Source organism: Larkinella soli (genome assembly GCF_003703975.1).
Classification (GTDB): domain Bacteria; phylum Bacteroidota; class Bacteroidia; order Cytophagales; family Spirosomataceae; genus Larkinella; species Larkinella soli.
Genome location: NZ_QTJY01000008.1, coordinates 171,771 through 229,441, shown reverse-complemented (window position 1 = coordinate 229,441; position 57,671 = coordinate 171,771). Strand labels below are relative to the sequence as shown.

General features: G+C 61.0%; 38 protein-coding genes (2 of these 38 cut by a window edge). 25 read left to right on the top strand and 13 right to left on the bottom strand.

Annotated elements, in window-relative coordinates:
- The 5 genes from DX909_RS16040 to DX909_RS16020 all read left to right on the top strand — a co-directional run.
- Nucleotides 1–1,929: the 3' portion of a M43 family zinc metalloprotease gene (locus DX909_RS16040; protein WP_128546207.1), read on the top strand. The gene continues 1,839 nt to the left of window position 1, outside the view; the window shows 1,929 of its 3,768 coding nt (coding positions 1,840–3,768); the start codon falls outside the window, past its left edge; the stop codon is at nt 1,927–1,929.
- 356 nt (nt 1,930–2,285) lie between these two features.
- Nucleotides 2,286–3,305, top strand: a complete 1,020-nt coding sequence (locus tag DX909_RS16035) for a bZIP transcription factor (RefSeq protein WP_229311064.1) — start codon at nt 2,286–2,288, stop codon at nt 3,303–3,305.
- Nucleotides 3,306–3,330: 25 nt separating this feature from the next.
- Nucleotides 3,331–3,861 (top strand): T9SS type A sorting domain-containing protein, encoded by a 531-nt coding sequence (locus tag DX909_RS16030; RefSeq protein WP_164851304.1) that lies wholly within the window; start codon nt 3,331–3,333, stop codon nt 3,859–3,861.
- A 93-nt stretch (nt 3,862–3,954) separates the two neighbouring features.
- Entirely contained in the window at nt 3,955–6,513 is a 2,559-nt protein-coding gene (locus DX909_RS16025) for a glycoside hydrolase family 95 protein (RefSeq protein ID WP_128546204.1), read from the top strand.
- Nucleotides 6,514–6,585: 72 nt separating this feature from the next.
- Nucleotides 6,586–7,017, top strand: a complete 432-nt coding sequence (locus tag DX909_RS16020; protein ID WP_229311063.1) for a nuclear transport factor 2 family protein — start codon at nt 6,586–6,588, stop codon at nt 7,015–7,017.
- A 320-nt stretch (nt 7,018–7,337) separates the two neighbouring features.
- Here DX909_RS16020 and DX909_RS16015 read toward each other — a convergent pair whose 3' ends face one another.
- The gene (locus DX909_RS16015) at nt 7,338–8,840 is read right to left on the bottom strand and encodes a capsule assembly Wzi family protein (protein ID WP_128546202.1); all 1,503 of its coding nucleotides are present in this window, start codon (nt 8,838–8,840) and stop codon (nt 7,338–7,340) included.
- Nucleotides 8,841–9,122: 282 nt separating this feature from the next.
- Here DX909_RS16015 and DX909_RS16010 point away from each other — a divergent pair, with 282 nt between their 5' ends.
- Complete coding sequence (locus DX909_RS16010) at nt 9,123–10,268, top strand: zinc-dependent alcohol dehydrogenase (protein WP_128546201.1); 1,146 nt, start codon at nt 9,123–9,125, stop codon at nt 10,266–10,268.
- Between the two features lie 36 nt (nt 10,269–10,304).
- Here the strand turns inward: DX909_RS16010 and DX909_RS16005 are convergent, their stop codons facing one another.
- Nucleotides 10,305–13,205: a glycosyl hydrolase gene (locus DX909_RS16005; protein ID WP_128546200.1), complete on the bottom strand. Its 2,901-nt coding sequence runs from the start codon at nt 13,203–13,205 to the stop codon at nt 10,305–10,307.
- A 142-nt stretch (nt 13,206–13,347) separates the two neighbouring features.
- Nucleotides 13,348–15,450, bottom strand: a complete 2,103-nt coding sequence (locus DX909_RS16000) for a bifunctional aldolase/short-chain dehydrogenase (protein ID WP_128546199.1) — start codon at nt 15,448–15,450, stop codon at nt 13,348–13,350.
- Between the two features lie 287 nt (nt 15,451–15,737).
- Between DX909_RS16000 and rhaT the strand changes: the two genes are divergently transcribed.
- Nucleotides 15,738–16,775, top strand: coding sequence for an L-rhamnose/proton symporter RhaT (gene rhaT / locus DX909_RS15995; RefSeq protein WP_128546198.1), 1,038 nt, complete (start codon nt 15,738–15,740; stop codon nt 16,773–16,775).
- 200 nt (nt 16,776–16,975) lie between these two features.
- Nucleotides 16,976–18,202, top strand: a complete 1,227-nt coding sequence (locus tag DX909_RS15990) for an alkaline phosphatase family protein (RefSeq protein ID WP_128546197.1) — start codon at nt 16,976–16,978, stop codon at nt 18,200–18,202.
- A gap of 11 nt (nt 18,203–18,213) precedes the next feature.
- On the opposite strand, the gene DX909_RS15985 is transcribed toward DX909_RS15990, so the two are convergent.
- A complete protein-coding gene (locus DX909_RS15985) occupies nt 18,214–24,114 on the bottom strand; it encodes a non-ribosomal peptide synthetase (RefSeq protein ID WP_128546196.1) in 5,901 nt (1,966 codons plus the stop codon).
- Nucleotides 24,115–24,213: 99 nt separating this feature from the next.
- On the opposite strand from DX909_RS15985, the gene DX909_RS15980 reads away from it, so the two are divergent.
- Nucleotides 24,214–24,864: a 4'-phosphopantetheinyl transferase family protein gene (locus tag DX909_RS15980; RefSeq protein ID WP_164851303.1), complete on the top strand. Its 651-nt coding sequence runs from the start codon at nt 24,214–24,216 to the stop codon at nt 24,862–24,864.
- 54 nt (nt 24,865–24,918) lie between these two features.
- The gene (locus tag DX909_RS15975) at nt 24,919–26,700 is read left to right on the top strand and encodes a glycoside hydrolase family 9 protein (RefSeq protein WP_128546194.1); all 1,782 of its coding nucleotides are present in this window, start codon (nt 24,919–24,921) and stop codon (nt 26,698–26,700) included.
- 82 nt (nt 26,701–26,782) lie between these two features.
- On the opposite strand, the gene DX909_RS15970 is transcribed toward DX909_RS15975, so the two are convergent.
- The 3 genes from DX909_RS15970 to DX909_RS15960 all read right to left on the bottom strand — a co-directional run bounded on the left by DX909_RS15970 (nt 26,783) and on the right by DX909_RS15960 (nt 32,809).
- Entirely contained in the window at nt 26,783–28,216 is a 1,434-nt protein-coding gene (locus tag DX909_RS15970) for a RagB/SusD family nutrient uptake outer membrane protein (protein ID WP_128546193.1), read from the bottom strand.
- A 12-nt stretch (nt 28,217–28,228) separates the two neighbouring features.
- Entirely contained in the window at nt 28,229–31,492 is a 3,264-nt protein-coding gene (locus DX909_RS15965) for a TonB-dependent receptor (RefSeq protein ID WP_164851302.1), read from the bottom strand.
- 222 nt (nt 31,493–31,714) lie between these two features.
- On the bottom strand, nt 31,715–32,809 hold the full coding sequence (locus tag DX909_RS15960) for a FecR family protein (RefSeq protein ID WP_128546191.1): 1,095 nt from the start codon (nt 32,807–32,809) through the stop codon (nt 31,715–31,717).
- Nucleotides 32,810–33,011: 202 nt separating this feature from the next.
- Here DX909_RS15960 and DX909_RS15955 point away from each other — a divergent pair, with 202 nt between their 5' ends.
- The 4 genes from DX909_RS15955 (at nt 33,012) to DX909_RS15940 (ending at nt 39,401) form a co-directional block, all read left to right on the top strand.
- Nucleotides 33,012–33,383 (top strand): hypothetical protein, encoded by a 372-nt coding sequence (locus tag DX909_RS15955; protein ID WP_128546190.1) that lies wholly within the window; start codon nt 33,012–33,014, stop codon nt 33,381–33,383.
- A gap of 50 nt (nt 33,384–33,433) precedes the next feature.
- A complete protein-coding gene (locus DX909_RS15950) occupies nt 33,434–34,291 on the top strand; it encodes a sugar phosphate isomerase/epimerase family protein (RefSeq protein ID WP_128546189.1) in 858 nt (285 codons plus the stop codon).
- A 76-nt stretch (nt 34,292–34,367) separates the two neighbouring features.
- A complete protein-coding gene (locus DX909_RS15945) occupies nt 34,368–37,691 on the top strand; it encodes a glycosyl hydrolase (RefSeq protein ID WP_128546188.1) in 3,324 nt (1,107 codons plus the stop codon).
- Between the two features lie 33 nt (nt 37,692–37,724).
- Nucleotides 37,725–39,401, top strand: coding sequence for a sulfatase family protein (locus tag DX909_RS15940; protein WP_128546187.1), 1,677 nt, complete (start codon nt 37,725–37,727; stop codon nt 39,399–39,401).
- 98 nt (nt 39,402–39,499) lie between these two features.
- Here the strand turns inward: DX909_RS15940 and DX909_RS15935 are convergent, their stop codons facing one another.
- The 3 genes from DX909_RS15935 to DX909_RS15925 all read right to left on the bottom strand — a co-directional run bounded on the left by DX909_RS15935 (nt 39,500) and on the right by DX909_RS15925 (nt 43,253).
- Nucleotides 39,500–41,482, bottom strand: a complete 1,983-nt coding sequence (locus DX909_RS15935) for an ELWxxDGT repeat protein (RefSeq protein WP_128546186.1) — start codon at nt 41,480–41,482, stop codon at nt 39,500–39,502.
- 137 nt (nt 41,483–41,619) lie between these two features.
- On the bottom strand, nt 41,620–42,210 hold the full coding sequence (locus DX909_RS15930; RefSeq protein WP_128546185.1) for an RNA polymerase sigma factor: 591 nt from the start codon (nt 42,208–42,210) through the stop codon (nt 41,620–41,622).
- Between the two features lie 23 nt (nt 42,211–42,233).
- Nucleotides 42,234–43,253, bottom strand: a complete 1,020-nt coding sequence (locus DX909_RS15925; protein ID WP_128546184.1) for a zinc-binding alcohol dehydrogenase family protein — start codon at nt 43,251–43,253, stop codon at nt 42,234–42,236.
- Nucleotides 43,254–43,432: 179 nt separating this feature from the next.
- Between DX909_RS15925 and DX909_RS15920 the strand changes: the two genes are divergently transcribed.
- The 3 genes from DX909_RS15920 (at nt 43,433) to DX909_RS15910 (ending at nt 47,066) form a co-directional block, all read left to right on the top strand.
- Nucleotides 43,433–44,314, top strand: coding sequence for an AraC family transcriptional regulator (locus DX909_RS15920; RefSeq protein ID WP_128546183.1), 882 nt, complete (start codon nt 43,433–43,435; stop codon nt 44,312–44,314).
- Nucleotides 44,315–44,318: 4 nt separating this feature from the next.
- The gene (locus DX909_RS15915) at nt 44,319–45,599 is read left to right on the top strand and encodes a M20/M25/M40 family metallo-hydrolase (protein ID WP_128546182.1); all 1,281 of its coding nucleotides are present in this window, start codon (nt 44,319–44,321) and stop codon (nt 45,597–45,599) included.
- A gap of 315 nt (nt 45,600–45,914) precedes the next feature.
- On the top strand, nt 45,915–47,066 hold the full coding sequence (locus DX909_RS15910; RefSeq protein ID WP_128546181.1) for an NAD(P)-binding domain-containing protein: 1,152 nt from the start codon (nt 45,915–45,917) through the stop codon (nt 47,064–47,066).
- An 83-nt stretch (nt 47,067–47,149) separates the two neighbouring features.
- On the opposite strand, the gene DX909_RS15905 is transcribed toward DX909_RS15910, so the two are convergent.
- The gene (locus DX909_RS15905; RefSeq protein WP_128546180.1) at nt 47,150–48,187 is read right to left on the bottom strand and encodes a ScyD/ScyE family protein; all 1,038 of its coding nucleotides are present in this window, start codon (nt 48,185–48,187) and stop codon (nt 47,150–47,152) included.
- Nucleotides 48,188–48,472: 285 nt separating this feature from the next.
- On the opposite strand from DX909_RS15905, the gene DX909_RS15900 reads away from it, so the two are divergent.
- The 3 genes from DX909_RS15900 (at nt 48,473) to DX909_RS15890 (ending at nt 51,125) form a co-directional block, all read left to right on the top strand.
- Nucleotides 48,473–48,829 (top strand): PadR family transcriptional regulator, encoded by a 357-nt coding sequence (locus DX909_RS15900; protein WP_128546179.1) that lies wholly within the window; start codon nt 48,473–48,475, stop codon nt 48,827–48,829.
- A 35-nt stretch (nt 48,830–48,864) separates the two neighbouring features.
- Entirely contained in the window at nt 48,865–49,389 is a 525-nt protein-coding gene (locus DX909_RS15895; protein WP_128546178.1) for a hypothetical protein, read from the top strand.
- Between the two features lie 194 nt (nt 49,390–49,583).
- Nucleotides 49,584–51,125 carry a sensor histidine kinase gene (locus DX909_RS15890; RefSeq protein ID WP_128546177.1) on the top strand — a complete coding sequence of 514 codons (1,542 nt, stop codon included), beginning with the start codon at nt 49,584–49,586 and terminating at the stop codon, nt 51,123–51,125.
- A gap of 12 nt (nt 51,126–51,137) precedes the next feature.
- Here the strand turns inward: DX909_RS15890 and DX909_RS15885 are convergent, their stop codons facing one another.
- Nucleotides 51,138–51,983 (bottom strand): alpha/beta fold hydrolase, encoded by an 846-nt coding sequence (locus tag DX909_RS15885; protein ID WP_164851301.1) that lies wholly within the window; start codon nt 51,981–51,983, stop codon nt 51,138–51,140.
- 308 nt (nt 51,984–52,291) lie between these two features.
- On the opposite strand from DX909_RS15885, the gene DX909_RS15880 reads away from it, so the two are divergent.
- The 5 genes from DX909_RS15880 (at nt 52,292) to DX909_RS15860 (ending at nt 57,563) form a co-directional block, all read left to right on the top strand.
- On the top strand, nt 52,292–52,627 hold the full coding sequence (locus DX909_RS15880) for an energy transducer TonB (protein ID WP_128546175.1): 336 nt from the start codon (nt 52,292–52,294) through the stop codon (nt 52,625–52,627).
- Between the two features lie 448 nt (nt 52,628–53,075).
- On the top strand, nt 53,076–53,456 hold the full coding sequence (locus DX909_RS15875; protein ID WP_128546174.1) for a hypothetical protein: 381 nt from the start codon (nt 53,076–53,078) through the stop codon (nt 53,454–53,456).
- A gap of 117 nt (nt 53,457–53,573) precedes the next feature.
- Nucleotides 53,574–54,041: a hypothetical protein gene (locus DX909_RS15870; RefSeq protein ID WP_128546173.1), complete on the top strand. Its 468-nt coding sequence runs from the start codon at nt 53,574–53,576 to the stop codon at nt 54,039–54,041.
- Between the two features lie 151 nt (nt 54,042–54,192).
- On the top strand, nt 54,193–55,656 hold the full coding sequence (locus DX909_RS15865; protein WP_229311062.1) for a PhoX family protein: 1,464 nt from the start codon (nt 54,193–54,195) through the stop codon (nt 55,654–55,656).
- 65 nt (nt 55,657–55,721) lie between these two features.
- Complete coding sequence (locus DX909_RS15860; protein WP_128546172.1) at nt 55,722–57,563, top strand: cytochrome c peroxidase; 1,842 nt, start codon at nt 55,722–55,724, stop codon at nt 57,561–57,563.
- Nucleotides 57,564–57,581: 18 nt separating this feature from the next.
- On the opposite strand, the gene DX909_RS15855 is transcribed toward DX909_RS15860, so the two are convergent.
- Nucleotides 57,582–57,671, bottom strand: partial view of a hypothetical protein gene (locus DX909_RS15855; RefSeq protein ID WP_128546171.1) — the 3' portion only. Its footprint extends 702 nt past the window's final position; only the last 90 of its 792 coding nucleotides appear in the window; the start codon falls outside the window, past its right edge; its stop codon occupies nt 57,582–57,584.

Genomic DNA, 57,671 nt, shown 5'->3' with positions numbered 1-57,671 from the left:
TTTTCAGACGGATCTTTTGTGCGCAATCTTACCAATCCGACCGTCAATGTCGGGTTAAATCCGACGACAACCACAACCTACTCCGTTGAAACGGTAAGTAACGCCTGCGGCAGTGCTGCGGGCAATGGTTCGGCCACGGTGACGGTAATTCCGGTTTGTACTGCTCCCGCTGCCAGCCTATCAGGCAGTCAGACCGTCACGACTGGGCAGAGTGCGAGTCTGGGCGTTTCTTTGACGGGCACAGGCCCCTGGAGTTTTACCTTGTCCGACGGACACAGCTTCAGCAACGTCACTACCTCTCCCTTTTTCATCCCCGTTACTCCGGCTACTACGACCACCTACACCATCAGTCGGGTGGCCAATGCCTGCGGCAGTGCGGCAGGAACCGGTTCGGCCACGGTGACGGTGGCACCACCCCCGTGTGCTACGCCTACCGCTACACTGACGGGCAGCCAGACCATTACTTTGGGGCAATACGCTTATTTGAACTTTGCGTTTACTGGTTCTGGTCCCTGGAGTGTGACGCTATCTACCGGGCAGAACTACAGTAATATTACCAGCTCGCTCTGGCGGTTGGGAATAAGGCCCACCAGCAGTACGGTCTACACCATTACCCGGGTGGCCAACACCTGTGGGGAAGGTACCGGTTCAGGGGTGGCCAATGTGACGGTTCTACCGGCCTGTGTGGCTCCCGGAGCTACGCTGAGCGGCAGCCAGACCGTCTTAGCGGGGCAGAGTGCAGTGTTAACACCGGCCTTATCGGGAAATAGCCCCTGGAGTCTGACCTTGTCGACAGGACAGGTGTTTACGAACCTGACCAGTTCACCGGCCGCCCTCAGCGTCACCCCCGCCGGCACGACTACCTATTCGGTCGCCCGGGTAGGCAATGCCTGCGGCAGCGCTGCGGGGAATGGTTCGGCCACGCTGACGGTAGTGCCGCCCTGCACCACCGCTGCGGCCACCCTGACGGGGAGCCGGACGATCAGCCCAGGGCAAAGTACTACCCTGAGTGTGGCGTTGACGGGCACAAGTCCGTGGAGCCTAACCCTGTCGGATGGGCAGGTGTTTTCTGGCCTGACCAATTCCCCTCATTCGATAGTGGTCAGTCCCACCAGCACCACCACCTATACCATCACGCGGGTGAGCAATGCTTGTGGGATTGGAACCGCTTCGGGCGCAGCGACGATATCCGTCTGTTCAGCTCCCGGCGCTATCCTGAGCGGAAGCCAGACCATCATTGCTGGTCAAAGTGCGAGCCTGAATGTGGCCCTGACAGGAACCGGCCCCTGGAGCCTGACCCTCTCGGATGGGCGAACATTCAGCAACGTCACCACCTCTCCTTATTCGATCCCCGTCACTCCGGCCACCACGACCACCTACAGTATATCCCGGGTGGCCAACACCTGCGGCAGTGCAAATGGAACCGGCTCTGCCACGGTAACGGTGTGTAGCCCACCGACGGCAACCTTATCGGGAAGCCGGACCATCACCGCCGGACAATCGGCCAGTCTGAGCGTAGCCCTGACCGGCAACAGTCCCTGGAGTTTTACGGTTTCTGACGGTGTTTCGGTAGTTCAAAGCTTCTCGACGGTCACTACGCCCTTTGTGTTTTCTGTAAGTCCCTCCGGAACAAAAACCTATTCCATTTCAAACCTTCGCAACGGCTGCACCGGTGGGACGGTTTATGGTTCGGCTACAGTCACTATTCTGCCAGTAACCTGCCCGCCGGGAACCGTCCTGACTACGTTGAAAGCCGGTGACTGGCACGACCCCGCCACCTGGAGCTGCGGCCGGATACCGACGCTGACCGACTCGGTCCTGCTTCGGCATGCGGTAACGCTGAAAGCCAACGGCAGTACCCGTCTGCTCACCTGCGCATCGGGGTATCTAATTCCTCTAAATAAAGCGGGTCTCGTTTTTCCTAAATAGATCAATAGATCACAGTATAAAATCCATCGAACATGAACAAACGATTAGTTGTCGGCTTCTGGCTGATTGGCCAGGCCGTTTTTGCCCAGACACTTCCCATTTCGATCAACGGGCAGGAGTTTATCAAAGTCGACACCATTCGATTCCTGCATTCTATAGGAAGGTCTTCAAATTGTGTAGGATATTTTTCAGGTAAATCTCTACTATCCACCAGTTCCGATAACTCCTTTTTTGGATTTGCCTCCGGTTATAACACGACAAGTGGATACCGAAACTCCTTTGTAGGTCACTCTGCCGGATATAAAAATACGACGGGTACCCATAATGTATATATGGGGTATGGCGCAGGAAGTGCTATGACCATTGAAAGCTACAATACCTTTATCGGCACCCAGGCAGGTGCCGGCGCGACCGGTGGGTACAATACCTTTATCGGTGCCGGGACGGGATGGACTAACAAAGGGGCTAATAACGCATTTTTAGGTTATCATGCCGGGTATTTAAATGATACCGGAAACCGCAATACATTCCTCGGATACCGGTCCGGTTACAACAACAAAACCGGCCAGACCAACACCTTCCTCGGCTCGGAAGCCGACGTGACCGGCCCGAACAGCGCCAGCCTCAACAATGCCACCGCCATCGGCGCCAATGCCAAAGTCTCGGTCAGCAATGCTCTGGTGCTCGGAACTACCGGGGTCAACGTCGGCATCGGGACGGATGCACCCCAGGCCCGACTTCATCTTGTCAGCGGAGCGGCCAACCAGTCCGGCCTGCGGCTGGCGAATCTGACGAGCGCTTCACCCGCCACGGTTTTGAATAAAACCAAGTTCCTCACCATCGACGCCTTGGGCAACGTCATTCTTGCGAGTATCAATTCCACTGCCCGGGTGGGGGCTGACGAGTCCGACGGAGCCCTCTGGCAAACGCGGGGCAGCCACCTCGTCAATACCAATACCGGCGGGGTGGTGATCGGATCCGACATTGCCCGGACGCCGGAGGGCTACCGGCTTTACGTGGCCGACGGCATCCTGACCGAAAAGGTACAAGTAGCCGTACGCAGCACCGACGACTGGCGCGACAAAGTGCTGGCTCCCGGTTATCAACTCCGCAGCCTGAAGGAAGTGGCCGGCTTTGTTCGGGCGCATGGACATCTGCCGGGAATCCCCTCCGCCGAAACCGTCGTGAAGGAAGGGCTGGATGTGGCCAAAATGGACGCCCGGCTGCTGGAAAAGATCGAGGAACTGACCCTCTATCTGATCCGGCAGGAAGACAATCGCATCCGTCAGGATAAGAAAATCGCCCGGCTCGAAAAAATGATCCGGGATCAGCGGAAACCTTCAGGTTACAAATCTCCTACCGTCAAGACCCGATAATTTCATGACGACAATGAAGAACCTTTTGATCTTAGTTCTATGCTTTTGTGGAATAGTATCTCACGCACAATCGCTTGCAGAATACCGGCAGATCGCGGACCCGGTCGAACCCGGGCAGGAGGACAACCACCGGGATGCCGGGTACCTTTCCGCATCAAATACGGTTCATGCCGGTGGTAGAGCCGACTATCTGGCTGGAAGGGCGGTGGCGCTCCGGCCCGGTTTTGCGGCCCGCTTCGGCTCGGTATTCCGGGCTTCCGTGGGCGAGGTGCCCGATGACTTGGCTGCGGAGGGCCGCCTGCATCTGTCCGCGAAAGCCTTTCCGAACCCCGTTGTCGATCAGGTCCGCATCGAGTACGTGCTGCCCCGGACGGCCCGCGCCCGCCATTCGGTTACTGATCTTCAGGGTCGGGTGCTGCGGTCCTGGGGTGGTGCCGAGGCTGAGAAGGCCGGCCCGCACAGCCTTCGGCTGAACACCGGCTTCTGGCTGGAGGGAGTGTATATTTACCGGATCGAGGCCGGGGCCGAATCCCGGACCATTCGACTGGTCAAATAGCCGAAAGCACCCTTTTTTCTTTCCGGAGAGTATGCCGTTCAGGAACGGTTCTTATCAGGTAAACCCCAATTCCCTGAACGATACGGAAAGGATATGTACCACCTGTTGAAACAAGCCGCCCGGATCGTCATCGTTTCGATGACGGTTCAGGCGGTTTTTGCCCAAAATCCGTCGCCGGCCACCACGCTCTGGTACCGGCAGCCCGCCCGCAACTGGAATGAGGCCCTGCCCGTCGGCAACGGCCGGCTCGGCGTGATGACCTTCGGGCGCACCGGCGAAGAACTGCTCCAACTAAACGAGTCGTCGCTCTGGTCGGGCGGGCCGGTAAACCGGAATCCCAACCCCGATGCGGCCCGCCACCTGCCGGAAATCCGGGCGGCTCTGTTCCGCGAGGACTATGCCCAGGCGGCCGCGCTGACCCAGAAAATGCAGGGCCTCTATACCGAAGCCTACCAGCCGCTCGGCGACCTGATCCTGAAACAGAACCTTTCCGGCGAAGCCACCGACTACTACCGCGGTCTGGATGTTTCCAGCGCCGTCGCCACCACACGGTTTAAGGTGGCCGGCGTCACCTATACCCGGGAACTGTTCGTGTCGGCCCCCGATCAGGTGATCGTGCTTCGCCTGACGGCCGACCGGAAGGGGGCCCTCAACCTGACGGCGGCCGCCCGCAGCCCGCACCCGCTCACCAAAACCGCGTCGGGTCAGAACCAGCTGATCGTCCGGGGGAAAGCACCCGCCCACAGTGATCCGAACTATGTCAACTACAACCCGAGGCCGGTTTTCTATGAAGATTCGGCCGGCTGTCGGGGGATGCGGTTCGACTGGCGTATCCGGGTCGGGACGACGGACGGAACCGTATCGGCCGATACCGCCGGGATTCAAATTCAGAATGCATCGGAAGCGGTGTTGCTGATGACGGCCGCCACCAGCTTCAACGGCTTCGACAAATGCCCCGACCGGGACGGGAAGGATGAAAGAAGACTGGCTGAAAACTACCTGAGCAAAGCCCTGACAAAACCATTCGACGGTCTGCACCGGGATCACCTGGCCGACTACCGGACGTATTTTAACCGGATGAGCCTGTCGCTGGGCGGGCCGTCCGACAACGGCAATACCGCCCTGCCGACCGACCAGCGGCTGATGCGGTATGCCGAAGGGGCCGCCGACCCGGCGCTGGAAAGCCTGTATTTTCAGTTCGGCCGGTATCTGCTCATCTCCAGTTCGCGGCCCGGCGGCACCCCCGCTAACCTCCAGGGTATCTGGAACCCGATGGTGCGCCCGCCCTGGAGCAGCAACTTTACGACCAACATCAACGCCCAGATGAACTACTGGCTGGCCGAGATGACCAACCTGTCGGAACTGCACACGCCTTTTCTCGACTGGATCGGCTACATGGCCGCCACCGGCCGCGAAACGACAAAGCATTTTTACAATGCCCGCGGCTGGACCGTCCACCACAACTCCGACCTCTGGGGAACCTCCAATCCGGTCGGAGACCGGGGCAAGGGCAGTCCCTCCTGGGCCAACTGGGCGCTGGGCGGGCCGTGGCTCTGTCAGCATCTCTACGACCATTACCGGTTTACGGGCGACCGCCGATACCTGCAAACCTACGCGTATCCGCTGATGAAGGAGGCAGCCCTTTTCTGTCTCGACTGGCTGGTGGAAGACCGGCAGGGCCGTCTGGTTACGGCACCGGCGACTTCACCGGAGAATATTTTCGTGACGGAAAAAGGGGAAAAAGAGTCGGTTTCCGTGGCGACTACCATGGACCTGGGCTTGATCTGGGACCTGTTCACCAACGTGATCGAGGCTTCCGATCGGCTGGGCGTCGATGCGGAGTTCCGGAAGCTGTTGGCGGAAAAGAAAAGCAGCCTGTTCCCGCTCCAGATTGGCCGGAAAGGCAACCTGCAGGAGTGGTTTAAGGACTGGGAGGATCAGGACCCCCAGCATCGGCACGTTTCGCACCTGTATGTGCTGCATCCGGGCCGGGAAGTATCCCCGCTGACGACGCCCCGGTTGGCTGAAGCCGCCCGGAAGTCGCTGGAACTGCGGGGCGACGGCGGTACCGGATGGTCCAAATCCTGGAAGATCAACTTCTGGGCGCGTCTGCACGACGGCAATCATGCCTACAAACTCCTGCGCGAACTGCTGCGGCTGACCGGCATGGAAGGCACCAACTACGCCAACGCCGGAGGGACCTACCCGAACCTGCTCTGCGCCCACCCGCCCTTCCAGATCGACGGGAACTTCGGGGGCACGTCCGGCATTGGTGAAATGCTGCTTCAGAGCCACGACGGCCTGATCCACCTGCTGCCGGCCCGGCCCGACACCTGGGCGAACGGAGAGGTGAAAGGGCTGAAAGCCCGGGGCGGCTATGAGCTGGATATGAGTTGGAAAGAGGGCAGACTGACCCGCGTCGTAATACGCTCGGCGCTGGGCGGCAACTGTCGCCTGCGGGTGCCTTCGGGTCTTAAAGGCGAGTCGAACGTCCGGCTCCAGGCGGCCCGGGGCAACAATCCGAATCCCTTTTATGCTCTTCCGGAAAACCGCTACCGTACCGCAACGCCGGAAACCGCCGGCGGGAGGGCGATGGTCTACGACTTTGCGACCCAGGCGGGGAAAGAATACGTGCTGGTGGGGGCGAAATGATGGAAAATTCGGGCAATGCCTTAACTTGCGGCTTCCTGATTCCAAACCCTGTTAAAACCATTTCGTATGAAAATGTTGAAGTTACTCGCGCTCGCGCTGGTGGTTTCCGGATCCCTGGCGGCCGCCGGACCCGGTAAAAAAGACGAAAAACAGGCCGTCGAGGGTGCCGTCGAGAAGCTGCGGAAAGCCATGATCGATCCGACCCAGACCTCGCTCGACGCCATTGCCGCCGATCAGTTGAGCTACGGCCACTCCAACGGACTGATCGAAGACAAATCCGCCTTCATGAAGGCCCTGCTGAGCGGAGACAACGATTTCAAAACCATCGACCTGTCCGAACAGTCGGTTTCCATCATCGACAACACGGCGATGGTGCGCCATAAACTGATGGCCGAAACCAACAATAAAGGCGTTCCGGGCCAGGCGAAACTGGCCGTGCTGCTCGTCTTCGTCAAACAGAAAGGCGACTGGAGACTGCTGGCCCGTCAGGCCGTAAAAATCTGATCTTTAACAGATTGGTCGAAAAGAAAAATGCTTTTCTGACCGGTTTGCCGGGCCGCCGACCACCCCCCGGCCCCCTCCTTGCTAAGGAGGGGGCTCCGCAGATTGTTATACAAGGCAGCGCTCTCCCCCTCCTTAGCAAGGAGGGGGTTGGGGGTGGTCTGGCGCACCTCGTTCCTCGGGATGACAAACCACCCGGAAGGACAAAATCGCTGCCTCAAACCACTTCTAAAGGCAGGTCTGCCGGTGCGGTTGGGAGTAAAAGCCGCCCAGATTCGAGACCCCCTTCTGCGTCGAGATGACAAATCCCTTCCCAAACAAGTCTAAAAGGTCTTCCGAACGCTGAGAAAGCCGCCGGTCGAGGTGGGGAGAAGGTCGCCCCGGTCGAAGGCGACGGACGCGTTCAGGAAGGTCCGTTGCCGGCTGAACAGGGGAACCTGCGCCGAAACCAGCGCGGAAAACTGGTTGAGCGGGGTGGTATAAGGCACAGTATAGTTGCCGAAATGGCGGCTCCAGGACGCCCGGGCCGTCCAGATTACGCGGCTCAGCCGACCTTCCAGTCCTACATATCCGGCATTGATCCGGTTGTTGGGGAAAAAACCGCCCCCCGGGTTTTCGCGGACGTCCCGTTTCAGGTCCGCCCGTGGGGCAATGAAGGGCGTGCCGATCGTCCGCCCGAAATACGACCATCCTTCCCGGTATTGCCCGTGGTTGAAATAATTATCCGCCCCCTGATAACTCGAACCGGGAATCCAGAAGGTGGCACCGCTCTGGTCCATCGTACTCAGCACTTCAACCACCACCCGTTGCAAACCGAAGCCTGAGGAAGCCGCTGCCGCCTTCCGGGACCAGCTGAATCCCGTCAGCCCGTCCGGAATGTTCTTGAAAATCAGGCCGGATACATCCTCGAACGGGTGCTGATGATACACCAGCATCTGCGCTCCGGGGGCGGCAATTTCCACCGCAAAATCCCAGCTTCCAAGGTGGTTGCCGACCCGGTAATCCCCGTCGAAACTGGAATAATCCCCCGTGCCCCAGTTGTTGGGAATGGTCGCCAGAATGACGTGGCCGAAATATTTGAAAGAGGAGGGAAGCCGGCCGTCGACGGCGACGGAGGAGCCTTTCAGGTAATCGGCGTGGCCGCCCCACTGCACCTGGTGGTTCAGCCCAAACTGGAAATTGACCCTGCGGCCCGGCTGCCCCAGCCTGAAATACAGGTACTTCTGGTGGAGATGCACCCCCTGAATATACGGCACATTGAACCAGCCGTGAGCAAAAGCGGCTTTAATGGAAATGAAATTCCTGAGAAACCGCAGCGGCACATACCCCAGGGTAGCCAGTTGAATCTTGGGAATCGGCAGCGCATTGCCGGAGCCGATGATAAAACCCGACGACAGCGTCGAATCGCCCAGCCCGATCAGTTCGCGCCGGCGTCCGCCGGAGAACTCCAGCGCCCGGTATTTCACCTTAACATAAGCCTCCGGCAGCAGCAGGCGGGCGGAGGCCCCGAGGTTGGCAACCGTCTGAAAACCGAATCCCCAATCGAACCGCCGGGGCCGGACCGAAGCCGAGTCGGGCCGGGTGTAATTCCTGTAGGCACCGGCCCGGAAGGTGGCCGCCGGAGCGGTGGCCGGAACGATGCCGAACCGGTTGGACCGCAGCCAGAAGGGAAGCGTTTTCGTATTAGCGGCAAACCCGCCGGCTTCGGCCTCGATCGAGACGGGCCGTTCGGACCCGGGCGCCTGCCCGCGGCTGAGGGTGGGCGAAAGCAGGACGGTCGCCAGCAGGCAGCCTGTTCCCCATAAAGTCCGAATCGGAAAAGCCATAACGACCGTGATCTTTCACCAAAGTAATACCGCACCGTTTCTGCTCAAAATCCGGCCGGGCCTTTTCCCGGCACCGCCCGGTATCGACCCACCCCCGGCCGGACTTTCCTGTCTGCGCTTGCTGAACAGGAGGATCCGGCTTTGGATCGGAGCCTTGCAAATATCCACACGAAATGCTGATATGATGTATTTCAGTTATCTTCCGGCACGCTGACGGCGGTGTCCCCGGCTGGTCCGCCGACCGAATTCGTCGTGGAAGCCACTGCTTTATACCAGTCACTTATGAAACAACTCACCTTCCTCCGCAAGGAAACAGTAAAATGGCAGGAAGCCGCGGAACCGACCATCAAATCACCCGATGCGGCCATTGTCCGGCCGTTCGTGGCGGGCCGGTGCGACGGCGACAGCGTTTTTCTGTTTCATAACTACACCCGGGCGATCCGGATCGGAGTAGCCGTTCATTTTCTCGACCCGAAAGTCCTGTCCGTCTTCGGAAAGCGCCCCTTTCAAGGCCCGATCCCGGTTGGGCATGAATGCATCGCGGAAGTGGTGGAGACGGGCGAGGCCGTTACCCGATTTCAAAAGGGGGATGTAGTAGTAGTTCCGTGGGCCATTTCCTGTGGGACCTGTCCCGTTTGCAGTGACCACCTGTATTCCCATTGTCGGAACAACCCGCATCCGACGCCGGTGGCGGCTTACGGGTTTGGGGAGGCTACCGGCGGATGGGGCGGTATGGTCAGTGATTACGTGCTGGTTCCGTTTGCGGATCGTATGCTGACGCGCCTTCCCGCCGGGGTCGACCCGCTCCATGCAGCCTCCCTGAGTGATAATATAACCGATGCGTATCGAACCGTCGGCCCGTTCCTGGAAAACGGAGAAAAATCCCCGGTGCTGGTGATGGGCGGTTCCTGCAAAAGCATTGGGTTGTATGCGGTCGGGATGGCAAAGGCGCTGGGGTCCGCCCAGGTCGATTACGTCGATCATGACCGGGAAAGGCTGGAAATTGCCGAATCGTTTGGAGCCAACGCCGTGGAGGTGCCGGAGGGGTCGGTCCTGTTTAAAAGCAACGTGCCACTGCTCAAAGATGGCTACCCGGTAACTGTCGATGCCAGTAACTCCGTCCGTCGCCTTCAGTATGCCATCAAATCGCTGGCCTTCGGCGGGACCTGCACGAGCACCGGGTTCTTTTTCCGGAGCGGAACGCCCCTGCCCTTGTGGGAGATGTATCTCAAAAGCGCCACCCTGAAAGTAGGGATTTCGCATCCGCTCCGGGATATCCCGAAAGCGCTGGACCTCATGATGCACAAGGGGTTCCAACCCCAGAAGGTAACTACTCTCCTGGCCTACTGGGAACAGGCCGAAGAAGCCTATCTGGCCAAAACCACCAAGCTGATCCTCCACCGACGGCCGTTATATTCTTCCCTCTGAAAGAAGGCAAGGCGTTTCTCTTGCGCCGAAAACCGCCTACCGGGCCACCACAAGCTGCACCGGGCCGAGCAGGCCGGAGGGCAGCAATTCCCACTCCCTGCGGATGGTGATGTTGGTGCGGGTCAGGCGCTGGTCCTGCGGTTTACCCCGGTCCCCGACGAGCCGGTTCCGCCAGGTGTTGATCACTTCGACTTCCAGCCGGTTTCCCTTCGGCTGAATCACGCCGTCCAGGGCCACCCGGAAGGGCGGTGCCCAGACGATGCCGAGGTCTTTGCCGTTCAGCCGGATGCGGGCGAGGCCCACATCCTTCACCGTCCCCAGGTCGAGGAAAAGCCGGCCGGTTTTGGGGGCGGCCGGGGCGTCGAAGGTCTGGCGGTAGACGGCTTTTCCTGAATAATATTTTATTCCTTCTTCGGGCCGGTCGGTCCAGCTGACCAGTTGATCGAACCGGACGGAAGCCGGCCCTCCCCCGGTCCATTTCGGGTCAAAGTCGACCTGCCAGGGTCCGCTCAGGGTCGTCATGGGTTCAAATTCGGGGTGGTTGGCGGGAGCGATACCCTGCTGAGAAGCCGGTATCGGCTTGCGGAATACCACGAAAACCGAGCCGTTGGGGTTGAGTTCCAGCGGCAAGACGGTCCGGCCGTCGGCCTGCCGGAAGGCTTTGGCGGGCCGCACCTCGCCCGTAACCGCATCCCAAAGTTCGGGCTGTTTGCCGCTGACCCGGAACGTCGCCGTCAGACGCACGGGTTCCGGGTTCTGGTTGCTGACGAAATAATAATCCGTGCCGCCCAGCTTTTTGTGCAGGTAATCGAATGCCTGCGCCGGTTGGCCGCCGGTCGCTTCAAAATCCGGTTTTAAACCGGTGGACAATAAAAACGGCCGGGCTTTCATGCCCCAGACGACCCGCCCGGCCCCGACTTTTCGGTCGCCGGCGGGTTTTTCCTCCGTTCCCCAGAGGGCGTCGGCGAGGGCCTGTCGCCGGGATTCACTCGCCGGAAAACCCGTCAGGCCGGCTGTGGACTCCGGTTTAGGCCCGATCACGGTGGCCCCGGCCTGGACAAGCTGCTCCACTTTTTCGAGCGCGGTCAGTGAAAGGATCTTGTGGTCGGGCAGCACCAGCACCCGGTAGGAGAGCCCGTGGGGAAGCGTAATTCTGCCGTTCCGCACACTCAGCGCCTTCAGCCGGTCTTCGTTGATCACATCGTAGTCGAAACCGGGCAGTGACCCGGCGGGGTCGTCGGCTTTCTGGCGGGCGACGTTCGGGACGTGGTCGCCGTAGTAATACAGCACGTCGGACACCGACTCGCCCTGCTGGAGCAGGTAGTGACAGCGTTTGAGGTAGTCGATGAAACCATCGGCCATTTCCCACCAGGTCACATTGGGGTTGAAGTGCGTTCCGGCGAAGTATTCCTGCCCCGGCTGGCCCATTTCCTTCGGGGAACAGGTGAAGGTGTGCAGATACACCAGGTTCAGGCCGGCGCAGAACTCGTGGTCGACGCTCGGCTTCATGTCCGCCCAGATGACGTCGTTCCAGTGCGGGCCGATGGTCGTGAACGACTCGGCGCCCACCAGCGGTTTGTTGTAGATGTGAGCCGCACTGGCGGCCTGTTTAACGAAAAACCGGTTGACGGGCGTCGGGCGGTGGGGCGAGGGCGACCAGAACTCGCTCATCATGATGTCGCTGTACCCGTAATTCTTCAGACCGTCGAACGGACCCGCGTGCGGTCCGGCCGACTCGGGTTGCAGGCCGATGCCGAAGCGCCGGGCCCGTTCGGCAAAGACGCCGTAGTGGTTTTCGGCCACGCAGTCGCTGACCGTCTTGCGCAGGTCGGCCAGGAAGCGGTTAGTGACGTCGCGGTTCCCGATGATCCGCCCGGACACGACGGGCAGGAAGTCGATCGGGTCGTAGCCGCGCCGTTTCCGGAATTCTTCCGCAAACCGTTCGGTCCAGTTGCAGCCCCCGGCTTCCCAGCTGTCGGTCTGGAGGTAACGGAGGGTTTTCCCCGCCATCGGTCCGATCATCGTCAGCAGGGGTTCGACGTGCGTATCCCAATACCGGTTGAAAATCGGGGCGTTCAGCGGGTCCAGCACACGGCCCTGCCACTTTCCGCTGGAGGTCGAAACCTCCGCTTCGGTCGGCGTGTAGCCGAACCGCAGGATCACCCACTCGCCCGCCGGGACCATCCATTCGAGCACTCCCCCGGCGTTCATCCGACCGCTGAGGTTCTGCACCTGGGCAACCGTGGCATCCTCCTCACCCGGCGTTGCGGGCACATCGGTCAGCAGGTAGCGGGTGTCGGGGGCGGAGCCGCCCAGTTCCCTGAAAACGGCCTTGGCCGCCAGGTCGCGGACGGGCGGGCGGGAGGTGGCTTTGGCCGGAAGGGCCAGCACGGCAATATCACGGTAGTAGTCATCGGTGGTTTTCGGCTGAGGGAGGGCCTGCCGGAAAGTCGTCGGGCCGGTCACCTTCGTCTCCGACCAGGTCAGATGTTTGGCGGCTTCGGCGGGCGTAATGTCCGGGCCGCCCAGATTCCAGCCGCTCTGAATGCTCAGGCTCAGGACCAGACCCAGGCGGTCGGCTTCGCGCACGGCGTGGAGATACAGTTCCCGCCAGGCCGGACTGCCGAACATCGGCCCTTCCGGCACCTGGGCGTTGCCGCGCTGCTCGGCCCCGCCCGCGTCGAAGATACAGGCCCCGCTGAAGCCTTTGGCTTTCATGGCCTCCAGATCGCGGGTGATGGCTTCTTTGGTCACGTTGCCGTTCAGCCACCACCACCAGCACCGGATGCCGTAACGCATGGGCGGCTTTCGGAACACCGCTTCGGAAAGAGCCGCCGTCCGGAGTCCCGGACGGCGATCCGGCGGGGCGGCCGGGGGGATGTTTCCCGAGAACAACGAAAGGAGCAGGGCGAACAGGGGAATCGGAAGCAGGCGCATGAAGGAAGGACGCAGAACCGGCCGATACGAAATAAGCCCATTAGAATCCTAATGGGCTTATCCTACCAACCTATGATGAAACAGTATTTCTAAGGACGAATATACGTTGCAGTCCAGAAGAAACTCTTCTGGACTGTCCTGCTTATCGGACAAAGGCCATGGCCACCCCGCCGTCGACGTTCAGCACGTTGCCGGTCGATTTGGCCAGACTGCCGTCGACGAACACCAGCACCGCTCTGGCGATGTCCTCGGCCAGAATCTCCTCGTTGAGCAGCGTCCGCTTGGCGTAGTGAGCGGGCAGGTCTTCCACCGCAATGCCGTATGCTTTGGCCCGGCCCTGTGCCCACTCGCCTTCCCAGATTTTGCTGCCGCGCAGTACGGCGTCGGGGTTAACGGTGTTAACCCGGATTCTATCGGGACCTAACTCCGCGGCCAGCAGCCGCGACATATGCAGCTGGGCGGCTTTGGCCGTGCCGTAACCGACGTTGTTCGGGCCGGCCACGAGGCCGTTCTTGCTGGCGATATTGACGACGTCGCCGTCCAGTTTCTGTTTCCGCTGGATTTTCAGCGCCTGCTGCGTCACCAGGAACTGGCCTTTCACCAGCACATCCTGAAGCAGATCCCAGTCGGCTTCGGTGGTTTCGGAGATGGGTTTCGAGATCGAGAGGCCGGCACAGTTGACGATGATATCGACCCCGCCGAACTGAAGTACCGACTGGCGCAGGGACTCCTCGATGATCCCGGCGCTGGTCACGTCGATGCTGACCGACAGCGAGTTGTCCTTGCCATACGTTTTCCGGAGCTCGGTCTGTGTTTCTTCGAGCCGGTCGCGGTCGGCGGCCACGACGCAGGCGCCGTTCTGCAGCAGCACTTCACAGATGGCCTTGCCGATGCCGCCCGTGCCGCCGGTGACATAGGCGATTTTGCCGGACAGCGACTTGGGTTTCGGCATGCGCTGCAGCTTGGCTTCTTCCAGCAGCCAGTATTCGATGTCGAAGGCTTCCTGCTCGGGCAGCCCGACGTATTCCGAGACGGCTTCGGCGCCCTTCATCACGTTGATGGCGTTGATGTAGAACTCGGACGCCACCCGCGCGGTCTGTTTGTCTTTCGAGAAGGTGAACATCCCGATCCCCGGCCAGAGAATCACGACGGGATTGGTGTCGCGGACGGCGGGGCTGTTGGGGTGTTTGCAGCGTTCGTAGTAGGCGGTGTAGTCGGCGCGGTAGGCTTCGAACTGCTCCGTCAGGTACTGGGTGTCGAGCTGCGGGTTCTGCGCATCGTACGGCTTCAGCACCAGCGGGCGGATTTTGGTGCGCAGGAAGTGGTCGGGACAGCTTGTGCCGAGGGGCGCCAGCTTGTCGAGGTCGTGGGAGTTGATGAACTCCAGCACCCGGGCGTCGTCGGTGAAGTGGCCGAGCATCCGGCGGTAGCTCGACGCCAGCCCGCGCAGGGTCGGCATGAGGTCGGCTGCGGCTTTCCGGCGCGTTTCGGCATCCGGGCTTTCCAGGCGGGCACCTCCGAATACCGGGCGTTTTTTTCCGTAATGGTTATGCAGGTAGATGGAAGCCTGTTCGATGACTTCCAGCGTGTTGATATACGATTCGTAGGAGGTGTCGCCCCAGGTGAAGAGGCCGTGTCCGCCGAGGATGATGCCCCGGAGGTTCGGGTTTTCCTGAATGGTCTGCTCCAGCTTGAGGCCGAGGTCGAAACCGGGGCGCTGCCAGGGCACCCAGGCCATCTGGTTACCCCAGATTTCCTTCATGATGGCTTCGCCGTCGCGGCTGGCGGCAATGGCAATCAGCGCGTCGGGGTGCAGGTGGTCGATGTGCTTATACGGCAGAAGCCCGTGCAGCGGGGTGTCGATGGACGGAGCCGCGCACTTGGGGTCGAACAGGCAGTGATTGAACAGCTCGACCATCTCGTCCTCGAACTCCAGCCCCCGGTACCGGTTTTTCAGCGCCCGCAGGCGGTCCACGTACAGGTTGGCGCAACCGGCTTTGGTCAGGGTACCGATGTCACCGCCCGAACCCTTCACCCACATGACCGGCACCTGCTCCCCGGTGACGGGGTCGGTTTCCATGATCTTGACCGAGGTGTTACCGCCCGCGTAGTTGGTCAGCCGAAGATCCGCCCCCAGCAGATTGGAACGATAGATGAACAGAGCAACTTCGTCCCCGCTCAATTCAAGGGCCTTTTTCTCGTCCCACAAATAGCTGACGTGCTGAAAGCTTAGCGTATTATTCATAACATAGTTGATTTTCTCACAATGGAAGACTTCAGGATGATGAGCAAATTACACCGGAATGATCCAGATAAAAATCATGTACTCTCCTGCCATTCCGTAGAAATTCCTATAAATTTTCGGCTACTCACACAAAGCAGGTAAAACCCCGTATTTACCGCCTTTAGGAAAGAGAATCTTCAGGAACGATTCCCCGGGTCGCCGGAGGTCTCACGGGGGCCGGGCGTCAGGAGAGAGCAGGAAGGTTGGCGAAGATTAAAAAAACATTTTTGTTAAAAAAATCCTTACAAGTGGCTGTAATCTGGGGAGTTATTCTGCACGCGCTGGGAGGCTTCGCTTCCGGCAGTTTTTATCTTCCGTATAAGAAAGTCGAGGGCTGGGCCTGGGAAAGCTACTGGCTGGCCGGTGGTATTTTCTCCTGGGTGGTGGCCCCGCTCGTGCTCGGGTCGCTGACGGTGCCGAACCTGTTCGGCGTGCTGGCCGAGGCTCCGTCCGAAACCCTCTGGTGGTCGTATTTCTGGGGCGTCCTCTGGGGCTTCGGCGGTCTGACCTTCGGCCTCACCATGCGCTACCTCGGCCTGTCGCTCGGCATGGCCGTGGTGCTGGGCCTCTGCGCCGTGTTCGGGACGGTGGTGCCGCCCATCTGGCTCGGGCAGTTCGACGACCTCCTCAGCACCACCTCCGGCAAGGTCATCATCCTGGGTCTGGCGGTCTGCGTGCTCGGTATCGCCATCTGCGGACGGGCCGGTATCATGAAGGAGCGATCCATGCCGGAAGAAGCCAAGCGGGCCACGATCTCCGAATTCGACCTGAAAAAGGGCGTCATGGTCGCCGTGTTCTCCGGCATCATGAGCGCCTGTTTCTCCTTCGGCCTGACGGCCGGGCAGCCCATCTCCGAACTGGCGGTCCGGAACGGCGCCGACCCGCTCTACATGAACAACGCCCCGCTGGTGATTATCCTGCTGGGCGGCCTGACGACGAACGCCATCTGGTCTATTTATCTGAATATCAGGAACAAAACCTATACCGACTATACCAATTATTCAACCCCGATTCTGCGGAACATCCTCTTCTGCGCGATGGCCGGGGTAACCTGGTATCTCCAGTTCTTTTTCTACGGCATGGGCGACAGCAAAATGGGGGAATACCGGTTCTCGGGCTGGACGCTTCATATGGCCTTCATCATCGCCTTCAGCAGTTTCTGGGGCCTGTACCTGCACGAATGGCGGGGCGCCAACCGCCCGACCATGCGCACCATTACCCTCGGCATCATGACGGTGGTCTTCTCGACGGTGATCGTCGGAATCGGGAATTACCTGGCGGAGTGAGACCACCCCCCATCCCCCTCCTTAGCAAGGAGGGGGCTCCGCAGATTGTTATACAAGGCAGCGCTCTCCCCCTCCTTAGCAAGGAGGGGGCCGGGGGGTGGTCTCCCGAGTACGTTACCTTTCGTTTAACTTTCTCCTCCCGGTACCCCGCACTTCGGAGAAATGCTTTTCTTTGCGGCAGAACCCCCGTACGCTGCCTCATGCGCCCGTTTCTCCTGCTCTGTCTGTTCCTGATCGCTGCGGAAGCCCTCCCGCAATCGGGTCCGAAAAAAGCCGTATTCGTCATCGTCGACGGCATTCCGGCCGACGTCATCGAAAAACAGCCTACCCCGAGCCTCGACGCCATCGCCCGGGAAGGCGGGTACGTGCGGGCCTACGTCGGCGGGGATAAAGGAACCTACTCCCAGACGCCCACGATCTCGGCCGTGGGGTACAACAGCCTGCTCACCGGCACCTGGGTCAATAAACACAATGTCTGGGACAACGCTATCAAAGCCCCCAACTACCACTACTGGACCCTCTTCCGGTTTTTCAAACAGCAGTATCCGCATAAAACCTGCGCGGTCTTTTCCACCTGGCTCGACAACCGGACCAGGCTCATCGGGGAGGGCCTGCCCGAAACCGACCGGCTGCGGGTCGACTACCCCTTCGACGGCTTCGAGCTGGATACGCTGCGGTTCCCGCACGACCGGAACGCCGACTACATTCACCGCATCGACGAAATCGTCACCGACGAAGCGGCCTCGCGGCTCCGGGAGCAGGCCCCCGACCTGAGTTGGGTCTACCTGGAATACACCGACGACATGGGTCATAAATTCGGCGACAGTGAGCCGTTTTACAAAGCGGTGACGTTGATGGACGACCAGATGGGGCGGCTCTGGAAGGCAATTCAATACCGCAGGAAAACCTTCGGCGAAGACTGGCAGATCATCATCACCACCGACCACGGCCGCGACGCCCAGACCGGCCGCAACCACGGCGGGCAGTCGGACCGTGAGCGTCTGACCTGGATCGTGACCAACGCCCGAAATCTGAACGATCATTTCCGGAAATCGATCCCCGCCGTCGTCGACATCATGCCCACCCTGGCCCGGCATTTACAGGTCAGCCTCCCCAAAGAACAGGCTTTCGAAATTGACGGCATCCCGCTGACGGGCCGGCTGTCTCTGACCGGGGCCGGGGTGAAAAAGGAAGGCGGGAAACTGACCGTCACCTGGAAACCGGCCGAAACGGAAGGCCGGGTAAAGCTCTGGCTGGCAACGACCAATCATTTCGAGGAGGGCAGGCGCGACCTCTACCGGCTCATGGACGAGGTGCCGGTCGGGCAGGGGCAGGCCGTTCTGGACGTATCGAAGCTGCCGTCCGGTTTTTACAAAATCGTGCTGGAAGGACGTCACAACCAGCTCAACCGCTGGATCGTCGAATAGGCCGGACCCTGTCAGGAAGTAAGGTATTTATTCAGGATTCCGGCCATGAACCGAATGGACTCCCGGTTCTGAATCAGGGATAGGTGGTCGCCGGGAACAGTAAAGACGTCCACCCCCGCCTGAGCGTAGACCTTCCAGCCGAAATCGGAGTCGGGAAGATTTTTCGTCAGGTCGGCCAGGGTTTCCGTGGCCCGGAAAAAGACGATTTTTACCGGTGCGGGCCGGAAGACGTAGGCATGGTAAGCCTGAAGATTGGCCCTGAAAACCGGGTCGCTGCTGCCCGGGACAGGATCGGCGACCGGCGCATTTCGTTCCGTTTTCAGTTGATTTTCAATGTAATATCGGAACCGGTTGATGAAATGCCGGGTCGCGGCCGGCAGCTTGCGGGTCGCCACCTTCCAGAGCGACTGCGGGCGTACTTCCATCCGCCGGGCATAGTTCCAGTAGTTCCGCAGCATCAGGCTCAGCGGCAGGTCATACACGATATTCTCGTGCTGCCGGAGCGGGTAGCTGTCCAGCAGCGCGATCAGCCCCACTTCCTTCCCCATCGCCTTCAGACGCCCCGCCATTTCGTAGGCAATCGTGCCCCCCATGGAGTAGCCGATCAGGTGGTAAGGGCCTGTCGGCTGCCGGGCCAGCAGGGCTTCCAGATACCGTTCGGCCATGTCTTCGATTCGGGTCAGGGGCGGGGTTTCGCCGTCCAGCCCGACCGCCTGAAAAGCATAAACCGGGTGGCTTTCCGGGAAGGCGGAGGCCAGTGCGTGCACATAATCGACCGTGCCGGTAACCGGGTGAATAAAATACAGCGCGGCCGCCCCCTTCCCGGGCCGGAGGGGAACCAGCGTCTGCCGAAGCCGGTCGGGGGATGCGGACCGCAGGCAGCCGGCCAGTGCCCGGAGCGTCGGGTGAGCGAACAGATCGGCCACGGGCAGCCGGATTCCGGTTCGGGTCTGAATCTCCGCCACCAGCCGGATCGCCAGCAGGGAATGGCCGCCCAGTTCGAAAAAATGGTCATCCGGCCCCACGGACGAAACACCAAACAGGTCCTTCCAAAGTTCGGCCAGCAAGGCCTCCTGTTCCGTCGGTTCGGGGGCATTGCCTTCGGCCGGAATGACCTCCGCAGGCAGTAACACCCCCGGTGGAGCCGAATGAATGCCTGATTCGGAAAGAGCCGGTCCCAGAACCTCCGCCAGCGGCCGGTCCGGCCGGGCGGTAACCCGGCGGCAGATCGACACATACGTTTCCGCCAGGCGGGCGATGGTTTCCGGCCCAAACAGCGCGACGGGATAGCTGAAGGTGCCCTCCATTCCCTCCGGCGTTTCCCGGAAGGAAAGGTGCAGGTCGAATTTGGCGGTTTTCCGGGGGACAGGAACCGGCTCAAACCCCGGATGCCCCGGCGTTCCGGGTCGCCCGGCGGTTTCGTCCAGATCCATCACCACCTGAACGACAGGGCTATAGGCGAGGTCGCGGGGCGGGTTCAGCCGCTCGACCAGCTGTTCGAACGGATAGGTCCGGTGGGAAAAGGCATCCAGCGTTACCCGCCGGACCTCTTCCAGCACCTGCCGGAACGTCCGGCGGCCGTTTACCGAAATCCGGAAGACCAGCGTATTGACGAAAAATCCGACCAGCGGCTCCCATTCGGGGCGATCCCGCCCGGCCACCGGGCTTCCCACCACCACGTCTTCCGTTTGGGCAAAGCGGTGAAGCAGCACCGCAAAAACGGCCAGCAGGTGCATGAAGGCGGTCTGGCCGGAAGTGACCGACCGCAGCCGGCGCCAGAGCGGGCCGGGAAGCAGAAAGCCGTGTTCCGCGCCCGCGAAGGACTGCACCCGGGGACGGGGCCGGTCGGTGGGCAGGGGCAGCAGCGTCGGCAGCCCGGCCAGCTTCTCCTGCCAGTAGACGGCCTCCGGTGCCAGCATGCCGGGCGTCAGGACCTGTTCCTGCCAGCGGCAGTAATCGCCGTATTGGAACCGGAGTTCCGGCAGGGAGGACGGCCGGCCTTGCCGAAAAGTCTCGTACAGGGTGATCAGGTCGGAGGTCAGTATCTGCAACGACCAGCCGTCCACGATCAGATGGTGAATGACCAGCAGAAGCAGATGCCGGTCGGCGTCGAGCCGGACCAGAGCCGCCCGGAACAGCCGGTCTCCGCCAAGGAGAAACGGGCGTTCCACCTCCGCCGAAAGCCATTCATTCCGCGCCGGTTCGGCCGAACCGGATAAATCGACTACCGGGAGTGAAATTAACCAGGGCGCTTCTACCTGCTGCCGGGGAAGGGCGTCGGTTTCGGTCAGGATCAGCCGCAGCGCCGGGTGGCGACGGACCAGTTCGGTCAGGCTCCGTTCGAGCGCAGGGAGGTCGGGCGGGCCCGTCAGCCGGAGGGCGAGCGGTACGTTGTAGGTGCCGCCGAGTTCGTACAGCCGGTGCAGCATCCACAGTCGTTTCTGGGCGAACGAGAGCGGAATGGGGCCTTCGACCCGGGAGGGAATCGGCGCCGGCAGGTCCCCTGGCCCGGCTGGAGGCCGGTCGATGCGGGCCGCCAGACCTGAGAGGGTGGGGTGGTCGAACACCTCACCGACGCGCAGGCTGACCGCCCACCGGCGGTTGATCCGGCTTACGAGCTGCATCGCCAGCAGCGAATGGCCGCCTGCGTCGAAAAAGTGATCGTCGCGCCCGCCGACCGGTGTTTTCAGCAGGTCCGCCCAGAGTCCGGCCAGGGTCTTTTCGGTCGGAGTCCATCCGGTTTCGCTGAGGTCGCCCTGCCGGTTCGGAGCCGGCAGGGCATTCCGGTCGATTTTTCCGTTCGGGGTCAGCGGGAAGGCGGACAGCGTCACCCAGGCCGAGGGAACCAGGTATTCCGGCAGCCGTTCCCGGAGAAATTCCCGGACGGATTCCGTCGATAGGGAGCCACTTCCCGGGATCAGATATGCGACGAGCCGCTTGTCGCCCGGCACCGGTTCGCGGACGGTGACCAGTGCTTCCCGGACGTTGGGATGAGCCCGCAACACGTTTTCAATTTCGCCCGGTTCGATCCGGTAACCCCTGATTTTGACCTGCTGGTCCATCCGTCCCAGAAAGTCGATGGCGCCGTCGGGGCGGTAGCGACCCAGATCGCCGGTTCGGTACAGCCGCTCGCCGGTGCCGGGCCGGAAAGGGTCCGGTACAAACCGGTCGGCAGTTAGGTCCGGCCGGTTCAGATACCCGTCGGCCAGCCCGGCGCCCCCCACGAACAGCTCACCCGGCACCCCGACCGGAACCGGGTTTCGGGAACCGTCCAGCAGGTAAACGCGCGTCTGCGAAACCGGCCGCCCGATCGGTACGGTTTCGGCGTCGGGAGCCAGATCGGCCTCCTCGAACCAGGTGGAGAAGGTGGTGTTTTCCGTCGGCCCATAAACGTTCAGAATGCGGCAGGAGGGGAGTTGCTCCCGGGCCGCCCGCATGGACCGAACCGAAGCGGCTTCCCCTCCGGTCAGCAGATATTTCAGACTGGAATGCCCCTGCAGCAGGCCGGTGTCAATCAGGACGTTGAACAGGGCGGTGGTCAGGAACAGGGTGTTGATGGCTTCTTCCCGGATCATCTGCCGATAGTCTCCCGGCCCGGGGTGCCGGCCCGGTAAAAGAACCAGCCGGCCGCCGTTGGTCAGACTGCCCCAGATCTCGAACAGAGAAGCATCGAAGGAAATCGACGAGTGCATGAGCAGTACCGTCGAGGCATCCAGAACGGCGTAATCCGGCTGCTGCACCAGCCGGATGATGCCCCGGTGCGGGATCACCACGGCTTTCGGCCGACCGGTCGAGCCGGAGGTATACAGCAAATAGGCCGGGTCTTCGGGTTTCGGGTGATGCGGTCGCCGGGTCTGGATTTTCCCTTCCGGAATCAGGTCGGTTTCTGGGTCGATGAGCGGTATTCCGAGGGAGGAAAGCCGGTCCCGGAAGGAGGGCCGGGCCAGGATGCCGCTGAGACCCGCATCGGCGGCCATCTCTGCCAGACGTGCCTGGGGGTAGTCCGGATCGAGGGGAACGCAGACGCTTCCGTTTTTCAGGACGGCCAGCAGGCTGCAAACCAGTTCGGGCGACCGCTCCAGACAGATACCGACCGGTTGGCCGGGGCCGATGCCCCGGAGTTGAAGCCGGTCGGCGAGGAGGTCGGCTTTTTCGTTCAGTTGCCGATAGGTCCAGCTTTCCGTTTCAAAGCGGAGGGCAACGGCCTCCGGCCGGAGGCCGGCCTGCTGCTCCACCAGTCGGGGAAGCGACCGGTGATCGGGATAGGGCGTTGGCGTCCGGTTCCACTCGACCAGTTGGCGGTGTCGCTGTTCGTCGGTAAGCAGGCTCAGGCTCCCGACCGGGCGGTCGGGGTGGCGGGTAATGTCGTTCAGAAGGGCCTGCCAGTGGTCGGGAACATGAGCGAGCAGCCGCGGATTCCACCAACGGGGCGAAAAGACCAGCCGGGCGCTTCCGGTTTCGTGGATCACAAAGTGCAGAGCCTCCGGTTCGGCGGGCCGGTAGCCCTCCGGCTCCGTCAGCCGGGTCAGGATGACCGGAACCGACCGGAAGGATTTGCCCCGCAGGGCCGGTTCACAGGCAATCAGATCGAGCGGAAAGGGCGGCAGGGTTTCCAGGTCCTGAAGCTGCCCGTCGACGGAGGCACAGACCGTTCGAAAACCGGCATCCGGGTCGATTTCCAGCCGGTTCGGCAGAACATCGCCGAACAGCTTGCCGGTAGCGGCTGCGGTTTGCATCAGGCGGTGGGTCCGGTAGCCTGTGCCCACGGTTGCGGTTCCGCAGACCCGGCTCAGGTACACGATCCAGGCACCGATCTGCTGCCCGGAGGAAAAGCCGGGCGCCGGAAGGTCCAGGGTCATCCATTCCGGGCTGCCTTCAGCCACGGCAGTACTTGTAAAGGGCGGCTCGGTGGCTTCGAAGCGGGCCAGCCGGTCGGTCCAGACGGTACGGTAAGGAGCGCTTTCGGCATCGGCCTGCCGCAGGGCTTCCTGGACGGCCGGTTCAGGAGAAAGCAGCCGGACTCCCGGTTTTAGAGTAAATCGTTGAATCAGTATGGATAACTCAACCGGTTGCCCATCAAGGGCTTGTAGGGCGGAAATGTTGAGGGCGCCGGAAGCGGCAGCGACCCGGAGGTGATCCAGGGCAACGGCTTCGATGGTTCCGGGAGCGAGGCCGTCCGAACGGTCCGCCGGTTCGGCTTTCTCGACCAGAAACAGCTCATTTTCCAGCCGGAGTTTCAGTTTTCCGAAGGGATTTGGATGGAATCCGAACTCCAGCGCCCGGTGCTGTCGCCAGATCTCCTCTGCCGTCCGTTGCCAGTCGATGAAAGTGGAGGGCCGCCGGCGCCGGGAATAAAAGGACCGGCCCGTCGGATTCTGCGGGCGGGCGGAAACGGTTTCCGACAGAAGGGCGTCGAGCAGCCGGGCGAAGGATTCCTGCCCGGCCTGAAAACATTTCAGGTTCAGGCTCAGGGAGGTTTCGTCCGGAGCAACCGCAACGGCCTGCTGCATCAGCACCTCGCCGGTGTCGATGCCGGCGTCCATCCGGTGCCAGGTCACGCCATGCCGGGATTCGCCGTTGAGGATGGCCCAGAACGTGGCATGAACGCCGGCATAGGCCGGCAGGAGGCTGTCGTGGTAGTTGACCGCCAGCCGCCGGGGCAGGTTCAGAACCGCTTCCGGCAGCAATTGGCCGTTGACGATACTGAACAGGAAATCAAAGGGTTGTGCGGCCATTTCGGCAATGGCGCGATCGGAATACGGAAAGCAGGGAAGCTGGTGTTCGTCGGCAAACTGGCGGAGAGTCGGCTCGGCGGTGATCAGTCCCCGGACCTGAAAGCCCCGCTCCAGCAGGATTCGTGTGCATTCGACCGGCAGAGGCCCCTCGCCCACCACATAGCAACTAAAAGGCATACCTTAAGCCGGGTATAGCGATTTTTGGGTCAAGATAGTGGAAAGATGGCGGAAAGCGTCTACTTTCCGACCGGTTTTGTTCAATCGGTCGAAAGCGGAATGATTCTTTATCAGTGGCTCCAGTTCGAACGGCCTTTGCCGGCTGAAGCCTTTCAGGACCGGCTGGCGACCGTTCCGGCGGCCGTCCGGGAGCGGGTGCTGCGCTATCGTCGCTGGCAGGACCGGCATACGGCGCTTTTCGGCAAAATCGGGCTGCGTCAACTGCTCATGGAACTTGGCCGGCCGCCTTCCTGCCTGGAAGAAATCCGGCTGGACGGCTACGGAAGGCCGGTGCTGGCCGGGCCGCAGCAGTTCAGCATTGCCCACTCCGAAGACGTAGTCGCGGTGGCCGTGTCGGACGAGGGGCCGGTGGGCGTCGATCTGGAAAAATGCCGCAGCGTCTCCCTCCTCGATTTCCGCGACCTGCTGACGCCCGAGGAATACGAAGACCTTCTGACCACTCCGACGCGGTTTTTCCATTACTGGACCCGAAAGGAAAGTCTGGCTAAAGCCAGGGGACTGGGGCTGTCGCTGGATTTCAGGTCGATCCGGCTCGACGGCGACCGGGCGGTTGTCGGAAGCGGGCCGGATGCCCAGCGCTGGCGGTATGACCCTCTGGATGTTCCCGGGGGGTACGTCGGCGTTCTGTGTGTTCCCGAAGGAGCTTCTACGCCCCGGTTCCGGCCGGTGGAGGAACCGGAAACCGGATAAACTTTCCCGCCGGAAAAGAAATAAACGGTAGTTTTGCGGAAATCCTGAACCCGCATGTTTCGAATTAAACTTCCGACGCTTTATTCCCTTGCCCTGATCACCGGTCTGGCCGGTTTTCATTCTGCTCAGGCTCAGTCCCTTTCCACCGACATCCGGCTTAACCAGGTCGGTTTTTATCCCAACGCCCCCAAAACCGCCATCGTAGTCGGGGAGGCCGGTACGGAATTTCAGATCACGACGCCCGACCGGAAAAAGGTGGTTTTCCGCGGCAAGCTGAGCGCCCCGCGCACCAACGCCATCTCCGGCAGAACCGCCCGCACCGCCGATTTTTCGGCGTTCAGAACCAGCGGCAGTTATGTCGTGGCGGTGCCCGGTCTGGGGGCGTCGTATCCGTTCGAGATCCGGCCCAACGTCCATCGGGAGGTGGCGATTGCCTCCCTGAAAGGCTTCTATTACCAGCGGATGTCGGTGGACCTGCCCGCCCGGTATGCCGGGAAGTGGGCACGGCCGGCCGGCCACCCCGACACGCAGGTGCTGGTGCATCCGTCGGCGGCTTCGGCCTCGCGCCCGGCCGGAACGGTGATCTCCTCCCCCCGGGGCTGGTATGACGCCGGAGACTACAACAAGTATATCGTCAATTCCGGCATTACGGTCGGGACGCTGCTGTCGCTCTATGAGGATTTTCCGGAGTACGTCCGGACGGTGGAGGCCAACCTGCCTGAGTCGGGCAACCGGGTGCCGGACCTGCTGGACGAAACGCTCTGGAACCTGCGCTGGATGCTGACCATGCAGGACCCGGCCGACGGGGGCGTTTACCATAAACTGACCAACCCGAGATTTGACGGGATGGTGATGCCCGACAAGGCGACCAAAGAGCGGTATGTCGTACAGAAAAGCGTCACGGCCGCCCTCGACTTTGCCGCCGTCATGGCCCAGGCGTCGCGCATCGTCCGGCAATACCCGCGCGAATTGCCCGGTCTGGCCGACTCCTGCCGGAGTGCGGCCGTCCGCGCCTGGAACTGGGCGAAGCAGCATCCCGACCAGCTCTACCGCCAGAACGCCATGAACGAGCAGTTCGACCCCGACGTGGCGACGGGCGAATACGGCGACCGGGACGCGTCCGATGAGTGGATCTGGGCTGCGGCCGAACTGTACGTCACCACCGGCGACGATGCCTATTACACCGCCGTCAATCTATTCCCGGACGACAAAACCCCACTGCCGTCCTGGGCGCAGGTGCGGACGCTGGCCTATTACACCCTCGCCCGCTTTGAGAAATCACTGACGCCGGCCGGGAAAAAAGACCTGCCCGCCCTCAAAAAACGCCTGATCGACGCGGCCGACGCCCTCGTACAGGGAGCAGACCGGCAGGCTTACCAGACCGTCATGGGCAAAACGGCGGCCGATTACATCTGGGGCAGCAGCGCCGTAGCGGCCAACCAGGGCATCGCGCTGATCCAGGCCTGGCGGGTGTCGACCGACCCGGCCCGACGGAGAGTGTATCTGGACAACGCCCTCGCCAACCTCGATTTTCTGCTCGGCCGGAATGCCACCGGTTTCTGCTTTCTGACCGGTTTCGGGGATAAACCGGTAATGAACCCGCACCACCGTCCCTCCGTGGCCGACGGCATCACGGAGCCGGTCCCGGGCCTGCTGTCGGGCGGACCGAACGGTAACGCCCCGCGCCAGGACCGCTGTGAAGGCTATACCGCCACCTCGGCCGACGAGATGTTCCTCGACCAGTCATGTTCGTATGCCTCCAATGAGATCGCCATCAACTGGAACGCTCCGATGGTCTATCTGGCCTGGGCGCTGGAAGCTACGCAGGGGAAGTAAGCTCCGGCCGGAACGAAAAAGGCCCCGGAATGTGTAGCACATCGCTACACATTCCGGGGCCTGTACTTTTTTGGAAATCCGATCAGTAACCCGGGTTCTGCGTCAGGTTCGGGTTGATGTCGCGCTCGGCCTGTGGGATCGGGAAGCGCTCGCTGACGCCCTCCCGGTAGCTGGTTTTGCCGATCGACTTCAGGAACGCGGCCGCATCACCCCAGCGCAGGAGGTCGAACCAGCGGTGGCCTTCCAGCCCCAGCTCCACCCGGCGCTCGTCCTTGATGGTCTGGCGCATCTGGGCCTGGGTCAGCCCGGCGGCTACGGGCGGCATGTTCACGTCTTTCCGCGCCCGCACCTGGTTGATCGGGGCCGCGGCCTCCGCCGTTTTGCCCGACTCGTTCAGGGCTTCGGCATACATCAGCAGCAGGTCGGCGTAGCGCATCAGGATGAAGTTCTTCGGGTCGTCGCTCTTGCCGATGGCGGCTCCTTTTCCGACCACGTATTTGCGCGGGCTGTACCCGGTCGGTGAGGTGGCCGGGCTGTAGGGGATGCCCTGAAACACGTCACCCTGCCGAAACACCGAGTACCCCAGGCGGGGGTCGGCGGCAGGAAACGAGGAGACGAAGCTCTGCGTGGGTGAACCGTAGCCGTAACCACCGTCGAGCGTGAAGCCCGAGCCGCGCGGGGCGTCGTAGTTGTTGGTCTGGTTGCCCAGCCCGCCCAAAAACGAAGCATACTGAACCTCGAAAATCGACTCCTTCCCGTTTTCGGTCGTCAGTTCGAAATTGTCGAAATACCGGTCGAAGAGGCCGTATACCTTCGAGTCGATCACTTCCTTCGCTTTGGCGGCCGCTTCGGGCCACTGCTTCCGGTACAGATACACCTTCGCCAGGAAGGCTTTGGCGGCCCCCTGCGTGGCCCGGCCCAGATCAGCCGCTCCATACGTGAGCGGCAGGCTTTTCTCGGCGGTCTGGAGGTCCTGGATAATCTGCGTATAGACCTGCTCGGCCGGCGTCCGGGGCACCAGAAACTCACCCGGATCGAACTGCGGTCGGGTAATCAGGGGCACGTCGCCGAACAGCAGAATCAGGTAGTGGTAGGAGATGGCCCTCAGGAAGGCGGCTTCGCCCAGAATCCGGTTCTTCAGCGTCGCGTCCATGGTGATGGCCGGCACCCGGTCCAGGACGAGGTTGGCCCGGAAGATGGTCTGGTAGAAGGCATTCCAGGTATTGCGGATGGCGGCATTGTCGGAGGTGACGGTGAAGTTCTGGATCTGCACCCAGTTGGCGTCGTCGCCGGCCGAAACCGCATCCCCGCCCATGTAATTGCCGTAACGGTCGATTCCGAACTGTCCGACCCCGCTCGACATCAGCGGTCGGTAGGCGGCATTGACGGCCCGCAGGGCATCGTCGGCGGTTCGGTAGAAATTATCGGGGGTGACGGCGCTCAGCGGCTGTTTTTCCAGAAAATCGTTCCGGCAGCCCGCCAGCAGTAATCCCGCGGCTATGATGATCTTTTTCATGGATTCGGCAGATTAAAAGTCGATGTTCAGACCGCCCAGGATCGTCCGGGGCTGCGGATAGGTCATGAGGGTGGTGAAGTTGTTGTCGATGCCGGCGCCCACCTCCGGGTCGAACCACGGATAGGGCGTGATCGTCAGCAGGTTCTGGCAGCTTGCATAGACCCGGATGCGGCCGACGCCCAGCGTACCCTTCGGCAGCGTATACCCCAGCTGCACGTTCTTGATCCGCATATAGCCGGCGTCTCTCACCCAGAAGCTCGACACCCGGCGGTTGTTGCTCGGGTCGCCCCAGACCAGCCGCGGCACGCGGTTGCTCGTTCCGGGGCCGGTCCAGCGGCTCAGGTATTCGGCCGTGGTGTTGTCGAAGTTATCCATCAGCCGCCGTCCGCCGGTGCCGTCCAGATACACCTCCCGGCCCTGAATGCCCTGAATGAACAGGCTGAAATCGAAGCCCTTGTAGCTGGCGTTCCCCGTAAAACCGTAGCTGATGCGCGGGATGGTGTTGCCGATGTAATCGCGGTCGAGGTCGTTGATGACGCCGTCTTTGTTCACGTCCTTCCACTTGATGTCGCCCGGTTTGGCGTTGAGCTGGGTGGCGTGGCTGGTGATTTCCTCCTGCGTCTGGAACACGCCCTCCTGCACATAGCCGAAGATGGACTGGATCGGCTGGCCCTCGGCGGTTTTGAAAACGCCCGAGATGATCGGCAGGCCCGCCAGCGAGGTCACCCGGTTTTTGATCGTGGTCAGGTTGGCGCTGACGTCGTACCGGAAATCGCCGGCGGACTGCCGGTAGGTCAGGGCCAGCTCGAAGCCGGAGTTCCGCACCGCGCCCACGTTCTGGAAGGGAGCCGTGGAAACGCCCGTCGTGCCCGGAATCGGCACCTGCACGAGCATTTCGTTCGTGTTCTTGACGAAGTAGTCGGTCGTCAGCGACACCCGGTTGTTGAACAGCGACAGGTCGATGCCGATGTCCTGCATGGTGGTGGTTTCCCACTTGATGTTCGGGTTGCCGAGGGCGGTCGGAGCGGCTCCCGGCGCGATGCCCTGCCCGGAACCGATGACGTAGTTCTGGCTGAGATTCAGGCCCGTCGTGAACGAGTACAGACCGATCTCCTGGTTGCCCAGCTGGCCCCAGCTGGCCCGGACCTTCAGATCGGAGACGGCTTTCAGGTTTTCCATGAACTTCTCACCCGAAACCCGCCAGGCGGCTGCAAAGGACGGGAACACCCCGTAGCGGTTGCCGGCCCCGAAGCGCGACGAACCGTCGACCCGCAGGTTGGCCGACAGCAGGTATTTCTCCTGGTAGTTGTAGTTCACCCGGCTGATGAACGAGCGGATCGACCACTCCGACGCGCTGCCCCGGGCGCGGTCGTTGAGCGCCCCGGCGTCCAGCACCCGGATGTCATTGTTGGGGAAGCTCTCGCGGTGGGCCGTGAAGTTGTCGTAGCGGTTGGCCTGCTGCGTCAGCCCGACCAGCGCCGAGAGGCTGTGTGAGCCGAAGGTCTTATCGTAGGAAAGCAGGTTTTCGTTTAGCCAGGTGGTGCTGATGACGTTGGTGCGGTCGAGGGTGTTGACCGAATTGGTCCGGCCCCCGAAAGCGTAGGTCGGCACGAAGCTGATGCCGTTGTCGAGCAGGAAGTCGACGCCGAGCGTGGCCCGCAGCTTCAGGTTGGGCGTAAACTGGTATTCGCCGTAGAGGTTGCCCAGCACCCGGTAGCGGGTCAGGTCGTTCTGGAACAGGTAGGCGTTGGCGAGGGAGGAGAGGTAGCCCACCTGCTCGCCCGGCCGGGAGCCGTAGCCGTAGTTGCCGTCGGGCATGTATTTCGGAATGGTCGGCGAAAACCGGATGGCGTTCACGAACGTCTCGTTCCAGACCCCGCTGGTTTCGGCGCCCCGCGTCAGCGACAGGCTGTTGCCGAACCGCAGTTTCTTCGCCACCTGATGGTCGGAAGTGACGTTCAGCGAATACCGCTTGTATTTGACCCCGATGCCGATCCCGACCTGATCGAAATACCCCAGAGAAACCGAATACTGCGACTTTTCGGAACCGCCCGACAGGGTCAGGTGGTAATCCTGGATGGGGGCGGTCCGGAAGATTTCGGCCACCTTGTCGTTGCCCACGCCCAGCGTGTCGATGCGGCCCCAGTAGGGGGTCAGGCCGGCGTTGGTGCGGGCCTCGTTCTGCAGGGTGGCAAACTCGGTGGCGTTGGCCATACGGGGCAGGCGCCAGGCTTTCTGCGTCCCGTAATACATGTTGAAGCTGATGCGGCTCTGGCCGGCCTTGCCGCGTTTGGTCGTGATCAGCACCACGCCGTTGGCGGCCCGGGCGCCGTAGATGGCCGAGGAAGCCGCATCCTTCAGCACCGTCATGGTTTCGATGTCGTCCGGGTTCATGTTGGCGATACCGCCGTCGGTGATGACGCCGTCGATGACGTAGAGCGGATTACTATTACCCGTCGTGCCCACGCCCCGCACCCGCACGATGGGGTTGTCGCCGGGCCGGCCGGTGTTCTGCGTCACCTGGACGCCCGTCGAGCGGCCCTGCAGCGCCTGTCCCACGTTGGTGGTGATGGTATTCTGAAAGTCTTTGGACGAGATGGTGGAAACCGCACCGGTCAGGTCGGCTTTTTTCACCGTCCCGTACCCGACGACCACGATTTCCTGGAGGGATTTGATGTCGGGTTTGAGCGAGATATTGAAGGTGCTGCGGTTGCCCACGGCCACCTCCTCCGGCAGGTAGCCGATGAAGGAGAACACCAGCGTGGCGTTTTCGTCGGGAACCGTAAGCCGGAATGTGCCGTCGGCTCCGGTCGAAGTGCCGCGCGTGGTTCCCTTGATCTGAATGCTGACACCCGGCAGCGCTTCCCCGTTCTCACCCGTTACCTTTCCGTCGACGGTACGGTCTGCCGGCCCCTCCTTTGGGAAAGCGGACGGCGTTTCGCCCGGACGCAGGACGTCGGCGGCCCGCCGGAGCACCACGGTCCGGCCGGAGACTTCATATTGCAGCCGGAGCGGTTTCAGGAGCTGTTCGAGCACGACCGAAAACTTCTCGCGCGAGACTTCCAGGCTGACGGTCCGGTCCGAGCCGATCAGCTCGGGGCTGTAGAGAAAACGGACGTCGGCGGCCTTTTCGAGGCTTTCCAGCACACGCTCGATCGGCGTATTCCGGTAGGAGAGGGTGATCTTCTTACTCAGCACCTCCTGCGCCCGGACGGGGCGGGCGTACGAAAAGCCGGTGAGCAGAAGCAGCAGGAAATGGGCCAGGCTAATTCGCATAAGGATACGAATTTCAGGTAGAAATAGGCATTTTTTCATAGCTTTGATCGCTTTGTTGGGTTCTTGGTACTCGGCAAGGTTCTTCCTGTCGTCCTCTGCAAAGGATCGGCTCGAAACCATCAGGACAGGAAGGCATTCAGGAGTCGGCGGTGCTGCAACACTGTCGGCTCTTTTTTTAAAGGTGCTGCATAGGCGGATGGGATTGTGGGTGAAACGGATCGGTTAGCGGCAGCCCTGTCCGGAGATCAGGATCTGCCCGTCCTGCATCTCGTACGACAGTTCAAGCCCGGCGCAGATCAGCCGAATCTTTTCCGGCAGGGGTTCGTCGCCGAGGGAAGCCGTGAGCGTGCAGTTTTCCAGGGTCTCTGCCTCGTACACGAGGTCGATGCCGTAGGCTTTCTCCAGCGAATCGAACACCTCGACAAGCGGAGTATGACGGAACATAAAGGGCTGTTCTTCGATCAGGAATCCGGAAGGCTGCCGGGTTTCGGCGCGGGTTTCGCGGAGCCGGCTCTCCCCGCGGTCGAAGGTGGCCTGGCGGTGGGGCGTCAGCAGCAGGCCGCCTTCCGGGCGGTTGTCGGCGGCCGTCGCCCCGGTCGTCTGGGGAAAGACCGCCACCTGGCCGGTTTTGACCGATACCAGCACGTCCCGGTCTTTGGCATACGACCGAATCCGGAAGCTCGTACCGACGACGCGGGCCGTCAGGCCCCCCGCATGGACGAAGAAAGGCCGGGAGGCATCCCGGGCCACCTCGAAGAAGGCCTCTCCCGTCAGATACACTTCCCGACGGCGGCCGGTGAACTTCTCCGCAAAATGCAGGCGGCTTCCAGGCCGGAGCAGTACCGAACTGCCGTCGGAGAGGCTCACCAGCCGGGTTTTCAGGCCGGAATTGACCACCTCACGGAAGAGCGAGGCCGCCCGGGCGGTCCGGGTATCGCGGGCAGTTTCGGGAACGATGGGCCGGCGGGTGCGGAGAAAGAGCGCAGCCGCCAGACCGGTCACCAGCACCACCGCGGCCGCAGCCAGAAGCCGACGGACCGGTAGCGGCCGGAGGTTGCTCCGGGGTTCGTCTCCGGCCATGCGGTCCAGAATGCGGTCGATGTTGGTGTTTTCCTGCCGTTCGGAAAGCGGCAGTTCCTCCCCCCGGAAGGCCGTCAGAAGGATGCGGGCCCGCTCCACCGCCGGGGCTTTGTGGGGGAAGGCCGCCAGCCACTCCCGCCAGAACCGGTCCAGCCCGGGCGACGGCCGGAACACCCAGTCCCGGAAGTCCGGGTCGTCGATAAAATCTTCCGCTTCGAAATCCAGGTACCGATCCATGAGGCCTCCATTCCCTTCTACCCTGATTAGAGCGCGGATCGGCGGTTATACTCTCCGGAGTTGAAGTTATTTTTTAAAAAAATAGACTTTATGAAGAAGGGTTTTCTTAAATTTTATTGCGTAAATTTTACGCAATAAAAAACTTTGCTTATCATTGTATTAAAATCATACAATAGTACCTTCTATTCCATCTGTGCATCGCATGAAAAAGCTTGTGTTGACCCTGGCCTGTTTCGCTTCCCTTTCCGCCGTGTATGCGGCCTCTTCTTCTCCTTCGGCACCGGCTCCGGTGGTCCGGGTCGTGGCTTCCGATTCTACGGACCTGACCCAGTATGCCGGAAAATACAAGTTCGAGGGGCTTCCGTTTGAATTCCTGACCATCGGGGTGAAAGACGGCAAGCTGACCGTCAGTACGGGGGCGCAGGAAGGGGAACTGGTCCCGATGAAGGAGCCCGACAAATACGACGCTTCCGGCCAGGCCACGCTGACGTTTACCCGGGATGGGGAGAAGAAGGTGACCGGCATTACGCTGGAAGCCCAGGGGGCGGTCTTTGAAGGCAAGAAAGAGTCCTGAGGGCGGTTCCCGAGCCGTATTCCGTTTGTTTTTGCTTATCCTGATTACCCATGAAAATATCCCGTAAAGAATTTCTGAGAACGAGCTCCCTGGCGCTGGCCCTGCCCGCCCTGACCAGGGCTCCCGGTTTTGCCAAACCCATTAAAAACGTGGGCCTCCAGCTGTATACCCTCCGCAACGAACTGGGAAAAGACCTGGAAGGCACCCTGAAAAAAGTGGCCGACATCGGCTATAAGGAGGTGGAAACCTTCGGCTACGGCAACGGTAAATTTTTCGGCAAAACGCCCGCCGAATTCAGGTCGCTGCTGTCCGGTCTGGGTCTGAACTCCCCCAGCGGCCACTACATGCCCAACAACCTGAAACAGGACTGGGCCCAGACCGTCGAACACGGGGCCGCCATCGGCCAGAAGTTCATGATGTGCGCTTTCCTCTTTCCGCAGGACCGTAAAACCATCGACGATTACAAAAAACTGTGCGATACGCTGAACCAGGCCGGTGAGACCTGCCGCAAGGCCGGTATCCAGTTCGGGTATCACAACCACGACTTCGAGTTCCAGACCCTTGACGGGCAGGTGCCTTACGACGTAATGCTGAAGGGAACCGACCCGAAGCTGGTGAAGATGGAACTGGACCTGTACTGGGCCGTCCGGGCCGGTCAGGACCCCGTTCAGCTGTTCAAACAGAACCCCGGCCGCTTCCCTCTGGTCCACCTGAAGGACATGGCGAAAACCGAGAAGAAGGAATTTGCTGAAGTCGGCACCGGATCGATTGATTTCCAGCGCATTCTGGATGCCCGCAAGGTCGCCGGGATCGAACATTATTTTGTGGAGCAGGACGCCGTCGTGAGCGGCACTCCCCTCGAAGCCATCGCCGTCAGCTACAAAAACGTCGGCAAACTGAGCGTGTAAGCCGGAGCCCGGATGGACAAGGACACTTCCATCCGGGCCTTTTTTTATCTTCCCCCTTTCCCAACCTTTCACCTTCATGACCCACTTCCGCAGGCACGGTGGGGCGGCTGCCGCCTTCCTTGCCCTTTCCCTCCTCAGTTCGCCCGGATGGTCGCAGTCCGGCGGTTCCCTGCAAACCGGTTTTCAGACACCCCCCCCCGCGGCACGACCCCGGGTCTGGTGGCACTGGATGAACGGCAACATCACCCAGGAAGGCATCCGGAAGGACCTCGAATGGATGAAACGGGTCGGCATCGGCGGTTTTCAGAACTTCGACGCCAGCCTGTTTACGCCCCTCGTGGTTCCGAAGAAACTGGTGTTCATGACCCCCGAGTGGAAAGAGGCCTTTAAGTTTACCACCCGGCTCGCCGACCAGCTGCAGCTCGAAATGGCCATTGCCGGCTCGCCGGGCTGGAGCGTGACGGGCGGCCCCTGGGTCGAGCCGCAGGACGCCATGAAAAAATACGTCTGGACCGAAACCCGGGTCGCGGGCGGCAAGCGGTTTTCGGGCAAACTGCCGCAGCCTCCCCACACGACGGGCGCGTTCCAGCAGGTGGAGATGCCGAAGGGCGGTATGCTCGGTCAGGTCACCAAAGAACTGCCGAAATATTATCAGGATGCCCTCGTCGTGGCTTACCGGCTGCCGGCCTCCGACAAACCCTTTACCGAACTGAAACCGCGGGTCAGCTCCAGCGGGGGCAGCTTCATGCTCGACCAGCTGACGGACGGCGACGTGGCGACGGCCAGTCTGCTGCCGCCCCGGGCGGTGGGAGAGGAAATGTGGATTCAGTATGAGTTCGACACCCCCCAGACCATCCGGGCGTTTTCCATCGCCGGCGCCAGCCACATCGGTCTGGAGGAATTCAACGGCGGCCCGGAAAACCGCAGCCTGAAGGTCAGCGACGACGGGACGACCTTCCGCGAAGTCGTTGCCCTTCCGGGCAGCATCGTGCCGCAGAACACCCTCAGCATCCCGCCCACGACGGCGAAGATTTTCCGCTTTACCTTCAAAACCCTTCAGCCCCAGCCGAATATGTTCGCAGCCATGGCCGGCCTGAAAACCGAAACGCCCAAACCGGAAGGGGTGAACGTGGCCGAGATCGTGCTGCATACCACGGACCGTGTCAATCTCTTTGAGGATAAGGCCGGTTTCAATCCCTGGAAGGAAGAAAAAACCATGCCCGCCCAGGCCGCGGCTGACGCCATTCCGGTGGCCGACGTGGTGGACCTGACCGCCCGCATGAAACCCGACGGCACCCTCGACTGGGACGCCCCCGCCGGCAACTGGACCGTGGTGCGGCTGGGCTATTCGCTGACGGGCCGCCAGAACCACCCGGCTTCGCCCGAAGCCACCGGCATGGAGGTCGACAAGCTCGATAAGGACGCCGTCCGGAAATACATCAACACCTACCTCGACATGTATAAGGACGCCACCGGCGGCATGATGGGCGCTAAGGGCCTTCAGTACATGGTGCTCGACAGCTATGAGGCCGGCCACATGACCTGGACCAAAGCCCTGCCCGAGGAGTTTGCCCGACGCCGGGGCTACGACCTCAAACCCTGGGTGCCGGTGCTGACGGGCCGGGTGGTCAACAGCATGGAAGCCAGTGAAAAGTTTCTGTGGGACTTCCGCAAAACCATCGGCGAGCTGATCGCCGAAAACCATTACGAAGTGATCGGCGACGCCCTGCACCAGCGCGGCATGAAGCGGTATACCGAATCGCACGAAAACAAACGCATCTATCTGGCCGACGGCATGGACGTCAAGCGAAAAGCCGATATTCCGATGTCGGCCATGTGGACGCCGGGCAGCCTGGCGGGCGGCAGCAACGAGGAGATCCGCAGCAAGGCCGACATCCGCGAGTCGGCGTCGGTGGCCCACATCTACGGCCAGAATCTGGTCGCGGCCGAGTCGATGACCTCCGTCGGCAACGCCTTCTCCTTCCACCCCGAGAAGCTGAAACGGACGGCCGACATGGAAATGGCTTCCGGCCTGAACCGCTTCGTGATCCATACCTCCGTCCACCAGCCGCTCGACGACCGCAAACCCGGCTTTTCGCTCGGGCCGTTCGGGCAGTATTTCACCCGCCAGGAAACCTGGGCCGAGCAGGCCAAACCCTGGATGGATTATCTCGGCCGGAGCTGCTACCTGCTCCAACAGGGCAAACCGGTGGTCGATGTGCTGTATTACTACGGTGAAAACAACAACATTACTTCGCTCTTTACCCAGAAGCTGGCGGACGTGCCGACCGGCTATGAATATGATTTCGTCAACGCGTCGGCCGTGCTGAACGCCCTGAAGGTACAGAACGGGAAGATCGTGACGCCGAGCGGGCAGACCTACAACCTGATGGTGCTCGACCCCTCGGCCCGCTACATGACCCTGCCGGTGCTGAAAAAGATGAGCGAACTGGTCAAAGCCGGGATGAAAGTGGCCGGCTCGCTGCCGGAAAGCTCCCCGAGCCTGAGCGACAAACCGGAGGAGTTTCAGGCCGTGTTGGCCGACCTCCGGCGCAGCCCCAACGTCTCCGCCAAACCGGCCGAAGCCGCCCTTCAGGACCTGAAACTGGCAAAGGACGTGGACGTGACGGACGCCGGTGCCGAGGTGCTGTATGTGCACCGGCAGACCGGCGATCAGGACATCTACTGGCTCAACAGCCGCAGCGAGAATCCGAACCAGGCCGTCGTCAGCTTCCGCGTGACGGGCAGGGTGCCTGAACTCTGGCACCCGCAGACCGGGAAAGTGGAGAAAGTGTCGTGGCAGATTAAAGACGGGCGCACCGTCGTTCCGCTCCGGTTCGATCCCTGGGATGCTTATTTCATCGTGTTCCGGGAGAAAGCCACCACGACCGCCTACACGAAACCGGCCGTGACCGAATCCCCGGTGGCGCAGGTGGGCGGCCCCTGGACGGTGCGCTTCCAGACCGGACGCGGAGCGCCGGAGAAGGCCACCTTCGAGAAACTGGCTTCCTGGTCGGAGAACGCCGAGCCGGGCATCAAATACTTCTCGGGAACGGCTTCCTACGAAAACGCCTTCGACCTGAAGACCATCGAAAAAGGAGGCCGGTATGTCATCGACCTCGGTGAGGTGAAGAACCTGGCCGAGGTGATCGTCAACGGAAAAAACATGGGCACGGTCTGGAAAAAACCGTTCCGGACGGATATTACGGAAGCCCTCAAACCCGGCCGCAATACCGTGCAGATCAACGTGACGAACCTCTGGGTGAACCGCCTGATCGGGGATGCGCAGCCGGGCATCGAGAGCAAGGTGACTTTTACGACCATGCCCTTCTACCGGCCCGACTCGCCCCTGCTGCCCTCCGGGCTGATGAGCCCGGTGACGCTGGTACTTCAGAAGTAAAACGATGTATTTTCCCTGTAAATACTCTCAGTCATGCGTAACCGCTTCCTGCCCGACGGCCTGAAAGGGCTGGGTTTTCTAAGTTTCTTCCTGCTCGGCGCTTCGGCCGTTTCGCCCGAAATCGGGGAGACGGCCGCGCCCGCGCCCGCCCGGCCCAACGTCATCTTCATCATCTCGGATGATCACACCTCGCAGGCCATCAGCGCCTACGGCAGCCGGCTGGCGAAAACGCCCCACATCGACCGGATTGCCCGGGAAGGCGCCATCCTGTTTAACAACGTGGTGGCCAACTCGATCTGCGGACCGAGCCGGGCGACGCTCCTGACCGGGCAGTTCAGCCACCGGAACGGCTACAAATTCAACGAGAAGGTGTTCGACATCAATCAGCCGGTCTTTTCCGAGGAGCTGCAGAAAAACGGCTACCAGACCGCCTGGGTCGGCAAGATGCACCTCGGCAGCTTGCCCCACGGCTTCGACTATCTCAACATTCTGCCCGGCCACGGCAGTTATTACAATTCCGACTTCGTGGATTCGCAGGGAAAAACCACCCGGCACAACGGCTACGTCACGGATGTGGTCACGCAGCTGTCGACCGACTGGCTCGACAAGCGCGATCCCTCGAAGCCGTTCTTTCTGGTCGTAGGCCACAAGGCGACGCATCGTGAATGGCTGCCCGCCCTCGAGGACCTGGGTGCCTACGACAACGTCACCTACCCGCTGCCGCCGACCTTCTACGACAACTACGAAGGCCGCCTGGCCGCGCAGAAGCAGGACATGAGCATCGAGAAAACCATGCGGCTCAAGGAAGACCTCAAAGTCCATGTCGATTACGAACTCGACGAAGCGAAGGTGGCCGGGGAGAAGGAAGTGCTGAGAAAGGCAAATTTCAGCACCCAGCCGCTGACCCCGGAACTGGATAAACGACTGGAGAATTTTGTGCGCGAAAGCTCCTACCGGCGGCTCACCCCCGACCAGAAGAAGGCCTTCTTCGGCTATTACAACCGCATCAGCCGGGAGTTCGACGAGAAGAAGCTCAGCGGCAAAGCACTGGTGGAGTGGAAATACCAGCGGTATATGCGGGATTATCTGGCGACGGCCAACTCCCTCGACCGCAACATCGGCCGGCTGCTCGACTATCTGGACAAAACCGGGCTGGCGAAGAACACGGTGGTCGTCTACACCTCCGACCAGGGCTTTTATCTGGGCGAACACGGCTGGTTCGACAAGCGGTGGATTTATGAGGAATCGCTGAAGACGCCGTTCGTGATCCGCTATCCGGGCGTGATCAAACCCGGCACGGAGGTCCGGAACGTGGTATCGAACGTCGACTGGGCGCCGACCCTGATGCACCTGACCGGAACCAAAATTCCCGATTACGTCCAGGGCGAATCCTTCCTGCCGATACTGACCGACCGGAAGGCGGCTTTTCGTCCGGCGGCTTATTACCACTACTACGAATACCCGGAACCGCACCGGGTGGCGCCCCACTTCGGCCTGCGCACCGATCGTTACACCCTCGCCCGGTTCTACGGCCCCGACAGTTTCTGGGAGCTGTACGACATTCAGAAAGACCCGCAGAACCTGAAGAACCTGTACGGACAGAAGGGCTACGAAAAAGTCACGGCCGACCTGAAGGCCCAGCTTCGGCAGCAGATCCTCCGGTATAAGGACGACGAAGCCCTGAAGCTGCTCGAAAGCGACCCGCAGTAAACGCAGTAAACAAAAAGCTCCCCGGCGGCATCACGTTCCGGGGAGCTTTTTGTTTGGAAAACCGCTGCGAAGGAGCGGTTTTAACATCGATTTGACGATTAGTCAACTTTCAGCAGCTTGACGGTGCGGCTCTGTTCCGGACTGGCGATCCGCAGCAGCAGGATGCCGTCCCCGGCATTTCCAAGCTGAAGCTGCCGGCGTTCGGTCGCGCCGGACCGGGCCACCTGCTGTTCGGCCAGCAGCCGACCCTGGCTGTCGGTGAGCAGAAGCCGCAGCGGCTGGCCTTCCGCTCCCCGCACCTCGATCTCCACCTGCGGCCCCCGCACGGGGTTGCCCAGCACCACCACTTCCAGTTCCGGCCCGGTTTCCGCCGACCCGGCCGTCATCCGGCTGCCGGAGGGGCAGGTCAGCGTCTTGGGTGCCCACTTCAGGATATAATTGCTGCCCTGCACTTTGGCGCTGATCGTATGCGGCTGGTTATTTTTCAGGGCCACCGGCGTCGGGAGGCTGTAGCCGTGAATCCCGTTGCCCTTGCCTGCATCTTTCAGATCCTGCCGGAAAATGTTGGCGTCCACTTTCCCGATCAGGCTGCCGTCGGCATAAATCTCCACCGGCACGGCCGCGTTGGGCAGGTTTTTGTCCCAGACCCAGCCCCGGATCGAACTGCATTCGGCCTTTTCGAGGTAGCCTTCGTAGTTGGCGGCCGCCGGGGGCGGAGGAGGGGGCGGCACGGCACCGGGATTCAGCCGGAACAGTTTGACGACGCCGTTCTGGGTGGCGGCAAAATACAGCACGTCGTTGACGGGGGTCAGCTTCGAGGGGGACGAGTCGGGGCCGTCCGGGTTGATGTCGGCCACCATGACCGTGCCGATGTCGGTGCCGTTGCTTTTCCAGAGTTCGATGCCGTGGCCGGCGTCTTTGGCGGCAAAATAGGCTACCCCGTTGAAATTGATCATGTGGGCGATTTCGGACGATTCCGCCGTGCCGTTGATGTCCCTGACCAGCACCGTCCCGTTGGTGGTGCCGTCGCTTTTGTACAGCTCCCGGCCGCCGTTGGGGGTGTTGGCCGTGAAGAACAGCGTGTTGTTCACGTTGACGAAGAAGCCCGGTACCCCGTGGCCCTCGTTGCCCGGAAGAATATCTTTGACCAGGGTCGTACCGAATGCCGTGCCGTTACTCTTCCAGAACTCCGTCCCGTAATTGAAGTCGTAGGCTTTAAAATACACCTGCCCGTTGAGGCCGATCAGGCCGAACGGCTCCCCGGAGGTGGGGCCGGTATAGATATCTTTCACCAGACTGGTTCCGGCGGCCGTGCCGTCGCTTTTCCAGAGTTCGGAGCCGGTGGCCGACGTCCAGGCGGTAAAATAAAGCGTGCCGTTGATGTTGGTCAGGCCGGCGATGACCGACTCGTTGGCGCCGGGGTTGATGTCTTTGACGATGACCGTATTCTGTGAGGTGCCGTCGGTTTTCCAGAGTTCGTTTCCGTAGACGCCGTCGGTGGCTTTGAAATACAGCGTGCCGTTGAGGTTGGTTAGCAGGGTGGGGGCCGAGGAATTGGCGCCGTACCGGATGTCGCGCACCATCGTCGTGCCGGCATCGGTGCCGTTGCTCTTCCAGAGTTCAATGCCGTTCTGGCCGTTGTCGGCCCGGAAGTAGAGGGTGCCGTTTACGTCGGTCAGCAGCAGCGGAGTGGAGGAGTTGAGGCCGGTCCAGATGTCTTTCACCATCGTCGTGCCGGGGCCGGTGCCGTCGCTTTTCCAGAGTTCGATGCCGTTCTGGCCGTTGGTGGCCGTGAAATAGAGGAGGCCGTTGCTGACCGTCAGGCGGGCGGGGGTGGAGCCGGCCGCGTCGGGGTTGATGTCTTTGACCAGGACGGTTCCGGCGGCCGTACCGTCGCTCTTCCAGAGTTCCATCCCCTTGGTTCCGTCGCTGGCGCTCAGGTAAATCGTGCCGTTCAGGTTGATGATTTCATTGATACCGCCCGGAAAGTTTTTCAGGGCCAGCGGATTCTGGGCGCGGACCAGGCCGCCCGCAAGGCACAGCCAGCACCCCAGCAGGATGCGGATAGAGAGGTGTTTCATACAAGAGGGAAAATGGTGTGGATTCGTTAACTAACTGTTCGGCAAATGTAGGGCAGCCTCCGGCCGGACACGAGGGAAGATCAACCCGCGGGGCTTTCGACTGAATAAATGGAGGGTTTGAAGGGGTAACTTCCGGTCTAATAAAAGAAGCAGACCAGCAGGGCGGGGAGCTGGTACCAGTGTTCGCGCAGGGCGCCGAGGGCGCGGAACAGGAAATTGGCCGCCGACTGCCTGTTAATTCCCATCACCTGGGCGATCTGGTCGTTGGAGAGGTCTTCGAAGTATTTCAGGTATAGTGCTTCCCGCTGGCGCTCGGGCAGCCGCGCCACCAGGTGCTTCAGCCGCTGTAGGTGTTCCAGACCGGTTTCTTCCTGAATCAGCCACTGTTCGACATTGTCGGTTTCGGCATCTGCCTCCGAAAGGGTCGAGGTGGCCGTTCCCGACGCCTTTTTGATCTCCAGCAGCAGGCGGTTGCGGAGCGATTTCAGCAGATACAGCTTCACCGATACCGGCACGCTCAGGCCCTGGCGGTGTTCCCAGAGATACAGGAAACAGTCCTGAATGCAGTCTTCGATCTGGGCGCGGTCGCGGGTGAACCGGGTCGAATACTGGAACAGCGGTCGGTAGTATTTCCTGATCAGACATCCGAACGCAGCCGGGTCGCCCTCCTGAAACTGCGCCCAGAGCAACTGTTCGTTTTCAGCCATGGTAACGGTTCTGTAGCTCATCGGTGTCGTCTGAGAATTAAGGGTTAGGTATCGATCTCGATCATGGCCTTGATGACTCCGCGGGCCGGGTCCAGCCAGCTCCGGAACTGCTCCTTCACTTCCCCGAACAGCACCCGGTGGGTGATGTAGGTGGTCGGGCGGATGAGGCCCTGCTTCATACAGCCGATCACGTGTTCAAAGTCCTGGCGGGTGGCGTTGCGGCTGCTCATCAGCGTGGCTTCCCGTTTATGAAACTCCGGATGGCTCAGCCTAATGTCGCCTTTCTGCAAGCCGACCAGCACGTAGCGGGCACCGTGGGCCAGGTAGGCAAAGCTGTTGTTGATGGCCGTCAGGTTGCCGGTGGCGTCGATGACCACCGTCGGCATGTCGCCCCCGGTCAGCGTACGGAGCCGTTCCATGACGTCGGATGCACGGGCGTTCACCGTGTGCGGAATCCCGAGGTTTTCGGCGCAGAACGCCAGCCGGCTCTCATTAAGGTCCATGGCGATGACTTCGGCGCCGGCAATCCGGGCAAACTCCATCACGCCCAGCCCGATCGGCCCGGCCCCGATCACCAGCACGAACTCGCCGGGCTGGATGCCCGCCCGCCGGACGCCGTGCGCCCCGATGGCGAGCGGCTCCACCAGCGCCAGTTCGTCGAAGCTCAGCCCCCCGCCGTGGACCAGCGAATAGGAGGGCACCGACAGGTATTCGGTCATCCCGCCGTCGATGTGGACGCCCGCTACCTCCAGCCGGGCGCAGCAGTTGGATTTGCCGGCCCGGCAGGCGACGCAGGTGCCGCAGTTGAAATAGGGAATGAAGGTCACGGTTTCGCCCGGTTCAAAGCCGTCGGCGCCGTCCGCTTCCACCAGTTCTCCGGCCAGCTCGTGGCCCAGAATGCGCGGGTATTGAAAATAAGGCTGCGTGCCCTCGAAGGCGTGAAGATCCGTGCCGCAGATGCCGATCCGGCGGATGCGGAGAATGGCCATTCCCGGCGCGGGTTGCGGCTTTTCGCCCTGTCGGTATTCAAATTGTCCGGGAGTGGTACAGACCAGCATTTCCATCGTTCTCAGGTTGTCTATCAGAAATCGGCTCCGGTTCGGCCGGCTTCGGCTGAATCGGGGAATTGAACAATGCAAAGGAAAAATATTTAGAAATAACTATTTGTCTATTTTTACCCGAGTAGTAACAGATTTTAACATACTTTAGAGAGGTATCGGTTTTTTAAGAGAATATTTATCGTATGAAGCCCCACCTTCTCAAGGTCCCGACTAACCCCTCGCATTCATTCAGCGTCCGTCAGGACCGGATTCCGAACGTCAACAACTCCTGGCACTACCATCCGGAGGTGGAACTGATCCGGTTTCACAAAGGCAGCGGCACCCAGTTCGTCGGCGACCACATCAAGCGGTTCGAGCCGGGCGACGTGGTGCTGGTCGGGTCGAACCTGCCGCACTACTGGCGGTATGACGACGGCTGTTTCCGGGAGGGGCAGCAGGAATCGCCCTTCGCCACGGTAGTCCATTTCACGGAAAACTTCTGGGGCGACCGGTTTCTGAATCTGCCGGAGAACAAACCGCTGAAAACCGTGCTGGAGAAAGCCCGGCGCGGCATTCTGCTGCGGGGTGACCTGCGGGCGCGGGTGATGGACCTGATGGAAAAACTTCATCAGGCGGAAGGTCCCTACCGCATTCTGGGGCTGGTCGAGTGTCTGATGGCGGTGGCCACGGCCCGGCCGGAGCAGGTGGTGGTGCTGTCGTCGCTGGGTTTTCAGTATAATTTCCCGGAGTCGGAAAACGAGCGGATCAACATCATCTACGACTACACCTTCCGGCACTTCCGCCAGAAGATTGCGCTGGAGGAGATCGCTTCGGTGGCCGGGCTGGTGCCCAACTCCTTCTGCCGGTATTTCAAATCCCGGACGGGCAAGACCTACTCGCAGTTTCTCCAGGAAATCCGGGTCGGGTACGCCTGCAAGCTGCTGATCGATAATAACCTGAGCATCAAACAGCTCTGTTACGAAAGCGGCTTCAACAGCTTTACCTGCTTTCACAAATACTTCAAGGCCATTACGGGCAAAAGCCCCCAGAACTACCAGAAAGCCTACGCCGAAAAACCCGTCTGATTGTATGCTCAAACTGTACGTCACTGCATTTTTCCTGTCTCTCTCCGGCCTGGTTTCCGGACAGTCGCTGTCGGCCGTCGAGAAAAAAGTCCTGGCCACGGCCCGGCAGATTCAGCCCGAAACGGAGCAGTTTCTTGAAAAAGTCGTCAATGTCAACAGCGGGACGCTGAACCTGGAGGGTGTCCGGGAGAACGGCCGGCTGATGGCCGCCGAATTTGAGAAGCTCGGCTTTAAAACCGAGTGGGTGCCGCTGCCGGATTCGCTCGGGCGGGCAGGGCACCTGGTGGCGACGCGCCAAGGCAATCGGGGGAAAAAACTGTTCCTGATCGGCCACCTCGACACGGTCTTTGAAAAGAGCCTGCCGTTCGATCCCTTTACCCGCGTGAACGACTCGACGGCCGCCGGCCAGGGCGCCAACGACATGAAGGGGGGCGACGTGCTGATCATCGCGGCCCTGAAAGCGCTGCACGCCCACGGCCTCCTCGACGACACCTCCATAACGGTCTATTTCACGGGCGACGAGGAGAGCGGTGGCGGCCCTGAAAGCCGGCGCGATTTCATCGAACGGGCCCGGAAATGCGACCTGGCGCTGGCCTTCGAGGGGGCGCAGGGGCTGACCCACGTCACCACCGGACGACGGGGTTCCAGCAGCTGGACGCTGAAAATTGCCTCCCGGACGGGCCACTCGTCGCGGATTTTCAGCGACCTCGGCTACGGGGCCATCTTCGAAGCCGCCCGCATCCTGAACGAGTTCCGGCGGGCGCTGGGGCAGGAGAAGTACCTGACATTCAACCCCGGCCTGATCGTCGGCGGCTCCGACGTCCGCTATGATGCGGCCTCGGCCAAAGCCGAAACCAGCGGCAAGACCAACATCGTAGCCCCGGTGGCCCTCGTCAAGGGCGACCTGCGGTTCATCTCCGAAGCCCAGAAGGAAAGCGCCCGCGCCCGGATGCGTGAGATCGTCGAAAAGAGCCTGCCGCTGACCAAAGCCACCATCACCTTCGAGGACGGCATCCCGGCCATGGAGCCTTCGGACAAGAACGAGAACCTGCGGAAAGTGGTCGACCAGCTCAGCCGCGACATGGGGCTGGGGCCGGTGCTTTCCGGCGACCCGGGTGCGCGCGGGGCCGGCGACGTCTCGTTCGTGGCCCAATACCTGCCCTGCCTCGACGGTCTGGGCGCTTCGGGCCGGGGCGCCCACAGCATCGAGGAGACCATCAACCTGAAAGAGTATCCGCTGCTGATCCAGCGGGCCGCCCTGCTCATCTACCGGCTGACGAAGTAGAACCCAACCGGCTTCCGTCATTTTACTTGTGGCTGAAATGACGGAAGCGTCGCGGAAGACCACCCCCAACCCCTCCTTGCCAGGGAGGGGCTTTGCTGCGCCACTCTTTGACATCCCGACGCAGGAGGGATCTTTTGGCCCAATAACCGGTCACCATGAGTGCCGAAGCACAAGGTTCCTCGTTCCTCGGGATGACAAAAGCACGGGAAGACAAAAACACCCCCTCCTTACCAGGGAGAGGGCCGGAGGGTGGTCTTCCGGCGATATTTCTTATCTTGTTTCCCCGAAGTATGAAACTGCAAACAACGAACCACCCTGGAAACCCGGACCCTGATTGTCGGGGCCGGTCCGTTTGGACTGAGCCTGGCGGCTTACCTGCGTCGGCGCAACCTTGATTTCCGGCTGATCGGCCGGCCGATGGAATTCTGGCGGAACCATATGCCCCCCGGTATGCTGCTGCGGTCGGGGGTGGGCTGGCACCTCGACCCCGACGGCCGGTTTACGCTCGAACGGTTTTTTCTGGAACGGGGAGAGAACCCGGCCGCCGTCAAGCCGATTTCCCGCGAAACGTATCTGAACTATACCGACTGGTTTACGAACCGGGCCGACATTGCGGCCCGGCCCGCCCGGGTCACCGCCGTCCGGCGCGAAGACGGCGGTTTTCGGGTGACGCTCGACGACGGCAGCCGGGTGCTGGCCCGGCGCGTGGTGGTGGCCACCGGCTTTTATTCCTTCGCCCATATCCCCCCGGCGCTGCTGGCATTGACTCCGCCCGGCCGCATCCGGCACACGCGCGATGCCGTCGATCCGGGAGCTTACCGGGACCGGCGGGTGCTGATCGTCGGCGGGCGGCAGAGTGCCTTCGAATGGGCGGCTCTCCTGAGCGAAGCCGGAGCCGCGCGCATCGACCTCAGTTACCGGCACGATACCCCCCGCTTTACCCCCTCCGACTGGTCGTGGGTTGAACCGCTGGTCGATGGGATGGTCGACAATCCGTCCTGGTTCCGTCAGCTCTCCGATGAGCAGCAGGAAGAACACCGGGCCCATCTCTGGAGAGAGGGGCGGCTTCAGCTCGAACCCTGGCTGGAAAACCGGATCGCGGGGCCGCAGGTGCGGCTGCATCCGCGCACGCAGGTGAACCGGGTGGCGCTCCAGCCGGACGGAAGCCTGCTGGTGGGCCTTGATTCGGGGAAAGTCCTGCCGGTCGATGAAGTGATTGCCGCGACGGGCTACCAGGTGGATATCCGGGGGCTGCCGTTTCTGGATGCGTCGCTGGTGCGGGAACTGGCCGTCGAGCAGGGTTTCCCGGTCCTCGATCCGGCTTTCCAGAGTTCGGTGCCGGGCCTGTACTTCAGCAGTTTGCCGGCGAGCCGGACATTCGGGCCTTTTTTCGGCTTTACGATTGCGGTGCGGTCGGCGGCCCGGATCATCGGGTCGGCGCTCGAACGGACGGAAGAAGGAATCTGAAGCCCCAACAAAAAACGGCCGGATGCCGGAGTTCCCAACGGGAGCGCCCCGGCGTCCGACCGTTTTTTGTTAACGGGTTTGCCTTATTCGGCGGTCACTTTCTGGATCGTCCCCGGGCCGTAGCTCAGGACGTAATACGTGTCGGGGAAGGTCAGGCTCAGTTCGATGCTGACGGCGGTGGCAACGGGAGAAAGCAGCGTCACGGCGGCATCCTCACCGCTGGCGACCCGGCCGCCCGGAGGGCCGAAGCCGAACTCGGTCACGACCGGCTTGTTACCCGGCGACAGGATGATGTCGGTCAGGCCCGTAAAACCGGTTTTGTAGTCGGTTAGGGCGCCGGCGGGCGTGATCTGGAAAATTTTTGCCACACCAGCCGGGAAGGGAAGGCCCGTCAGGGAGGTCACCAGGAACTTGCTGCCGTCATACACGATGCCGGTCGGCACCGATTCTACTGTCGGGGGGCCACCTGAGACGATACCGGTCGCGATGCTCGGAACCGTGGCGAACACCTCGAAGCTGCCGACGCTGTTCCGCCGGATCACGATGTTGGCGCCGGCGTCCGTAATGTAAATTTTGCCGTCGGGACCGAACGTCAGATTATAGGGGTCGGATTCGCCCGTGTCGGGGAAATTCAGGGTCGTAAAATCGATGGAGGCCACAAACCCGGCGATGTCCTCGAAAGGCAGGCCGCCGGCCGCCACCGCCGGGGTCACGCCCGGTGTGAAGGCGGAAATGTCGTAGACATACAGGCGGCCCAGAATCCCGTGCAGAATGTACAGCTTGCCGTCCTTGTATTTCAGGTGCGCCAGACCGGCCGGGCTGCCTTCGGGGCTGATCACGGAGGGGAAGCCCGTGATGACCGGGTATTTCTGCCCGTCCGGGGTGATGGCCGTCACCTGACCGTCGTTGTTCCCCGTTCCGGTTTCGGTGACGAAGAGCACCTCGCCTTTTCCGACCGTCAGGCCGATGGGAAACTTGAGTCCGGCGGCAAAGCCGCTGCCGCTGAGTTTGGTGGGCTGCGGAACCTTGTGATCCTGGACGCAACTACTGACCACAAGGGCGCTGATTCCGGCCAGCAGGAGTGCCCGCATAGACCGGAGAAATGTGAATTTGTGCTGCATGAGAGAGAGGTTTTGGTTAAATCTGAACGGATACGAAGCAGGGTTGGAAAAGGTTGCCTGTCCGTACCTGAAAAGCGCGGCAATATATTCGAAATGAAAAGGTTGAGGCAGGCCGTTGCCTAAGTTAGATGTATCGACACGTTTTAATTTATTATTCGGCGACCGGGTTGTCCTATGAATAAAAATATTCGGTCGTTTAAAAAATTAAGCTGTTTTTAGTAGGATATATTGGCAACCTTCATATATTTACTTTCAACAATCGAGGAGCTTCATCCACTGTCAGCTATGGAATCATCCGGAAATGAATTTTTGCGTGGTACTTTGAAAACCATCGTTCTTAAACTGCTGTCTGAACACGGCCGCATGTATGGGTATGAAATCACGCAGTCGGTTAAGGAGCGGACGCAGGGAGAAGTGACCCTGACGTTCGGGGCACTGTATCCGGTGCTGCACAAACTGGAACAGGAAGGATTTCTGGTGACCGAATCGGTCGAGGTCGACGGACGGCTGCGGAAGTATTATTCCCTGACTCCGCGCGGCAGTGAAACCGCCGTTCAGAAGGTTTCGGAGTTTGAACGGTTCGTCGAAGTGATGCGTACCCTTTTGCAGCCCCCGCCGTCGCTGGCTTCCGTAAGCCGCTAAAAAAGAAATGGTTAGTCGACAAACGCAAGAACACCATGACAAAGCTTACTCCGCAGCAATTAGCGAAAGTACAGGGCCACCTGCTCCGCAACGGTTCGGGCGATGCGCTCCTGAGCGAACTGGTCGACCATCTGGCCTGCGAAATCGAACACTATGTATGGATCGGCCTGCCCTTCGAATCGGCCCTCGATAAAGTGCTGATGGACGCCAACGCCATCGCTGTCCGGCACCTGAGCGAAACCTACCGCTGTGAACTGACCCTGTCCGACGAGCAGCTCCAGCAGGCCAGCCTCGACGACATCGTTTTCGAGTTCCGGAACAAGGCTTACGGAGCCTACGACCTGCGGCAGGCCTACCGCCGGAACCTCGGCAACGCCCTGATGATGGGCCTGGGCATGGTCCTGCTGCTCATGTCGCTCATGAACGGCATCGGGACGAAAAACTGGTCGTATCTGAGCACGACCGGTCTGATGTGGATCACGGGGCTGCTGGGCGTCACGCTCGCTCTGGGCCGATGGTTTCACCAGCATGTTCAGGACAAATACCGGACGGCAGAATGAGTATTTTCTACCTTATTGTGTCTGTTTATTCGGCGCCAGACTGAATAATTTTTCATTTTCAAATTCGGTATTTATACTCTGTGTAGACCCATTGAAGGCGGATTTGTTTCCGTCTGGAAGGATCCATTGGATAATTAAATTTGTCTGATAAATAGTTTGGTGTTAAGTTGCGCCGTTCTTAACGGACGCAGTGCATGACTTCCCAACCTACGGATACGATTACCCCGATTCAGCAACAGGCTGAGGTATTGCGGTCGATGGTGGACGCCACGGCGGTCGCCATGGCTTTTTTTCGGCCCATTCGGGACCATCAGAACCGGATTTCCGATTTTCAGGCCCTTGAAGTAAACCAGGCTTACGCGCTTCTCCTGCAGCGGCCCCCGGACGAACTGCTCCGCCGGACCCTGACGGAACACGGCTTTCCGGCCTCCGTCTCCGAGCTGACGGGGGCGCTCGTGCGCGTGGCCGAAACGGGGCAGCCTTTCCAGACCGGCTTTGCGCATCCGGTCGACGGCCGGCCCTGCTGGCTCAGCCTCCGGGCCGTCTGGCAGGGCGACGGGCTGGTGCTGTCGTACGAAGACCTCAGCCCGATGCAGCAGGAACACCCGGTTTTCGGGAGGATGTTCGACGCTTCGCCGGTCAGCATGATGGTGCTCGAACCCATTCCCGGCCCCGGGGGCGTGGTCGACGATTTCCGGGTTCTGTTTTCCAACCAGGCCACTTCCATTTTATTCGGATGGTCGCTGGAGTATCTGCTCGACGGCGGCCCGCTCGGCCAAAAACTGCCCCAATACCGCCGGTTTCGGCTGTTCGACCTGTTTGCGCAGGTGGCCGGAAACCGCCAGTCTGCCCGGCGGGAGTTTCAGTATGACGGCGACGGCATCCACCGCTGGCTCGACGTGTCGGCCTGGCCGCAGGGCCGGAACGGCGTCGTGGCGATGATTATGGATGCAACGCCCATCCGGCAGGCCCGGCTCGACGCCCAGAAGGCGGTTCGTGAACTCACGTTCGCGCGCGAACAGGCCCAGGAAATGATTCATATGGTTTCGCATGATCTGCAGGAGCCGCTCCGGAAAATTCAGCTCTTCGGGAAAGCCCTCAGCCTCCAGCCCGCCCTGGTGGAGGATTCGGGCAACCGTGAGCTCATCAACCGCATCCAGTCGGCTGCGGCCCGGATGTCGAACCTCGTGGCCGACCTGCTTACCTACTCCCGCATTCTCAACCGCACGGAAACGTTCCAGCGGGTATCGCTCGACGGCTTGCTGGGCCGCATCACCGAAGACCTCCGGAATGCCGACATCCTGGCCGAAGCCGTCATCCATACCACGGAACTGCCCGAGGTGGCGGGGGATTCGGCCCAGCTTTATCAACTGTTCTACCAACTGCTTTCCAACGCCGTAAAATTCAGGAAGGGCGATGTGCCCTGTCAGGTCTGGATTTCCGGCCGGAGAATTCATAAGGGCGAACTGGACCCGTCCATAACCTCCGACCGCTTTACCGATCCGCCCGAAACCCTCTGGGAAATCCGGGTGGTCGACAACGGCATCGGCTTCGACGAAAAATACCGCGACCGCATTTTTCAGGTCTTCAGGCGGCTGCACGGAAAGAGCCAGTACGCCGGCAGCGGCCTCGGGCTCAGCATCTGCCGCAAGGTCGTCGACAACCATGGCGGAGCCATCACCGCCCGCAGCGAACCCAACCGCGGTACCACCTTCCTGGTCTATCTTCCGGCCTGATGCGGCCATCGCTCAGCGCCCCTCCAGAAAGGTCAGAACATCCCGGCTGCCGTCGAGCAGCACATGCCCCATGCCGGGGATGATCCGGATTTTCAGCCGCAGGATATGGCGGGCGAGCCGGGCGGCAGTGACCTGCGCCGGCCGCGTTACGTCCTGCGCTCCGGCCAGCAGCAGCACCGGCATCGTCAGCCGGTCCAGTTCCTCATCCGTAAAGAGATATTCCTTTTCGATCCGGGGCCGGACGTTCCCCAGCACCGTGTCCATGTAGGCCAGCGCCTTCGGGTCGACGGACCGCCGACCGACGACGAGCCGGTTGACCTGCCGGATACCGGCTTTTCCAAACAGGGAAAAGAACACGGCCCGCAGCGTGAAAGAGGCATTGGTCGGCACCACCCCTGCCGGATTGATCAGCACGAGCTTCTCGATGCGCCCGGGATACAGCGTTGCATAGCGCAGCGCCGTCCAGCCCCCCTGCGAGAGACCGGCCAGCGAAAACTGCTTCAGCCGCAGCCCGATCCGCACATCTTCCAGCCATTCGGCGTAGCCGTATCCCTGAAACGGCAGCCGGTTGGGGGCGCTTTTGCCGGGTTCGCCGGGTAGATCCAACAGATAGACGCTATAGTGTCTGCTATATTCCGCCACGTCTCTGATCCAGGACACCGCGTTGGAATTGGCACCGTGCAGCAGCACCAGCGCCGGAGCGCCCGCTTTGCCGCAGGTGATCAGAAAGGTGTCGCCGTGGCGGGTCGATAGGGTCTGGGTTTCGAACGGAACCGGCCAGTTTGCCAGGGCGGTATCGTAATGGGATAAAACCTGTAGCTTTCCCGCAGCGGTTTTATAAATGGTTTCGGTCTGCATGATGTGCTGGTATGGCGAAACAAAAATAGGCGGGCCGCCGGTTGAGTGGCCGGCCGCCGGGCCGTCCGGGGTCGTAAGCCCGGCCTGGACCGATGAAAGACGAATCCCGCCGGACATAATCCGGAGCCGTTTCGGAGCCGACGGGGAGGCCCGGCCGAACGGCGGTTTTGCCGTTTAATAATACAGCCGCTGAAACCCCGGTTTCGGCGGAGGATAATCGGCTTTCAATCAGCGCGTTCTCCGGCAGGACTTTTTCGCAGCGCAGGCTGTGTACCTTTGATTCGTCAATGATCCACACAACAAATCCGATGAAAACTTTTCGCATCCTTCCCCTTTTTCTGCTGCTCGTTTCGGCGACCGTAGCCGGTCCGTCCCGCAAACCCTCGACGGAAACCGTTGCCGCCCAATTGTCAAGATATATCGTTTACCCCGACCTGCTCCGGGATTCCGGCCGGTCCGGCGTGGTGGTCGTCAGCTTCCGACTGGACGCCGACCACCGCCTGGCCGATCTGCAGGTCCATACCGCGAATACCGAACTGAACGAGACGCTGGTGCGCCGGCTGACCGGCCGGAAACTCCGGGTGCCGGAGGCCGAAACCGGCCACGTTCAGTGGGTTCGTCTGCGATTCCAGTCTTCCAATTAGTGTAGTGTTCATTTAAGAGGTTTAACTGTAGGTTAGAGCCGGTTCCCGCTGGGAGCCGGCTCTTTTGTTTTCTGCCCTTGAGAATTTCCCGAAATCCGGACCGCACCGGAAGAAACTTCGCAAAACTCTCCCCTCCATTCCGTGGTTAAAACGATTCGGGTCAGTGCGCTGCAGCGCGACGGTTCGGAAACGGTTTCGGTTCGCTGAACGATCGCTGCCGGTACGGGCGGTTCGTGACCAGGAGCGACGACCGGACCTTCCAGTTTTATCGCCGGGAAGGTCCGGTCGGAAAGGAGTTGAGGAAAATAAATACGGAATGGCTTGACTTTCAGGAATTTATTTCGTATAAAACTTAACAGAAAGTTAACATTGGACTTTTGTTTCCCAGCTTTTTTTCGTATTGGTTTGTAGATTTTTTTGTAGACACTAAAAATTAACCTACAGCTTTATGAAAGCAGGGAAAAAGAAGTTGGCTTCGGATATTGCAGGTTCGATTGAAACCAGGGTGAATGAGGTCGGAGGGCAGTCCAAAAAAGTAAAGAAAGCCATTGAAAAGTCGGCGGAAAAACTGGCCGACAAACTCACGAAGCTCTTTAAGAAGGAGGAGAAGAAAAGAGAAAAAGAGGCCGAAAAATCCCGGAAGAAAGTAAAGACGCTGGCCAAAAAGGCCGACAAAAAGAAGAAGGACCGGCCGGCTCCCTCGCTGAAAAGCGAGCAGGCCGACCTGTACAGTGCTTCTCCGGAAAGTGCAGGCCCGGTGGCGGTCGGCCGGAAAAACTCCGCCAAACCGACCGGTGTGAAACTGCTGGCCGAGAATACGGAAGCCTGATCCCGTCGTTTGTGTCATGCCTGCGCAGTCGTGCGGGCATGACACAAACTTTACAATGCCGTCACACTGGCTTCACCCGGGATACCGACCTTTGCGGAAACTACCCGACCCCACTGCGTGAAGTCTATCTCCCTTGTCTCGATTCGTATCCGGCTGCTGCTTCTGGCCGCCCTGGCCGGCTGGGGTGGTTACCGGTTTGCGCTCCTGCCGGTTTCAGTTGCCGCCGGCCACACACCTGCCGATCCGGGCATCGAAGCCCTCAGCGCCCTCGACCGGCACACCCTGGCGGGGCTGGATTCCGCCCTCACCGTGTTGCAGACCGGGGTCATGTATGACCTGCCCGGCCCGGCGCTTCGTTCGGTAACCGACGACATCCGGCACCGGGTTCACGACGTGCTGCTGCTGGCTCCTGCCCGGCAGGCGGCCGGCTTCGCGCCGGATTTAGATATAGAGGTTCATTTTCAGTCGCTTAGCGTTTCGCTGTCCGCCCGGGTTCCGAAAGCCGCCCTGCTCAGACGCATCGCCTGCCTTCAGTCTTCCGTCCGGCATTTACGCTACCTGGCCGAGAGGGATGATACGAAATAATTCGTTTTCAAAGGGTGTCAGGGCTGTTTTATTTCTATTATTTCAGTTTGACCAAACTTCTCCCAGTCGTAAACTTTCGGTAAAAATGAGGTAAAAGCCGGGTGCTTTCTTTGCGGGCGACAAAGCAACCCTACTCACGCTTCATTCCTTTATGAAACTTACCCACGTTTACCTGGCTTCTCAGGTCGCTTCCCTGCTGGCCCTGACCCTGGCCGGCTGTACCGTCACCGATCACCAGACTCCGCAGACCTCGGCCCTCCTGACCAACCAGTCGGCGACGCCCGCGCTGGTGAAGAAAATGCGCGGCTTCGAAGGTCTGGACGTTTATTCGCTCGTCAGTTCCGACGATAAATTAACGCAGTCCCCTAATTTCGTTTTCGGCGGTTCGGCCGACGGGATGGGACTGCTGAAAAACAACGACGGCTCGTTTACGATGCTGGTCAACAACGAAGACAATTTTGCGGTGTCGCGGCTGACGCTGGATCCGACGTTCAAACCCGTCAAGGGCGAATACCTGCTGAACTCCGACGGCGCGCAGTGGCGGCTTTGCTCGGCCACCCTGGCGACTCCGGAGGAACACGGTTTCGGGCCGCTGTTCCTGACCTGCGGGGAAAGCGGGGAAGATTCGCGCATTCATGCCGTGAACCCCTACGGTGACCCCTCGACGGCCGGCGTTACCAAGGAAAAACCGGCCCTGGGCCGTCAGAGCGCCGAAAACGCGCTGCCCCTGCCGAAAACCGCCTATGCCGGTAAAACGCTGATCCTGATCGGCGACGACGACAGCGGCACCTACGGCGGGCAGGTCATCCTGTACGTGGGCAACTCCGTCGGCGACCTCGACAACGGCAGCTACTATTTCCTGCGCCGGAAAGACCTGAACCAGAAGGAAACGGCGCTGAAGGTCGGCGAAGTCCACGACATCGAGTTCGTCAAAATTGAGAACCATGCCGCCCTGACGGGCCTGCAACTGAACCAGAAAGCCGATGAACTGAGCGCCGTCAAGTTCGGCCGCGTCGAGGACGCCGACTACCGCAAAGGGGGTGGAGCCAACGGCCGGGAGGTATATTTCACGGTGACGGGCCAGAACAACACCGGCGTCAACGCCGACTACAGCCGCTCGAAGTACGGCCGGGTGTACAAGCTGGTTCTGGACGAAACGAACCCGCTGAAAGGCAAACTCCAGCTGATTCTGGACGGCGACGACCGCAGCGGCATTGCCAAAACCTTCCAGAACCCGGACAACATCCTGGTGACCAATAACTACGCCTACATTCAGGAAGACCCGAACGGGTACAACGACGAAACTCACGACGCCTATATCTATCAATATAACCTGACCAACGGAGAACTGAAAGCGGTGTTTGAACTCGACCACCGCCGGAACCAGCCGGATGCCGCCAGATACAACGTCGGCGGGCTGTCGAAGCTGGGTTCCTGGGAAAGCAGCGGTCTGATCGACATTTCCGACGTCATCGGCGTTCCGAACACCTTCGTCTTCGGCGTTCAGGGCCACACCTGGACGGGCGATGCCTACAAGGGCGTCGACGGCGGCTCCAAGCGGCTTTCCGAAAATCAGGCCAGCCAGCTGCTGGTCATCAAAGGGCTTCCCCGTTAACCACGTTTGATCTCGTATAATCCGATTCCTGCCGGGGCATTCCGGCAGGAATTTTCCTTTCTCCCATGAAACGCACTCTTCTGGCCGGACTGGCCCTTCTGGCCCTGGTGGCGGCCTATTTCGGCTTCCGCCGGAGCGAAGCCCCGGCCGCGACCACCGTCGAGCGGGTCCAGAGACAATTTCTGGCCGACGTGGCGGCCTTCGAAACCGCCGTGGCGGCCCTGAAGAAAACCGTTGAATCCGGCGACCCGGCGGCCCGGCGGACGGCTTTCCTGCAAACCCGGCTGGCCTGGAAACAGGTCGAATGGCTCGCCGAATACTACTTCCCCGCCACGGCCAAAGCCATCAACGGGGCGCCCATCCCGGAGTATGAGGAGTCCGACGCCAAAACCATCGCGCCGGAAGGACTCCAGGTCATCGAACCGCTGCTGTTTCCGGCTCCGGACCCCGACGCCCTTCCCGAACTGAAGCGGCAGGTCGCCATGCTCCAGGCCAACGCCCGGCGGCTGAATGTGGTGGCGCAGAACAACCCCATGACCGACGCCCACCTTTTCGACGCCCTGCGGCTGGAGGTATTCCGGATCGTGAGTCTGGGCATCACCGGCTTCGATGCCCCGGTGGCGCTGTCGTCGCTGCCCGAAGCCCGCGTGGCTGTCCGGTCACTGCGTAGCTATCTCGCCATTTACCGTCCGGCGCTGGAACGCAAAGACCCGACGCTGGCCGGCGGCCTGGAGGTGCTGTCTGCGCGGGCCGACGGTTATCTGAAGAAACCGACCGGAGCGGAGGCTTTCAACCGCTTCGACCGGATGGCGTTCATCACCGAAATTGCCAACCCGCTCGGCGGTTTGCTGCTCGATGCCCAGAAAGCGCTCGGTTTCGAGCCGTTCCGGGAGTCGCGGGGCCTTCGGGCCGACGCCCGCACCCTCTTCGACGCGGGAGCCTTTTCCGCCGATCATTACGCCCCCGGTCCGGCTCACCGTACCACGCCCGCGCGGGTGCTGCTGGGGCGGAAACTGTTCTTCGACCCGGTGCTGTCGGGCGACGGCAATCGCTCCTGCGCCGGCTGTCACCAGCCCGACCGGGCCTTTACGGACGGCCTGGCCCGGAATCTGGCCCTCGACGGCCGGAAACCCATCCGGCGGAATACGCCCACGCTCTGGAACGTAGGGCTTCAGCGGGCACTGTTCGCCGACTCACGGGTGAGCTTCCTCGAAGACCAGGCCACCGACGTGGTGACGAATGCCGACGAGATGCACGGCTCGTTCGACAAGGTGGTGGCCGAACTGAAAAACCGGCCGGCCTATGCCGCCCTGTTCGCCAACGCCTATACCGACGGGGTGACGTCCTTCAACATCCGCAACGCCCTGGCCGCCTACCAGCGGACGCTAATCGGCCTGAACAGCCGGTTCGACCGCTACGTACGGGGCGAGCGTTCGGCGCTGAACGCGCAGGAGGTGCTGGGTTTCAATCTGTTTGCGGGAAAGGGACGCTGCGCCACCTGCCATTTTCTGCCCCTGACCAACGGCCTGGTGCCCCCGCATTTCGAAAAAAGCGAGAGCGAGAACCTGGGTGTGCCGGAGCGGTTCGTTCGGAAGGGCGGCCGGCTCGACCCCGACCGGGGCAAGGGCGGCCACAACGGGGCGGCCATCCATCAGCATCTGTTCAAGACGCCTACGGTGCGGAACGTAGCTCTGACGGCACCCTACATGCACAACGGCGCGTTCGGGACGCTGGAGGAGGTGGTCGATTTCTATGATCTGGGCGGAGGGCGCGGCATCGGCATTCACTCCGAAACGCAGACGCTGTCGGAAAACCGCCTGAACCTGGACGGCCCCGAAAAAGCCGCCCTGGTGGCTTTCATGAAGGCGCTGACGGATACGACGGCCGTTGTTTCTCCAAATTTCTGAAGTTTATGGATTTGCTGCTTACCGGCAGGTGATCGAGTAACTTTTGACGGTCGTGACGGTCGAGATCGGGGTCGAGCCGTCGGGGCCGAGCAGCTTCTGGATCGTGGT

Coding starts and splice junctions, on each gene's coding strand:
- DX909_RS16035 (WP_229311064.1), top strand. CDS start 2,286: ATGACCATTGAAAGCTACAATACCTTTATCGGCACCCAGGCAGGTGCC.
- DX909_RS16025 (WP_128546204.1), top strand. CDS start 3,955: ATGTACCACCTGTTGAAACAAGCCGCCCGGATCGTCATCGTTTCGATG.
- DX909_RS16020 (WP_229311063.1), top strand. CDS start 6,586: ATGTTGAAGTTACTCGCGCTCGCGCTGGTGGTTTCCGGATCCCTGGCG.
- DX909_RS16015 (WP_128546202.1), bottom strand. CDS start 8,840: ATGGCTTTTCCGATTCGGACTTTATGGGGAACAGGCTGCCTGCTGGCG.
- DX909_RS16010 (WP_128546201.1), top strand. CDS start 9,123: ATGAAACAACTCACCTTCCTCCGCAAGGAAACAGTAAAATGGCAGGAA.
- DX909_RS16005 (WP_128546200.1), bottom strand. CDS start 13,205: ATGCGCCTGCTTCCGATTCCCCTGTTCGCCCTGCTCCTTTCGTTGTTC.
- DX909_RS16000 (WP_128546199.1), bottom strand. CDS start 15,450: ATGAATAATACGCTAAGCTTTCAGCACGTCAGCTATTTGTGGGACGAG.
- DX909_RS15990 (WP_128546197.1), top strand. CDS start 16,976: ATGCGCCCGTTTCTCCTGCTCTGTCTGTTCCTGATCGCTGCGGAAGCC.
- DX909_RS15985 (WP_128546196.1), bottom strand. CDS start 24,114: ATGCCTTTTAGTTGCTATGTGGTGGGCGAGGGGCCTCTGCCGGTCGAA.
- DX909_RS15980 (WP_164851303.1), top strand. CDS start 24,214: ATGATTCTTTATCAGTGGCTCCAGTTCGAACGGCCTTTGCCGGCTGAA.
- DX909_RS15975 (WP_128546194.1), top strand. CDS start 24,919: ATGTTTCGAATTAAACTTCCGACGCTTTATTCCCTTGCCCTGATCACC.
- DX909_RS15970 (WP_128546193.1), bottom strand. CDS start 28,216: ATGAAAAAGATCATCATAGCCGCGGGATTACTGCTGGCGGGCTGCCGG.
- DX909_RS15965 (WP_164851302.1), bottom strand. CDS start 31,492: ATGCGAATTAGCCTGGCCCATTTCCTGCTGCTTCTGCTCACCGGCTTT.
- DX909_RS15960 (WP_128546191.1), bottom strand. CDS start 32,809: ATGGATCGGTACCTGGATTTCGAAGCGGAAGATTTTATCGACGACCCG.
- DX909_RS15955 (WP_128546190.1), top strand. CDS start 33,012: ATGAAAAAGCTTGTGTTGACCCTGGCCTGTTTCGCTTCCCTTTCCGCC.
- DX909_RS15950 (WP_128546189.1), top strand. CDS start 33,434: ATGAAAATATCCCGTAAAGAATTTCTGAGAACGAGCTCCCTGGCGCTG.
- DX909_RS15945 (WP_128546188.1), top strand. CDS start 34,368: ATGACCCACTTCCGCAGGCACGGTGGGGCGGCTGCCGCCTTCCTTGCC.
- DX909_RS15940 (WP_128546187.1), top strand. CDS start 37,725: ATGCGTAACCGCTTCCTGCCCGACGGCCTGAAAGGGCTGGGTTTTCTA.
- DX909_RS15935 (WP_128546186.1), bottom strand. CDS start 41,482: ATGAAACACCTCTCTATCCGCATCCTGCTGGGGTGCTGGCTGTGCCTT.
- DX909_RS15930 (WP_128546185.1), bottom strand. CDS start 42,210: ATGAGCTACAGAACCGTTACCATGGCTGAAAACGAACAGTTGCTCTGG.
- DX909_RS15925 (WP_128546184.1), bottom strand. CDS start 43,253: ATGGAAATGCTGGTCTGTACCACTCCCGGACAATTTGAATACCGACAG.
- DX909_RS15920 (WP_128546183.1), top strand. CDS start 43,433: ATGAAGCCCCACCTTCTCAAGGTCCCGACTAACCCCTCGCATTCATTC.
- DX909_RS15915 (WP_128546182.1), top strand. CDS start 44,319: ATGCTCAAACTGTACGTCACTGCATTTTTCCTGTCTCTCTCCGGCCTG.
- DX909_RS15905 (WP_128546180.1), bottom strand. CDS start 48,187: ATGCAGCACAAATTCACATTTCTCCGGTCTATGCGGGCACTCCTGCTG.
- DX909_RS15900 (WP_128546179.1), top strand. CDS start 48,473: ATGGAATCATCCGGAAATGAATTTTTGCGTGGTACTTTGAAAACCATC.
- DX909_RS15895 (WP_128546178.1), top strand. CDS start 48,865: ATGACAAAGCTTACTCCGCAGCAATTAGCGAAAGTACAGGGCCACCTG.
- DX909_RS15890 (WP_128546177.1), top strand. CDS start 49,584: ATGACTTCCCAACCTACGGATACGATTACCCCGATTCAGCAACAGGCT.
- DX909_RS15885 (WP_164851301.1), bottom strand. CDS start 51,983: ATGCAGACCGAAACCATTTATAAAACCGCTGCGGGAAAGCTACAGGTT.
- DX909_RS15880 (WP_128546175.1), top strand. CDS start 52,292: ATGAAAACTTTTCGCATCCTTCCCCTTTTTCTGCTGCTCGTTTCGGCG.
- DX909_RS15875 (WP_128546174.1), top strand. CDS start 53,076: ATGAAAGCAGGGAAAAAGAAGTTGGCTTCGGATATTGCAGGTTCGATT.
- DX909_RS15865 (WP_229311062.1), top strand. CDS start 54,193: ATGAAACTTACCCACGTTTACCTGGCTTCTCAGGTCGCTTCCCTGCTG.
- DX909_RS15860 (WP_128546172.1), top strand. CDS start 55,722: ATGAAACGCACTCTTCTGGCCGGACTGGCCCTTCTGGCCCTGGTGGCG.